Below are 51,895 nucleotides of genomic sequence, written 5' to 3' on the forward strand. Positions count from 1 at the left end.
CGCGCAGGATCGGCCTGGCGAACACCTCGAAGGACACCATCGTGCTGACCGGATTGCCGGGGAAGCTCAGCACCGGAATGCCGTCGACGACGGTCAGGCCCTGCGGACCGCCCGGCTGCACCGCGATCGAACCGAACTGGCCGCCGAGTGGTTGCAGTACGTCCTTGACCACTTCGAAATCGCCCTTGGACACACCGCCGGAGGTGAACACGATATCGGCGGATTTCGTTGCGGCAGTGAGCAATCGGCGAAACACCTCGGGATCGTCGGTACTGTGCTCGACGCTGGTGACCAGCACGCCGTTCGCGGTGAGCGCCGCGGCGAGTGCGATGCCGTTGGAGTTGTAGATCTGCCCGGGGCGCAACGTCGTGCCCGCGGGAACGAGTTCGTCGCCGGTGGTGATAACGGCGGCGCGAATGGGCCGAAATACCGGCACCGAGGGCAGGCCGACGGCGGCGAGTGCCGCGATGTGCCGCGGCGCGAGCCTGGTTCCTTCGGACACCAGCAGCTCTCCGGTGCGCACATCGGTGCCCGGCTCTCGCACGAATTCGCCTGTGCTGCGGCCGCGTTCGATGGTCACCCGCGCGCCGTCGGTGTGCACGTCCTCGACCGGCACCACACAATCCGCGCCGGGCGGAATCGGCGCGCCCGTCATCACCTTCATCGCGGCGCCGGGAGGTAGCGGCGTCGCACCGGGGTTGCCCGCGGCGACAACACCGGCGACCGGCAGCGTCACAGGGGCAACTACGACGGACTCGGAACGCACCGCGTATCCGTCCATCGCGGAGTTGCGAAAGACCGGCAGGTCGACCGGTGAATGGACATCTTCGGCCAGCTGCCTGCCGAGCGCGGCGGGCACCGCGGCGGGCTCGGTTGGGCGCAGCGCCAACGGGCGCAGCAGCTGTTCGATGGCGTCCCGGTAGTCGTCGACGGACCGGACCTGGGATGTGGCGGGCCGTGGGGTCATGCGGTCAGCCTAATCGTCGCGGTTCCATGGCCGATTCGGACGAAGGTACGGGCCCGCGGCCCAGCCGGCGGTCGGTTGTTGTCGGTGGCGACAATCGGTCATCTCGGGACAACCGGTCATAATGGAGGGGTGACGTTGGTCCAGATGGGGATTCCCGCCGTGCGGTCTGGGCGTCCCTCGCTCGACGGACGCCCCGAGACCCCTTTTCTGGTGGACCGATTCGGTCGGACCGCCCGCGATTTGCGGGTGTCGATCACCGAGAAGTGTTCGTTGCGCTGCACCTACTGCATGCCGGAGGAAGGTCTGCCCGCGATTCCCCATGAGGAGTTGCTGACCGTCGAGGAGATCGTCCGGCTGGTCGCGCTCGCGGTGCGGGAACTCGGGGTGCGCGAGGTGCGCTTCACCGGCGGCGAGCCGCTGATGCGCCGCGACCTGGAACGGATCATCGCCGGTTGCCACGAACACGCCCCTGGGATCCCGCTGGCCATGACGACCAACGGTGTCGGCCTCGCCCATCGCGTGCGCGGGCTTGCCGCGGCAGGGTTGAGCCGGGTGAACGTCTCTCTCGATACCGTCGACCGGCTCGGCTTCGCCAAGCTCACGCGGCGCGACCGGCTCGAATCGGTCTTCGCGGGCATTCGTGCCGCCAGAGACGCGGGCCTCGCGCCGATGAAGGTGAACGCCGTCCTGATGCGTGAGACCCTGCCCGGCGCCGCGGATCTGCTGCGCTGGTGTCTGGACGAGGGCTGCGAGCTGCGCTTCATCGAAGAGATGCCGCTCGACGCCGACCACGAGTGGGCGCGCGCCAACATGGTGACCGCCGCCGAGCTGCTCGATGTGCTCGGCGCGCGCTTCGACCTCACCGAGGCAGGCCGCTCGGACCCATCCGCCCCCGCCGAAACCTGGCTCGTCGACGGTGGCCCCGCGACGGTTGGCATCATCGCTTCGGTGACCCGCAAGTTCTGCGACACGTGCGACCGCACCCGCCTCACCGCCGACGGCATGCTCCGCTCTTGCCTGTTCAGCGACCAGGAATTCGATCTGCGCCAGGCACTGCGCTCCGGTGCCGACGATATCGAGATCGCCACCATCTGGCGCGGCGCCATGTGGAACAAGTGGGCAGGCCACGGCATCGACGCCGCGGACTTCGTCCCTCCGGAACGCTCGATGGGAGCCATCGGTGGTTGAGATCCGCTACTTCGCCGCGATCGCCGACGCCGTCGGCAAGGATCGCGAATCCCTCGATTTCCCCGCCGACGCGACCATCGCCGACCTGCGCCAGACCCTGTCCGAGTCCTACGGCCCCGACCTCGACAAGATGCTCGCGGTCTGCGCCTACCTGGTCGGCGACGAACTAACCCGCGACCCCTCGGTCATCCTGCCGCCGCGCGTCGATGTGCTGCCGCCCTTCGCGGGCGGCTGAGTCCGACACCGACAGGGTCAGCGCCACCACGTGTCGAGGGGAGTTGCCGGGACGGTGCGCTTGTGGCGGGTGTTCTGGAAGATCGTTTCGAGTCTGGTGGCTACCTCGGAGGTGACGTCTTTGCCTTCGAGGTAGTCGTCGATTTCGGAGTAGCGCAGGCCGAGCGCCTCCTCGTCGGAAAGGGCGGGTCGGTCGTCCTCGAGGTCGGCGGTGGGGACTTTGGACCAGACGCTCGACGGTGCGCCGAGCTCTTGCAGCAGCGCCGCGCCCTGGCGCTTGGTGAGGCCGGTGAGTGGGGTGATGTCGACGCCGCCGTCGCCATATTTGGTGAAGAAGCCGGTGACCGCTTCCGCGGCGTGGTCGGTGCCGACGACGAGCAGGTTCTCCTGGCCCGCGATCGCGTACTGGATCACCATGCGCTCGCGCGCCTTGATGTTGCCACGCACGAAATCGCGGAGGTCGGGCACCTGGAGGCTGCGTGCGGTCTCGGCGGCGACCGCGTTCGCGCCCGGTCGGACATTGACCGATACCGAGCGGTCCGGCTGCACGAACTTCATCGATATCCTGGCGTCGACCTCGTCGGCCTGCACACCGTAGGGCAGCCGCACCGCGACGAAGGTGGCCTCGGCGCCGTCGGCGCGTAGTTCCTCCGCGGCCAGCTGGCACAGCCGCCCCGCGAGGGCGCTGTCCTGGCCCCCGCTGATGCCGAGTACGAACCCCGTTGCGGGCGTGGCAAGCAAGTAGTCCTTGAGGAATTCGACGCGGCGGCGCACCTCGATCTTCGGCTCAATGCTCGGTTGGACGCCTAGTTCGGAGATGATCTGTTGACGCAAGGACGGCATGGCAACTCACTCTACTGGCGATCGCGGTGTGACAACACGCCGAACGAAGGCTTCCCAGTTGTCGCCGATCTGTTCGCGCGAATAGCCGAGGGCATGCATCTGATGCATCACCAATGCGGCGCCGAGATCGGCGAGCAGCCCGTCGGCGAGCAGCGGTACTTCGCCGGCGACGTCGGCCTCCCGCAACAGCATCGACACGTGGGCCTTGAGCAACATGTAGGGCGGTCCGGAATAGCGGTCGCCTGCCTCTCCGTTCTCCGCCGCGCGATACAGATCGCCCTCCACCTCGATGTCGAGCAGCCGCGCGCGGCCGAAGGCGATGAGCCGATCCACCGGTGGCGCGCCGGGTCCGAGCGGCGGTGGTCCGAACATGAATCCATGCTGGTACTTGTGTTCCGAATGATCGAGCAGCGCGACCATGAGCCCGGCCCTGCTGCCGAACCTCCGGAAGACGGTGCCTTTGCCGACGCCCGCCCGTTTCGCCAGCGCGTCCATCGTGAGGCTGTCCACTCCGTGCTCGCGGACGAGTTCCTGCGCCGCGTCCAGTAGTAATTGCCGGTTGCGCGCGGCATCGGCGCGCTCGGTCGGCTCGATCGATCCGAGCAGCGGCGCGCCGACGCCGAGCAGCGGACGCTCGGGTATCGACTCGCCCGGCGGATGTGTGCTGTAGCTCACAGGACTCTCATCGTCTCCGGAGGAATGGATTCGGACCATAGTCCGGTTATTTTCTCATGAAACCCGGACACACGTTCAGTACACCAGGAGTTCTCATGCCCCAGACTCGGATCCTTACTCTCGTCGGCAGCCTTCGTGCCGCATCCATCAATCGCCAGCTCGCCGAGGCCGCGGCGCAGACCGCGCCCGACGGCGTCGACATCACGATCTATGAGGGCCTCGCCGATATCCCCTTCTACAACGAGGATCTCGATGTCCCCGGCGCGGTTCCCGCTGCCGCCCAGGCGCTGCGCGACGCTATCGCCGCCTCCGACGGCCTGCTGCTGGTGACCCCTGAGTACAACGGCACGCTGTCGGCGGTACTGAAGAACGCGATCGACTGGGCCTCCCGTCCGTACGGAGTCGGTGCGCTCAAGGATCGGTCGGTTGCCGTGGTGAGTGGGTCGATGAGCCCGAACGCGGGGCAGTGGGCGCACGGTGACGCGGTCAAGGCGCTCGGTGTCGCGGGTGCGAAGGTCGTGGAGTCCGCGCACTTGCACTTCGGTGGGTTCGGCCAGCGCTTCGGCGAGGCGCATCCGCGCGAGGATGCCGAGGCGCTGACCCAGCTGGCCGCCACGGTGCGCGAGCTCGTCCTGTCCGCGCGCGGCGAACTGGTTTCCGCCTGAGCCGCGCTGAAACCGCTGTGTCCCGCAGGGCCACCCGCCACTCCGGTCGACCGAGTGGGGGGTGGCCCTTTTGGTCTGCCCGGAATGTTTGCTGAAAGAGAGCTGCGGTACGAAATTGTGATCTGCGCCACGGTCGTGTCGGGTTGCGAATCGAGTGTGCAGGTACTTACCGGCTAGGAATTTCATCAATGTGGTTCGCAACATGTCGTGTTGTATGAATCTGTCGGCCACTAGGTGTAGTGTCTTACCTACTGGAAGACGACGCGAGGCCCGAAGCGAAAAGCAACGGTGTGAACCGGCTGAGCAGGGCTTTCGAGATCGGATCCAGGAGTTTGCGCAGGTGCGTCGGATCGTGTATTGGTAGCGACTTTTGTCGGTCGCTCGAGATGACATCGCTAGCGACTGCTTGCACGTCGCTCGAAACGATCGACATACGGATCACAGGCTATGGATCAGGAGAGAGGGACACCATTGACCATCACCGTGTACACCAAGCCCGCTTGCGTCCAGTGCAACGCGACCTATAAGGCCCTCGACAAGGTCGGGGTCGACTACGAGGTCATCGACATCTCCGAGGACGACGAGGCGCGTGACTTCGTCATGGCTCTCGGGTACCTGCAGGCGCCGGTCGTCGTTGCCGGCGAGGACCACTGGTCGGGCTTCCGGCCCGATCGCATCAAGTCGCTCGCCACCGTCGCGGCCTGACGCACCATCGCGGCCTGAGGCCGCCCATCGTAGGGAGCCGGCCATGTCCGAAACGGCAGCGCTCGTCTACTTCTCCAGCGCCTCGGAGAACACACATCGTTTCGTCGAGAAGCTGGGCATCCCAGCGACTCGCATACCACTGCACACCGCAGATTCGCTGCGCGTAGACGAACCCTACGTGCTGGTCGTTCCCACCTACGGGGGCGGTCGGCACGTCTTGGGGGGAAGCAGATCCGATAAGGATTTCGTGCCGCGGCAAGTCGCCAAGTTCCTCAACGATCCGCACAACCGCGCGCTGCTGCGCGGGGTTGTCGCGGCAGGTAACACGAACTTCGGCGATACATACTGCTATGCGGGAGACGTGATCTCGCGCAAGTGCGGGGTGCCGTACCTGTATCGCTTCGAACTCATGGGAACCGCTGAGGACGTCGAGCGCGTCCGAGAAGGATTGGGATTGTTTTGGCAACAGCAACGACAGCGCCTGCCGGAAAAACGGCTCGCTTAGAGCAGTCCTCGGTTCGGGGTGCGGAAGCGGGCGAGGTCATGGACTACCACGCCCTCAACGCGATGCTGAACCTGTACGGCCCGAACGGCGAGATCCAGTTCGACAAGGACCGCGAGGCCGCGCATCAGTACTTCCTGCAGCACGTCAACCAGAACACCGTCTTCTTCCACAACCTGGACGAGAAGCTGGACTACCTGGTCGACGAGAACTATTACGAGGCAGAGGTTCTGGACCAGTACAGCCGCGCGTTCATCAAGTCGCTGTTCCAGCAGGCCTACGCCAAGAAGTTCCGGTTCCCGACCTTCCTCGGCGCGTTCAAGTACTACACCTCGTACACGCTGAAGACCTTTGACGGCAAGCGCTACCTGGAGCGGTTCGAGGATCGCGTCTGCATGGTCGCGCTCACCCTCGCCGCCGGTGACGAGGTGCTCGCGGGCAAGTTGGTCGATGAGATCATCGACGGCCGCTTCCAGCCCGCCACCCCGACCTTCCTCAACTCGGGCAAGAAGCAGCGCGGCGAGCCGGTCTCCTGCTTCCTGCTGCGCATCGAAGACAACATGGAGTCCATCGGGCGCTCGATCAACTCCGCGTTGCAGCTGTCCAAGCGCGGTGGCGGTGTCGCCTTGCTGCTGAGCAACATTCGCGAGCACGGCGCGCCGATCAAGAAGATCGAGAACCAGAGCTCGGGCGTCATCCCGATCATGAAGCTGCTGGAGGACTCGTTCTCCTACGCCAACCAGCTCGGTGCCCGCCAGGGCGCCGGTGCGGTGTACCTGCACGCGCATCACCCGGACATCTACCGGTTCCTTGACACCAAGCGCGAGAACGCGGACGAGAAGATCCGCATCAAGACCCTCTCGCTCGGTGTGGTGATCCCCGACATCACCTTCGAGCTCGCGAAGAAGAACGAGGACATGTACCTGTTCTCGCCGTACGACGTAGAGCGCATCTACGGCAAGCCGTTCGCCGATATCGACGTCACCGAGAAGTACTACGAGATGGTCGACGACAAGCGGATCCGCAAGTCGAAGATCAAGGCGCGCGAGTTCTTCCAGACCATCGCCGAGCTGCAGTTCGAGTCGGGCTACCCGTACATCATGTTCGAGGACACGGTGAACAGGGCCAACCCGATCGCCGGCAAGATCACCCACTCGAACCTTTGCTCGGAGATCCTGCAGGTTTCGACGCCGTCGATCTACAACGACGATCTGACCTACGCCAAGGTGGGCAAGGATATTTCGTGCAACCTCGGGTCGCTGAACATCGCCAAGGCGATGGACTCACCCGACTTCGCGCAGACCATCGAGACCTCGATCCGTGCGCTGACCGCGGTGTCGGACCAGACGCACATCTACTCGGTGCCCTCGATCGAGCAGGGCAACAACGAATCCCACGCCATCGGCCTCGGACAGATGAACCTGCACGGGTACCTGGCTCGCGAGCGGGTCCACTACGGATCCGACGAGGGCATCGACTTCACCAACATCTACTTCTACACCGTCGTTTACCACGCGATTCGGGCGTCGAACCTGATCGCGAAGGAGCGCGGCAGCTACTTCGGTGGCTTCCCTGAATCCAAGTACGCGTCGGGGGAGTACTTCGACAAGTACACCGACAAGGCATGGGAGCCGAAAACCGCACGCGTGGCGCAGATCTTCGCCGACGCGGACGTGCACATCCCGACCAAGGACGATTGGCTCGAGCTGAAGAACTCGGTCATGGAGCACGGTATCTACAACCAGAACTTGCAGGCCGTCCCGCCGACCGGCTCGATCTCCTACATCAACCACTCCACCAGTTCCATCCACCCGGTGGCGTCGAAGATCGAGATCCGCAAGGAAGGCAAGATCGGCCGCGTCTACTACCCCGCGCCCTACCTCGACAACGACAACCTCGAATACTACGACGACGCGTATGAAATCGGCTACGAGAAGATCATCGATACCTACGCCGCGGCCACCCAGCACGTGGACCAGGGCCTGTCGCTGACCCTCTTCTTCAAGGACACCGCGACCACTCGCGACCTCAACCGCGCCCAGATCTACGCCTGGCGCAAAGGCATCAAAACCCTCTACTACATCCGCCTGCGCCAAATGGCCTTGGAGGGAACCGAGGTAGAGGGCTGCGTGTCCTGCATGTTGTAGTCGCCGACGTCCGGAAAAGGGGTGGTCTCCACGTTGGAGACCACCCCTTTTCCGGATTGTTCAGCGTAGTGCGGGTGCGACCTCCCGTTCGAAGAGTTCGATGCCGGAGGTGTCGTAGGTCGCTTCGGGGAAGTAGAGGATGGCGTAGCCGAGGCCGAGATCGCGGATCTTGGTGAGGTTTTCGATGACCTGTTCGGGGGTGCCGACGGCGGCGGAGCCGCGGTAGAGGTCGTTGACATGGGCCGCGGCCTTGTCCGCGCCGATAAAGGGGGTGAGTCGGGCTTGCAGCGCGACGAGCCGATCCTCGACCTCGGCTTCCGTCGATCCGATCACGACGTTGTAGTCCGTCGTCCGCACGATGGCGTCGAAGTCGGTGCCGACCTCGACGCAATGGGCGCGCAGGATCTCGGACTTGTGGATGAATTCGGCCGGTTCACCGCTGAAGTTGGTGTAGCTGGCGTATTTGGCCGCGGTCCGCAGCGTCTTCTTTTCGCCGCCGCCCGCGATCCACAGCGGAATCCCGCCCTCCTGCACTGGCAGTGGGCGCACGATGGCGCCGTCGACCTGGTAGTACTTGCCGTCGAGGGTGGCCTTACCGTTGGTCCACGCCTGCTTGAAAATTTGCACACCTTCGTCGAGGCGGCCGAGGCGCTCGCCCGCCGACGGGAAACCGTAGCCGTAGGCGCGCCATTCGTGCTCGTACCAGCCGCCGCCGATACCCAACTCGACGCGACCGCCGGAAATGAGGTCCACTGTCGCGGCGACCTTCGCGAGGTAGGCCGGGTTGCGGTAGCCGATCGAGGTGCACATCTGCCCGAGCCGAATCCGCGAGGTAGATGCGGCGAACGCCGACATCAGGGTCCACGCTTCGTGTGTGGCCTCGTCGGTCGGCGCCGGCACGGTGTGGAAGTGGTCGTACACCCAGAGCGATTCCCAGGTGTCCTCGGCGTCGGCCCGCTGGGCGAGATCGCGCATCACCCCCCACTGCGCCGCTGGGTCGATACCGACCAGGTCCAGGCGCCAACCCTGCGGTATGAAGATGCCGAAGCGCACAGATATCTCCTTCGTGTGGTTACCCGAAATCTAGCCGCGATCGGCTACCGACCGTCGGATACCGGTCGACGGTGTGGCGGCAGCGCGAGTCCGGCCGAACGCCCCACGGGCGCCCGGCCGGAATCCACTACCCGCCGACCACTGTCCCCGGTCGCCGGCGGGCAAGCAAATAGTTCGACGCCGCGTGCGCCCAACTTCGGCACGATGGCGGTCGAATGCGCGATGCCGGTCGAGTGTCGCCGAACCGGTCGAGTGTCTGCGCGGCACTCGACCGGCATCACTCAGCGGTGTGGGCTCGAGCGCCGGTGAATTGTGCGCCCGAGATGGACGTCGAGGCCACCCCGTCGACACCGACAGGGATGTCGCCTTCGAGGGTGGTCCGGTACAGGACTCGGGTGACATCGAGATGATTCAAGTCGCTCGGGGCGAGGTGGGCGGTGGCCCGGTTGTCCCAGAACGCGATGCTGCCCTGCTCCCAGCGGAATCGCACGGTGTAGGCAGGCTGAGCGATCTCGTCGAACAGCAGCTTCAGCAGGCTGTCGCTTTGGTGCGGGCTCAGCCCGACGATGCGGGTGGTGAAGCCGGGGTTGACGAACAGCGCCCGTTCCCCGGTCACCGGATGCACCCTGACCACCGGATGCTCGGTGACCAGCGGCGCGGCGGCCACCTTCTTCGCGTAATCGCTGTTGGCGTCCCATACCGGTCGGCTGCCACCGAAGCGGTGCTCGGCGCGCAGCCCCTCGACGAACCGTTGCAGCGATTCCGGCAGGTTCTCGTAGGCGGCGACGAGATTCGTCCACTGGGTGTCGCCACCACGAGCCGGCGCGATGTCGGCGCGCAGGATCGAGGCCGCAGGCGGGTTGATCAGCGGGGACACGTCGGTGTGCCAGAAATTGGTGTAGCTGAATTTCCTTACACCGAAACGCTTTTCGTACAACCGGCTGTCGACCGCGAGGATCTCCGGGTACTCCGTTGGCGCATCGTCATCGTAGGGATGCGATGGGGTGACCGCGCCGAACCGCCTGGAGAAGGCAATCTGCTCGGCGTGCCCGATGTGCTGCTCACGGAAGAACAGCACCTTGTACTTGTGCAGCGCGGCGGTGATCTCCTCGACCTGCTGATCGGTCAGCGTCTCGCGCAGATCGACGCCGGAGATTTCGGCGCCGATGTGTCCGGCGACCGGGGCGATGAGCACGGTGTCGGTGGTCGTAGTGGTGGTGGTGTCGTGTACAGCAGTCATGGGGAACTCACTTAGTGAATGGGTCTGGGAAACGCTCGGGAAGATCTCCAGGGTTGGGCCGATCTCGAGACCGACAGGCACTGCGGCATACCCGCATGAAGTCGACTTCACGCCGTTTCGTCAAGGGCGTCATGGCAATTCAGGCCCGATCGCATCGCGCGCACCGAGGCGTCCGCCGCCCCAGCCGAGCGCCTTACGGTAGCTGCCGAGCAGTCCGTGTTCGATCAGGTATGTTTCGTCGCGCTGAATGTCATCGGGCGGTAGCGGCTCGGTGCGAGCCGCGACGAACAACGCGTCGACGGGGCAATACGCCTCGCACATAAAGCACGTCTGGCAATCGGATTGCCGCGCTAGCAGCGGGATTCCGTCCGCGCCCCGATCGAAGACACGGGTTGGGCACACCTCGATGCACTTGTCGCATTCGATGCATCGGTCGACCGAAACCACCTCGATCATGCCGAAACCAGCTGTGCTCGTGATCCGGTCAGGAATGCCGGTTCGGGCGCGGTCCACAGCTCATCGAGCCCGCCGATGATCAGTCGATGGTGCTGGGCGGGATCGAGGTCGGGGAACTCCTGACGCCGCGCCATTCCCCGGGATTCGGTGCGCGCGAGCGCTGCGGTGTACATCCACCGTGCGTGGGCCGTCATCGCCGCCGCCGAACGAACTTTCGAGGTATCGGCACCGGTCAGGCCCGCGCGTGCCTGCCGCCACAGCTCGTGCAGCGTCACCAGCGCGGGCCGCAGGCGGTCGCCGTGGCGTAGGTAGTTCTTGTCGTAGGGCAGCACCTCACCCTGTACCGCCGCGACGACCTCGGCCGATCGGAGTCCGGAATCCGGTCGGCCGGTGGGCCGAAGCCCGACAGTGCCCGCGCCGAATCGTCGTCGATCGTCGACCGAATTACCCTGGCGCAGTGCGAAATTCGCCGCACCGCTACCGGCCCAACTGCCCGAGGACATCGCCCAGGCGGCATTGTGGCTGCCACCACCGGTGAACCCGCCGCAGATCAGCTCGCGGGTCGCGACATCGCCCGCCACGTAGAGACCGGGAATGCTTGTCGAGCAATCATGGTCGGCGACACGGACGCCACCGGTACCGCGGACCGTACCCTCGAGCAGCAGCGTGATGGGGAACCGATCGGTGAAGGGGTCGATCCCGAGCCGGTCGAAGGTGAGGAAGAAGTTCGCCTGCCCTAGGCGCATTGCCCGCTGTTGAGCCGCATCGGCCTGGTCCAGCGTGCAGTACACCGGCTCGCGCAACAGCGCCTGCGCGATCGCGGAGCGCCCGCCTTTGCTCGACGCTCCTGCCAGCGGCTCGCCGTTGCTCAGATAGAACGTCGCGAAGGAGTAGTAGGCGGTCTTGGTCACCGAGGTGAATTCCGGAGCGATGGCGTAGGCGTTGGAGAACTCCATGCCGGAGAGCTCGGCGCCCGCCTCGACTGCCATCAGTGCTCCGTCACCGGTATTGACGTTGCAGCCCAACGTTTTCGACAGGAAGGCGCAACCGCCGGTGGCAAGCACGACAGCACGGGCGGCGATGTCGATGTGCGTGCCGTCGGACAGCCGTTGCAGGCGAGCGCCCGCCACGGTTGCCTCGGCGTCGGTCAGCAGCTCGATAGCAGGGGTGTGGTCGAGAATAGACACTCCCGCGCGCTGGACCCGAAGTCGTTGGCGCTTCATGTATTCCGGCCCTTGCACGCCCGTGCGGAGCTGTTGTCCGTCGCGGCCGACCGGGAACGGGTAGCGGCCGACCTCGGCGAGTTCGTTGACCCGAGCATAGGTTTCGTCGAGTACCCGCTCCATCCACCCGTGATCGGCGAGATATCCGCCGAGTGCCTCACGGCTGGCCATCGCCTTCGCGCGCAGCTCCGGCTCCGGCTGGACGTACCAAATTCCGGTCCCCGCGGCGGCCGTCGCCCCGCTGCTCCCACAGAATCCTTTGTCCGCCAAGATGACCGAGGCGCCAGCGGCAGCGGCCTTCAATGCCGCCCAAGTACCAGCCGGGCCGCCACCGAGGACAAGAACATCGATTTCGGTCATGATGTCACCTTCTGTTGGAGGAGATCCGCGTGCGGGAGCCCTGGTTGTTCGAAGGAGTCGTGGCCGCTCGGCAGGTCCGGACCGGCGGCAGGAGGCGGCCACGGGACGTGCTCCGGGATGTATCGGCCCATTACCATCGCGCCGAGCGCCGAGATCGCGCCGATCGTGAGCACCGAAACCGCGAGTGGCGCAGCGGTCGCCAGCACGCCGATCAGTAGCGGCCCGGCGAAGGCGCCCGCGTCGTGATCGAGTCGCCACGCCGCGAGGAACTCGGCACGGATCGCGGCAGGTGCCACGTCCGCACCGAGGACCATGATCAGTCCGTTGCTGATCCCGTTGCCGATGCCCATCACCACCGCGACCACACCTAAGGTCTGTGCCGAATGTGTCAGTGGCACAGCCAGATACGCGATGGCGAGTATCGCGAGTGCGGGCACCGCGATGTAGCCGCGACCGAAGCGATCCATCACATGCCCCGCGGGATAGGCGAAGACCACCTCCAGCGCCGCCCCGACACCGAAGATCAGGCTGGCCGTCGCGGCGCTCATTCCGATGTGGTCGGCCCACAGTGGCAAGATCGCATCGCGGGAGGCCCTCGCCACCCCGAGCAGCAGCACCCCCGCGCCGAGGGTCGAGAGCACGCGCCGATGCCGCCGCACTACCGCGACCAGCGACATCGGCGCCGCCGATACCTCGCCGCGCGTACCGGTTCCCGGCACCGGCAGCCGCACCATCAGCACGCCCGCGATGACGAACGCGACGAGTTCGACGACGAACCCGCCCCTGGTGCCGAGGCCGAGGATGGCCACGGCGCCGAGGAAGGGGCCGATGAAGAAGCCGAGGCGCATCGAGCCACCGAACAGCGACATCACCCGCGCGCGGCGCTCGAGCGGAATAGCCTCGGCCAGGTAGGTCATCCGCGCCAGACCCCAGACGGCATTGGAAAGGCCGATAATGAGCAATCCCGCGCACAGCATCGGAATGTTCGGTGCCAGTAAGCAAACCAGCACACCGACGATTCCGACCGCGGTGCCGCCGATGATCGAGGTGCGCTCGCCGACCTTGGCCACCAACTGACCAGCGGGAATATCGCCGAGTACCTGACCGAGTCCGACCAGCGCCACGGCAAGCCCCGCGACGGCCGTCGAGGCGCCGAGGTCGAGCGCGGTCAGCGTCATCACCGGCGCGCCGGCGCCCATACCGATGCCGCGTGCCAAGGTCGGAACGTACACCGAGAACACCAGGGGCCGAAAGGAATCCGCGGCAACGGGCACCGCATCCCGATCGGAGGTCATGCGCTCGCTTCGGTCTGCACCTCGGCGAACTGGCTTTCCACCGACCCGAGTCCGTAGTGCCCACGCAGCGTGTCCGCCTCGTAGTCGGTACGGAAGAGGCCGCGCTCCTGCAGGATCGGCACCACCCGTTCGACGAAGACCTCCAGCCCGCCTGGCAGATACGGCGGCATGATGTTGAAGCCGTCTGCCGCACCGTTCTCGAACCAGCTCTGTAGCTCGTCGGCGATCTGGGTCGGCGTGCCGGCGAAGGAACGGTGGCCTCGACCGCCCCCCAGTTTGCCGATCAACTCCCGCACCGTGAGGTTTTCGTTCTCGGCCAATTCCTTGACCAGCGTGAACCGGCTCTTGCCTCCCTCGATTTCGGTCACCGACGGCAGCGGTGGCAGCGGCGCGTCGAGTGCGTGCTCGGTGAGATCGACCCCGAGCAGCCGCGAGAGTTGACCGAGCGCGTAGTCGGGCGAGATCAGGTCGGTGAACTCCCGCTCCAGCGCCTCGGCTTCCTCGGTGGTGTCGGCGATATAGGGCACCAGGCCGGGCAGCACCTTCAGTTCGTCGGCGGAGCGCCCGTACTTCGGCAGCCGCGACTTCAGATCGCGGTAGAACGCCTGACCCTCTTCCAGCGTCCGCTGCGCGGTGAATATCGCCTCCGCGTACTTCGCGGCGAATTCCTTACCGCTCTCCGATGATCCGGCCTGTACGAGCAGCGGTCGACCCTGCGGGCTGCGTGGCGAGTTCAACGGACCACGCACCTTGAAACGGGGTCCGGAGTAGTCGACGGTGTGCACCTTGTCCGGATCGGCGAAGATGCCCTCCTGCGGGTCCAGGACGATCGCCGAGGATTCCCAGCTGTCCCACAACCGAATCGCGACGTCGACGAATTCCTCCGCCCGTTCGTAGCGGCGGGCATGTTCGGGGATGGCGTCGAAGCCGAAATTGAACGCCTCCTCCTCGCTACCGGAGGTGACGATGTTCCAGCCCGCTCTTCCGCTGCTGATGTGGTCGAGGGAGGCGAACTTGCGTGCCAGATTGAACGGTTCGTTGTAGGTGGTCGATGCCGTGGCGATCAGCCCGACCCGTGAGGTGGCGGCGGCGATGGCGGCCAGCAGCGTTACCGGCTCGAAGACCGCGAGCGTATTGCGCTTGATGCGCGGACCGACCGCGAGGCTGTCGGCGAAGAACACCGAGTCGAGCTTGCCGCGTTCGGCGATCCGCCCGAGCTCTTGAAAATGTTCTACGTCGAGCACCTGGTGTTCTTCGGTGCGTGGGTGCCGCCAGGCCGCCTCATGGTGCCCGACGCCCATCAGGAAGGCGTTGAGGTGGAATTGCTTACGAGATGCCGACATCGGTCGTTGTTCCTTTGATGCGTGTTGGGGTGGTCGGGTCAGGCGTTCGAGTCGACGCGCCAGCGCGAGAAGTGGCGTTCGAGGCCGACGAGCACACCGTTGAAGGCGAGGCCGAGCAGCGAGATGGCGAGGATGCCCGCGTACATGTTCGGGATCTGGAAGTTCTGCTGTGCCGCGGTGATCAGGTAGCCGAGTCCGGCTCGCGCACCGACCATTTCGGCGGCCAGCAGCACAAGGATCGAGCCTGCCGCGGCCATCCGAAGTCCGGTGAAGATGGAAGGCAGTGCGGCGGGCAGGATCACCTTCTGGAACAGCCGCAGTGGTGACAACCCCAGCGACACAGCGGATTTGATCAGCAACGGATCGACGGTGCGGACACCGGTGATGGTGTTGAGCAGGATCGGGAAGGAACTCGCGTACACCACGAGCGCGATCTTCGAGGTTTCGCCGATGCCGAGGATCAGCACGAACACCGGAAGCAGTGCCAGCGCGGCCGTGTTGCGGAACAGCTCGAGTATCGGGTTGAGGAAGTCCGAAACCGGCTTGTACCAGGCGATTGCGATGCCGAGCGGAACGGCGAAAATCAGCGCGATCGAGTAGCCGGTCAGTGAGCGGCCCAGGCTGGTCGACACGTGCGTCCACATTTCGCCGGTGCGCACCAGATCGATGAACGCCTGCGCGACCGTGGTGAACGGAGGCAGGAATATCTCGTCCACCAGCCCCCATGCCGGTGCGAACTGCCAGATCAGTAGGAAGACGGCGATCACGATGGTCGGCTTCAGCACTCGCCAGCCGAGTTTGCCCGCCGCGGCGATCGCACGCAGGGCGATGCCGGGCCCGGTGTCTGCCACCACCGCCGGGGTGGGTTGGTGTGGCACTGCCACCTGGAGCCGAGCCGGGGGAGCGATGAGTTCCACTGCGCTAGACATGGGTCAGCCTCTCGGTGCCGGATGCGATGGGGGCGTTCTCGGGTGCGATCTCGCTCTGTAGCAACGACCAGATCTGGTGCCGGTACCCGCGGAAGAGCTCGGTGGAGCGGATGTCCTCGGCGGCGTTTCTGTCGATTTCGACGTCGAGTACCGCCTTGACACGACCAGGTCGGGCGGTCAGTACCGCGACCCGCTGGCCGAGGTACACGGCTTCGTCGATGCCGTGAGTGATGAACAGGATCGTCTTGCCGGTGGCCTGCCAAATTCGTAAAAGCTCGTCCTGCAACGATTCCCGGGTCTGCGCATCGAGCGCGGCGAATGGCTCGTCCATCAGCAGCACCTCGGGATCGAAAGCGAGGCTGCGGGCAATAGCGACGCGCTGCTTCATGCCACCGGACAATTCGTGCGGGAGGCGGTCACCGAATCCGGTCAGTCCGACCAACTCCAGGTACTGCTCGGCGAGTTCGCGGCGGGCTTTGCGTCGCAATCCCTTTGCCTCGAGCCCGAATTCGATATTCGACCGCGCCGTGCGCCAGGGAAACAGCGCGTACTGCTGGAACACGATGCCCCGGTCGAGACCTGGGCCGTCGATCGGCTTGCCATCCAACAGGATTTCGCCGGAGGTGGGCTTGCTCAGGCCGCCGAGCAAGTCCAGCAGGGTCGACTTGCCCGAGCCGCTCGGTCCGACGAGGACGAGGAACTCGCCATCGCGCAGCTCGAGCGAGATGTCCTCGACGGCGGTGAACTTCTCCTGCGAGCCACGGATCGGGAATTGCTTGTTCACCTTGGTCAGTGCGAGTTTTGCGGTGGTAGAGGTCATTTCGCTGCCACCACTTCACCGGTCGGGCCGCTTTCCGACGGGAACTTGCCATTGGCGTACGGGTTGTATTTATTGGTGAACAGATCGGTGGCCTTCAGCTGCCCCTCTTTGAGCTCACCATTGCGCACCAGCCAGTCGATCCAGATCTGCAATTCCTTGTCGGCGACCACGCCGCCCGGCACCGGAATTCCGGGGCTCTTCCAGTACTTCAGCAGGTCGGTGTTCTCGTTGCGGCCACGCTTGTCGATGATCGCCTTGAATCGCGCGACCACCTCGTCGCGCGGCGTGATCTGCAACCAGCGGGTCGCTCGCGCGGTGCCCTGCACGAAATCCTCGACGGCCGCGGTGTTCTTGGCGATGTAGTCGTCGCGGAAGACGTAGGTGCCGTAGTCGAACTGTCCGAACAGCGCCTTATCGGTGTAGAGCGGATGGATGCCGCCGCGTTCGACGGCGGTTTCGCGGAAGATGCTCCCGAGGGTGCCGACCTCGACCTGGCCCTTGCGCAGTGCGTCCTCGGTGTTGGCAGGCGGCAGCACAACCAGCTGGACCTGCTTGATCTCGCTCTCGGTGAGGCCCGCCTGATGCAGCCACTCCCTGGTAATGAACTCGTGGTGCGCGCCGAGGGTGTTGACGCCGACCTTCTTGCCGATGAGATCGCGTGCGGAGTTGATGCCGGAATCGTCGCGGACGAAGTATCCGGTGAACGACTGCTCGTCCGCGCCATAGGAACTGAGTACCGAGGTGACCTTGGCTCCGCCGGAGATCAGCTTCACGACGGCGCCGTTGAACGCGCTGCCGAACTCGACCTGATTGGTCGCGGCCGCCTGGATATTGGCGGGACCGCTGGTGGTGTCGCCCTCCCAATGCAACGAGATCTTGCTGAAATACCCGAGGTCATCCGCCAGTTCGACCGGGCTGACCTGCCCGGTACTGCCCTGGTAACGGACGATGGCTTTGCCGTCGGCGGTGGTGCCCGGCTCGGACTTGCCGCACCCTGCGAGGGCGGAAACGCCGGTGATCAGGGTGAGGGCGGCGGCGAACGCTCGGATGCGGCGGCCAGGGGGTGCGGAGGACGGCATGGTGTGTTCCTTTGATGAAAATGCGCTGCGCGGACTGAAATCGGCATGCGGCAGCTAGAGCGGAGTCGATGTCGCGACCCGAGGATGTGTCGGAATCTGGAAAGCGCGGGCCGGTACGGCGCGGAAGGAAATCCGCTGGGCTCGTCGCTGCGTCAGTGGCGACAGATCCCGTGCGGAACCCGCATGAGGTCGATCGCGCGGCGGCGGATCAGCGCTGTGGGTATCAACACGTCGAGACTTTCGTGAGCTGTGGTGTGCGGCGGGTGGTGGCCCGTGGACTTAATGGTGTGGCCGCGCAGGTGGGGATACAACGGCCATTCCACATTGTGAAAATCGGCGTGAGTTTATCTCCGGCGCAGTGGTAGTAACCGTCGCTGAGGTGCGGCGCTCAGCCGGTCGTGCCGGAGCCGTTGTGCACGACCCCGCCGATGCGCACCGCGATATGCCGCATCGCGGGCAGGATCTCGCGGACCAGTTCGTCATTGAGCCGCGCCGAGCGCGCCTGCACGCTCAGTGCGCCCCACACCTGCTTGTCCGCACCGAAGACCGGCACCGCGATCGAGCGCACGGGATCATCGCCCTCGAACTCCTCGAGCGCGAAACCCTTGCGCCGCACCAGATCCAGGTCGTCGGCCGGCCGCTGCGCCGCGGGCGAATGGGCGAGCAGGGCGCGTCCTGCCGCGCTGGAGCGTAGCGGTTGCCGCAAACGGGGTAGTTGGTGGGAACAGAAGAGCACCGGAGGACGGGCGTGGAAGACCGTCACCGCGTCGCTCGAGTCGGCGACACTGAGACTCGCCGTGATCTTGATGCCGGCAGCCAACGCGTACATATGCGGTGCGGCCGAATCGATTCCGAGCCGGGTCATCGCAGGCCGTGCCAGTGTCGCAAGGCCACGCCCGACCCGATAGCGGTCGTTGGCAGGGTCCTGCTCGAGCAGTCTGCCGCGAACAAGGGCCTGGGCGAGACGATGCGCGGTGCTCACCGGAACACCGGCCAGGTGTGCCAATTCGCTGATCGAGAGCTCGGGGTCGTCACCTTCGAAGCAGTTCAGCAGGTGGATGGCCCGCTCGACGGCCTGAGACCCCGAACGTGGCTGATCGGCGGTACCCATGGTGATTCCTCGCGGTCTCGACGTCGATCCGGCGGCGGTGCGGACCTGGCAACACTGTCTCTTGGTCCGCGGTGGTGGGGCAACAGTTCGACGCCGGGTGCGTCTAATAGGTGGTGCCGATCACTCGTGGTGAGTTGTTCCCCAACTGCATGTATTCTGCGCAAGGACGTATTCGCGTCTTATCGGTATTTTCAGTAGCTGGCGTGGACGCAGAGATCCGCGGCAACGACGAGAAGGAGGTGGGGTTGCATGCGCAACGAACCTCCGAGTCGAAGGCCGCGCGGCGCCGCCCTCTCGCACTCTTAGCCAGTACGCGACAGCAGGATCGGCGCCCGCGGTGTCAATTACCCGCGTCTCATTCACTCACGCTCTGCTGAGGACTCGCCATGTCGCAGACCGAACTCATCGATGCCCGTTCGACGCTGTCCGAATCGCTGCCAGAGGTCGTATCGACCGACGTCTCGTTGCTGGACGCTGTCTACAGCCATCGCGTCGACGCCGCGCTCGAATGGCTCGATAACCACCCGCCGCACGGCATCGCCGATCAGCTCGCCAGGATGGACGCCGTCGAGGCGGGCATGGCCTTCCGGCTGCTCGACAAGGATCTCGCGCTCGCGGTGTTCGAGGAACTCGAGCCGGTGGACCAGCAGCAAATTCTGCACGGCCTGCGCGACCAGGCCTTCCGCGAGCTCGTCGAGGGTATGGACCCCGATGACAGGGCCAGGATGTTGCGCGAGGCGCCCGCGAAGGTCGCCAAGAAGGTGCTCGCCGGGCTGAGTCCACGCGAGCGGCGGATGACCGCCGCGCTGCTCGGCTATCCAGAGGGCTCGGTCGGGCTTTACATGACGCCGGAAGTTGTTGCGCTGCCGCGCAATCTGAGCGTTGCCGATGCGCTGCAGACGGTGCGGATCAAGGGCATCAACGCCGAAACGGTGTACACGCTGCCCGTGGTGGATTCCGGCCGCCGCCTCATCGGCATCGTGGAGCTGCGCGAGTTGGTGCTGAGCAGGCCCGACACCATGGTCGCCGAACTCGTCGTCACCGAGCCCGCCTTCGTGCGTGCCACCGACTCCGCGGAGAAGGCGGCGCGGCTCATGCGCGAGACGAACGTCATCAATCTGCCGGTCGTCGACAGTGAGGACCGGCTTGTCGGTCTGCTCACCATCGACGACGCGGTCGAGGTCATCGAGGCCGCCGACAGCGAGGACGTGGCCAAGCAGGCCGGATCCGCGCCGTGGGAAGGCCACTACATGGCGGCGGGGGTGTTCCAGCTGGCCCGCTACCGCGCACTGTGGCTGATGCTCCTATTGTTCGCGGCGACGTTGACCGTCACCGTCACCGACTTCTTTTCCGGAACTTTGGAGCAGGCGGCGCACCTGGCGTTGTTCATTCCGCTGCTCATCGGTGCGGGCGGGAATGCGGGCGCGCAGGCGGCCACCTCGTGCGTGCGTGCGCTTGCCGTCGGTGAGGTGCGTGGTTCCGATTTGTTCAAGGTGATCTGGCGGGAATGTCGGGTCGGCCTGGTACTCGGCGGCATGCTGGCGGTTGCGGGTGTGATCATCGGCGTTTTGTTCGTCGGTGCGAAGATCGCGCTCGTCGTCGGCATCACGCTGATCCTGATCTGTGGCTGGGCCGCGACCATCGGCGGCACCATGCCGATCCTTGCCAAGCGCCTGCGCATCGACCCGGCCGTCGTCTCCGCTCCCATGGTGACCACTCTCGTCGACGCCACCGGCCTGATCATCTACTTCACCACCGCGAAGCTCGTTCTCGGTATCTGACCCGAATTGCGTTGCGGCGAACAGGTTCCAGTACGTCCGCCTCAGGATTTCGACGCATTCACGAAGCGCTCGGCCATTGGGTTCGATACCATCGCTGCTCCGTTATCCGTCGAACTGGCAAGCCTCGCTCGGGCGATATACTCACACCCCAGCTCGGAGCATGCGCATGGAATCTTCACAACCGAATCATCCCGGCGGGGGCTGTGCAGAAAGCACAAAGCCTGCCCGAAAGTGTGTGCCCTCAGGACCTTTCCGGCTTCGGAGACGCTCATTACGCTCTTACTCCGTAGCAAGTCGAAATGGTCGGGGTCACGGCTGCGGCCATTGAACATTTCACACGGCGGCGCAGCCGCCAGCCGAATTTACTTCCATGAACTACTTTCGCGCTCGCGGCATCCTGAGGAGGGAATATGGGCTTACTCGTGGGCAGCCCGATGCCCTTCCCAAAGCTGGGCAATCTGCGGCCCTCGGTAATGCCGACCAGCGCTATAAGGTCATCGACGCCGCACCCGGAACGGTCCGGACGGGCACCTACCGGGCCGCCGAACAATCCTGGCTGCCAAACAATCTCATCCCATTCGACGTGCAGTGAGTGCCGGACTCGCATGCCGCCCCGGTCGCCAACCAGACCGATCTGCAGGAGCCCTCGATGCACGACCCCGCATCCTCGACCGGCGAGGTTCGGCGAACGTGACCACAGCCGTAGTCGTCGTCGGCGGAGCCGATGGCTCGCCGCAGCCGACCGTCATCCACCGCGGTTCGGCACTGCTGTATCCGCGGACACCTCCTCGTTCGTCAGTCGCGCGGGATGCGCGCTTATGAGCGACTTTTCCGGCTCGCCCCATCAGCGCCAGTTGTCCGGGGTCACAGCCATGGAGGATGCGACCGCGGTCATAGTGGACATCGCACGCACGCTGAAGTCGCGCGAACGGGAGATCGCCCGGGCGATGAGCGCCATGATTGCGCGAGAGGTCGACCACCTCGACAACGACCCTCGACTGATGGAAATGTTCGAGGCCAGTGTGCAAGGCAACCTCACAACCCTCCTGCGTGTCTTGGCCCACGATATTCCCGTCGACCATTTGCAGCCCACCACCGCGGCCGTCGAAAACGCATTAAGACTCGCACAGCGCGGAGTTCCGTCCCATTCGCTGGTACGCGCCTACCACATGGGCCAGAACGACATGCTGCGGATTTGCCATGACGAGATCGATCGCCGCCGCTTGCCCGCGCCGCTCGCGCTCGCCGTCGTCAAGAGGCTCACCGAGATCGTCTACACCTACATCGAATGGATCACCCTTCATGTCTTAGACGCCTACGAGGCTGAGCGCAGTCGGTGGACGAACGCCCGCGGCAGCGTGCATTCCTCCACAGTGCACGCCATGCTGTCCGCGGAAACAGCCGACAAAACAGCCTTCGAGGCCGAGACCGGCTATCTGCTCGACCAAACCCATCTGGCTCTCATCCTGTGGCGCTCCGGCCATGAGCAACCGAGCACCCTGAACCTCCTGGACACCCAGGCGCGGACGCTCGCCCGTGGCTTACACGCCGAGGGGCAGGCGCTGGTCACCGCCATCGACCGCCACACAGCGTGGGCGTGGCTGCCGTTCGGCCACCGCCACCCGGTGATCGATACCACCGAACTGCACGCCATGGTGGATCCCGCCGACGGGGTGCGGCTGACGGTCGGGCTGCCCGGACACGCACTCGGCGGATTCCGCCGCTCTCATCAACAGGCCATCGCCGCATACTTCGTCGCAAGCCTTCCCGGGATCCCGTCCTCCCATACGATCCTCGGCTTCGGCGATTCCGGTGTCGCCGTTGCCTCCTTGTTGGCCAAGGATCTGGATTCCACCCGCGCGTGGGTCTGTGAAGTCTTGGGTGAGCTGGCGGTCGACACCGACCAAGCGGCCACTCTGCGTCACACCCTCAGCACCTACTACGCCACCAGCGAAAGCCATGTGCGTACCGCTGAAATCCTTACTCTGCACCGCAATACGGTCAAATACCGCATCACGAAGGCGATCGAGGCCACCCGCGTAGGCACCGCCCCACATGACAAACTCGATATCGCGGTGGCTTTGCAAGTCTGCCGCTTTCTCGGCGCTGCCGTTCTGCGCTGACAGTCCCGATTATTCGACAATTCTGTACGCACGGCACGCGGCGCCGCATCACCTCTAGAAATTCGTTATGAATGCACTGAAATCAAAACTCCGAGATCATATTTCCGGTGTTGGTGACCGCAGTGGGTCACGGCTTCTTTTGCGATACAAACTGATTCGATTTCGAGAAGGATAGCCTGTTGATTGAGGAACTGGTGACGGTTCGCATTTTGGCCGGTGTAGCCGGACGCAGCCTCGCTTTTATGGCGGGGATGGTGAGTGGTGCCGTGGACGGGTTGAATTCCAGCAGGGCGAAAATCTTGGCGGATCGTGGTGTCACACGGCCGACACCTATCCGGCCGGTCGTATTGGGCGTCAGCGGAGGGGCAATCGGGGCCGCCGCAGCGGCTTTGGGAATGAGTCGCGCGCAGCTGCGTCAGATCGCCATCGATCATCCGGCAGACGAAGTAGTCGGTAACCGAAGCCTTCGGGCGATGTTGACTAAACGCACGCTCTACCCGGATGCTCGCCTACGCGAACTAGCACACGCGGTTGTCGGCGATCGAACGTTCGCTGATTTCGTACTGGAACCGAACCTGGCCCGGCGGCAGCCGTCAGGGATCACTTCCTCGTTGATCATTCCGGTCTACTCGGGTGAGCACGGCACGCTGTTTCTTCCACAGGATTTGCCGAAGTTGGGCTTGACCGATATGCCCGTCGCCGATGCACTGGTCGCGGCGACACGGATACCGGGAGCCTTCCCTGCCGCGACAGCGCTCGACCACATCTTCGACGGCGGAACACACCATCGTGTCCCGTATGAGGTGTTCGGGTCTCATCCCGCGCTCGTTCTCGACCTCTACAGCCCTGAGCCGCACTACAGCCGCGGCGGGCTACTCCTGCCATTGGCCCATTCGTCACTGCCGATGATCCCCCGCCGTCCACGACCTTTCCGTGACGAAAACATTTGCGCGCGAACAATTTTCGCCGAACTGCCATACGGGTCGGCGCTGCAATCCCCGACGCGTTCGCCCGAGGAGCTCTTCGATCACGGTTACGACATCGCGGCAACGTGGATCGACACCCGCACAACCGATCAACTCCTCGCCGTCGTCGATCCAGACGTACTCGGTGAGCTGATGCCGCTGTCACCGACCGAAGAGTCCGCGGCGCTCGGGGCGCGGCAATAGCGATAGACCGGGACACAAGCATTAGGAAGGACCCCCGTGGCGATCACGGACATAAAGACGTTTTCCCATCTGAACGACGCAGATATCGATGCCCTGTGCAAGAAACTGGACGCGATTCGTCGAGACATCGAATTGTCACGAGGTGAACGCGATGCCAATTACATTCTGCGTGTGATCAGGGCGCAGCGGATGCTGGAGTTGGGCGGACGCGCGACGTTGTTCGCGAGTCGAAAGCGACCGGCATGGCTGGCGGGCACGGCCATGTTGGCTCTCGCGAAGATCATCGAAATGATGGAGCTCGGACACAACATCAGCCACGGGCAGTGGGATTGGATGAACGATCCGGAAATTCATTCCACGTCGTGGGAATGGGATTTCGTCGGTTCGTCGGCGCATTGGAAGCGGTCGCACAACCACTTCCATCACACGTACACCAATGTCTTCGGCATGGACGAGGATCTGAGCTTCGTCGTCATGCGAATGACGCGTGACGAACCGTGGCGTCCGATTCACCTGTTCCAGCCGGTGTCGAGCCTTGTTGTCGCGGCATTCTTCGAGTGGGCGATCTCGGTGCACGACTGGGGACTGGAACGCCGGTTCACACACACGTCGAGCCAGCGGTTGTCATCGAAGCCGAACAAGGAGTTCGCGCGAAAGATCGCCCGTCAACTCGGCAAAGACTTCGTCCTCTACCCGGCGCTGACAGGTCGAGCGTTCAAACAGACGCTCGGTGCCAATGCCGCCGCGCTGCTGCTGCGGAACCTGTGGTCGTTCATCGTCATCATGTGCGGGCACTTCCCCGACGGTGCGGAGAAGTTCACTATCGAGGAGTTCGACAACGAAACCCGTGGTGAGTGGTATCTCCGGCAACTACTCGGCACCGCCAACTTCGAGGCAGGGCGGGTCCTGGCGTTCATGTCAGGAAATCTCAGCTATCAAATCGAGCATCATCTGTTTCCCGACCTGCCGAGTAACCGCTATGCCGAGATCGCGGTGCGGGTCCGTGCGGTGTGTGACGAATACGACCTGCCCTACACCAGTGGTTCGCTGGCCAAGCAATTTTTGCAGGCATTGCGGACGGTCCACAAACTTGCGTTGCCCGATGGGTTGTTGCATCGCACCGTCGACGACGCGCCTGAGACCAGATCCGAACTCCAATTCATCGGCGTACCGAGCCAGTATGCGACATCGGATCGGCTACCGGCCACCCCCGTCACCGGCAAGCGCCGTGGCCTTCGCACGGCACTCGCCAAGGTCAAGGCCGGTGCGATCCACCCCGCCTGACGTAGCTGGAACCCGAGCCGGAGAAGAAGTCGTGGTTCTCGTCGGCTATCCCGCTCGGCGAGGGCGGGTTGTCGGCGCGGATGACGAAGCTGGTTGTGGAGTCGGCGCTCGCGGGTAGAGTGTAGGACTAATCTCGAAAAGGCAAGCACGCCACGATGATCGAGGGCGAGCGGGCCCAACGGGGCCGGAGGTGCTACGCGACCCGGACATCGGATTCGAGCCGACAACGGGGCCGGTTATCCGCGGCAGGAAGCCGCAGCAAGGATGCAATGTTGATCGAGGAACAGCAAAGCGACGGTGCCGCTCCGCTTCCTGGTCGAGTACCTCGCTACAGGTTCGACCCCGAAATCGAAAACGACATCAAAGGACTGCGGAAGCTCGACAATTGGCACGGACTGTTGGCGTTGATCGGCGACTGGGCGGTCATCGCTGCCGTTGTAATCATTTGCGAGCAGCTATCGGGGTGGATATGGTGGCTCGTTTATCTCACCGCGGCGTCAACTGTCATCGCAACCAGGCAGCGTGCGCTCGTGACACTGGTTCATGAGGCCGCGCACGGGACGCTGGCCAAGCACGAGGGCATCAATAGATTTCTGGGAACATGGTTCTCGGGTTACGTGGTCCTGCAACCCTTCGACGCGTTCCGGCGCAGTCATATGCGAGATCATCACGGCAGTTTCGGCGATGTGCGCGCAGATCCGGACTTTCGGGCACATATCACCGCCGGCTTGTACAAGCCGCAATCCGGCGCGAAGTTTGTATGGCATTACCTGGTGATGCCGCTACTGGGGCGGCAGACATGGGCTGTCGTGAAGCAGTTGGTAGTCGCACAACTCTTTGGAACCCGGGACGAGGTCCGCCGTGGGCTGGCGCTCGTGTGCTACGTGGTAACACTGGGTCTACTGTGCTGGACAGCCGGTTACGGAACCCAGTTCCTGCTTTATTGGATCATCCCGATGCTGTTTGTTTTCCCGCTGGTCGACTGGTACATCGGGTTGCTGGAACATTTCCCCCTCGTCGGAAATAACAACATCGAGGTACAGACCACCCGCCATCGCGTGTTGGGGCCGGTCTCCTACCATTTATTCGGCATGCACAACGAGGGATACCACCTGGATCACCATCTCTCGCCGAGGGTGCCGTACTGGAATCTGCCGAAGCTGCATGAAATTCTATTGCGCGACCCTATTTACGCTCGCGCTATCGAGGACACCGCACCGCGGTCCAGAACCGTTTTCTGGCAATATCGAGATATTGTGCGTCAAGTTTCGGAGGGCAAGACCAGCGCGCGGCTCGGTGCATTTACCAGTATCGAGCTCATCGACCAAAGAAACACTCGATGACTCCCCACCGTCCACGACCCTTCCGTGACGAAAACGTTTGCGCACGAACAATTTTCGCCGATCGCGATTACGACATATACGAAGTCCGGCTCGGGCGGCCGGCCGGGCCGGACTTCGTGGTAGAGCTGCCTCAGAACTCCCAGTCGGTGTCTTCGGTGTTGACGGCCTTGCCGATGACGTAGCTGGAACCCGAGCCGGAGAAGAAGTCGTGGTTCTCGTCGGCATTCGGCGAAAGGGCCGACAGGATGGCGGGGTTCACGTCGGTCTCGTCCTTGGGGAACAGGCCTTCGTAGCCGAGGTTCATCAGGGCCTTGTTGGCGTTGTAGCGCAGGAACTTCTTGACGTCCTCGGTGAGGCCGACCTCGTCGTAGAGGTCCTGGGTGTAATCGACCTCATTGTCGTAGAGCTCGAAGAGCAGCTCGAAGGTGTAGTTCTTCAGCTCGTCGCGCTCGGCCTGGCTGACCAGCTCGAGGCCCTTCTGGTACTTGTAGCCGATGTAATAGCCGTGCACGGCCTCGTCGCGGATGATCAGTCGGATCAGATCGGCGGTGTTGGTGAGCTTGGCCCGCGAGGACCAGTACATCGGCAGGTAGAAGCCGGAATAGAACAGGAAGCTCTCCAGCAGCGTGGAGGCGACCTTGCGCTTGAGTGGATCGTCGCCGTTGTAGTACCCCAGCACGATCTCGGCCTTGCGCTGGAGGTTGCGGTTCTCCTCCGACCAGCGGAACGCGTCATCGATGTCGCGGGTGGAGCACAGCGTGGAGAAGATGGAGCTGTAGCTCTTGGCGTGCACCGACTCCATGAACGCGATGTTGGTATACACCGCTTCCTCGTGCGGGGTCAGTGCGTCCGGAATCAGGCTCACCGCGCCGACGGTGCCCTGAATCGTGTCCAGCAGCGTGAGGCCGGTGAACACGCGCATGGTCAATTGCTTCTCATCGGCGGTGAGGGTGTTCCACGACGGAATGTCGTTGGACACCGGCACCTTTTCCGGCAGCCAGAAGTTGCCGGTCAGGCGATCCCAGACCTCGGCATCCTTCTCGTCGGGCACCCGATTCCAGTTGATCGCCGACACCCGATCGATCAGTTTCATCCTGCTTCCACACCCTTCTGGAGCACGCGGCCGTCACGAAACCCTTGTAACCAGAACACTACTACTTGTGGGTGACAAGTCTGCGCAACACAACACCTTGTGTCGCATCGGCGCGCGACACACCACATCCAGGAATTCGACGCAACCGCGCCGGTCTCGCCGCATGAACCGCCGCTGTGGTACGCCGATTCGGGCGCGGCACGGGTTAGTTTGAGGTGTTGATTACCACGCGTTTCGACAAGGAGTGTGTGTTATGACCAGTCCCGTCTCGACCCCGACCCGACCCGCGCTCAACGACATGACGATCTTCGCGGGCGTCCTGATCTTGATTGCCGGTGTCCTGCACCTGCTGAGCGCCGTAGCCGCCATCGCGGGCCGCGACATCTTCGTGGTGACCGAGGATCAGGTCTTCCTTGTCGACGTCTCGACGTGGGGATGGATCCACCTCGTCATCGCGGTGCTGATCGTGATCGCGGGCCTCGGCATCGTCACAGGGAAAACCTGGGGCTATCTGGCAGGCATCGTGATGGCGTCGATCAGTATCCTGGATAACTTCCTGTTCGCGCCCATCTACCCGTTCTGGGCGTTGGTGCTCATCGCCATCGACATTCTGGTGATCTGGGCGCTGGCGCGTCAGCTCGGCCGCGAATAACGCGGGGCGTCGCGGAATTCTCCGGCCCCTGGGCCCCGTCGCATACGGGACCCAGGGGCCGAATCATCGATTCATCTGCCGCCGGGCGGTGGTCCGCCGGGTCCGCCGGGTCCGCCGGGTCCGCCGGGTGGCGCACCCAAGCCGGTGCCGGACTGGGTATTTTCTGACTTCTCGGCGACGCCGATGGTGAGTGCGACCGACATACCGGAGGCGGGCGTGCCGGAAACGGTGGCCAGCTCCGCATCCCAGCCGTCACCGAAAACATTGTCCGAGGCCAGCGAGGTGTCGGCGAGATTCGGAATGCTCTTCCCATAGCCGGAGTCGTAGGCGTACACCGCCGAGCACGCGTCCTGGGGGAGGGCGATCTGCGAGGTGAGGCGGGCGTTGTCACCCGCGACGGCCACCGCGAGCGAGTCGTATACCTCGAAGTGAATATGCGTCCACCGGCCGGAATAGCAGCCGGGGAAGACGGACTCGAAGCTGACCTTGCCGTCGGCGTCCGCCACTTGAACGCCGCGCAGATAGTTCTGAGTGGTGACACCGTCGCTGTACAACGAGTACTTGCCGTCGCGGTCGCAATGCCACAGATACACGGCCATGCCGGCACCCGCCGCGCTCTGTGCTAGATCTTGCAGCGTCAACTCGAGCTTCATCGGAACACCCTCGGCGACACCGGAATACGACCCGAAGCTGCCGGTGATATCGCGGCGCACCACGCCGGACTCGATGAGCACATTGGGTCCGTTGGATCCATCGCCTGGATAGGGGCCCGCCGTCTCCTGGGGAATCGCGGCCGGTGTCCCCGCCGTCGTGGCGGCCGTGGATGTCGTGCTGGTCGCAGTCGTGCGGGTGGTCGTCGCCGCGCACCCCGCCGCGACCGTCGCCGCTCCCGCGATTCCGAGGAAGCTCAGCGCTGTGCGTCGCGACAGCACCCTCATATCGTGCGCAAGCCCGAGGTCGTGCTCGTGCACCGCACCGTCGCCGCGGCGCGCGTGATGTGCGCTCACTGCGTGTCCTTCCGTCGTCGCGAACTTCTGTCACGTGCGACGTTATGGAGGGGTGCTAGGTGGAGTGTGGGTTCCTGCTGGGAACCAGCTGTGAGTGGAGTCGAGCTCAGTCGCTGACGAAACCGTTGAGCGTGCCGCGGATATCGGTCAGCATCGCGCGGGCCGCGGTCAGGCCGCTGCCGTGCCAGACGGAGTCCTCGACCGCGAAGACGCGGTGGTCGGTGGCCGCTCCGAGATCTTTCCATTCGTCGCCGCGCAGCACGGTTTCACCGTGTTTCTTGCCCGCATCGCCCACGAAGATCACGTAGATCAGGTCGCCCTCGACCTTGTCGAGGTCGGCGGCGGCGAGGTCGAAGGAGGGGCCGCGCTGGACGGCGGGGCGCTGCACGCCAGCATCGGCGAGGACACCGCCCGCGAAGCTGTTGTCGCCCTGGATCTGTTCCTGGTCTGCGGTGAATCGGACGACCGAGGCCTGAGTCTGGTTGGCGGCGACCGAATTACCGGCCTCGACCGCCGTGGTTCGGTAGTTCTCCAGCGCTGTGGCCGCGGCGTTTTGGCGGCCGAGGCCCGCCGCGAGCCCGGCGAATTCGGCTTGCCACCCGCTCGTGGTGCCAGCCAGTACGGTCGGCGCGATTGCCTGCAACGCATCGAAACCGGCTGTGCCGGACGACAGATCGCCGATGATCACGTCCGGGCGCAACTCGGCGATCTTGGCCAGATCGGGTTGGGCGGACCTACCGACACCGGGGATCTTGTTGACGCCGTAGCCGAGGTATGCCGGGTGCGGTGCCGGTCCTTCGTCCGTGGTCGCACCGACGACGCGCTCCCACAGACCGAGTGCGCACGCCGCGTCCAGTGCCGAGGTGGACAGCACCACGATGCGCTGGGGATCGGCGGGCACCTCGGAGACGCCCGCGGCGTGGGTGACCGCAGGTGTACCGCTCGCCACGTCCGGCGCGCTCGGCAGTGCGCAGGCCATGGTGGTGTCGCGCTCGAGCCCGACGACGCCCGCGCCCGCGATGTTCGTCGTGGTGCGCACGATCGAACTCGCGTCGTCGGTCTTGCCGCCGCATCCTGTTACGAGAACGACGGCGCACAGCGCGGCGATCGCCGCACTGCGACGGCCGAGGGTGCGGTATCGGGTCGAGTCCAAGGGGTTTCGGGTGCGAACAGGGGCGCTCACCGGCATGCGGGTGAGGGTACATGCGTCGGCGACGGCGCGGTGCGAGGCCACCACGAGACCGCGCACACCGGGAAGGTGAATCAACGAAATACGACAGAGAGTAGGACCCGTGCGGATCGCTGGGGCCGCAAGGTTTACGATTCGTTGAGCGCAAGCTAACCGTCGTCTGTCTCCGCAGTGGGGTCGACGCATGAAGCGGAGCCTGCCGAGCGACCTAAAGGCACCTTTCAGGAGGATCAGTGACTGCCGTAGAGCCAAAGCCAGTCCCTCAGTTGGAAGCGACTCGGCCGTATCCGGCGCGGACCGGGCCGAAGGGCTCGTACCTCTACAAGATGGTCACCACCACCGACCCCAAGGTCCTCGGCACCATGTACCTGGTGACCGCGACGAGCTTCTTCCTTATCGGCGGTCTGATGGCGCTGATGATGCGTGGCGAGCTGGCGCGTCCCGGCCTGCAGTTCCTGTCGCCGGAGCAGTTCAACCAGCTGTTCACCATGCACGGCACCATCATGCTGCTCTTCTACGCGACCGCGATCGTGTTCGGCTTCGCCAACGTCGTGCTGCCGCTGCAGATCGGCGCCCCCGACGTCGCCTTCCCGCGACTGAACGCGTTCAGCTACTGGCTGTACCTCTTCGGCGGCACCATGGCGACCGCGGGCTTCATCACCCCGGGTGGCGCGGCCGACTTCGGTTGGACGGCATACGTGCCGCTGACCGACATCCTGCACTCGCCCGGCGTCGGCGCCGACCTGTGGATCCTCGGTCTCGCCGTCTCCGGCCTCGGCACCATCCTCGGTGGCGTCAACATGCTGACCACCGTCGTCTGCCTGCGCGCGCCCGGCATGACCATGTTCCGGATGCCGATCTTCACCTGGAATATCGCCGTCACCAGCGTTCTTGTGCTGCTTGCCTTCCCGCTGCTCACCGCGGCGCTGTTCGGTCTCGCCTACGACCGTCACCTCGGCGGCCACATCTACGACCCGGCCAGCGGCGGCATCCTGCTCTACCAGCACCTGTTCTGGTTCTTCGGTCATCCCGAGGTGTACATCATCGCGCTGCCGTTCTTCGGCATTGTGTCGGAGATCTTCCCGGTGTTCTCGCGTAAGCCGATCTTCGGTTACACCACGCTGGTCTACGCGACGCTGGGTATCGCCGCGCTGTCGATCGCGGTGTGGGCGCACCACATGTACGCGACCGGTGCTGTGCTGCTGCCGTACTTCTCGTTCATGACCTTCCTGATCGCGGTCCCGACCGGTGTGAAGTTCTTCAACTGGATCGGCACCATGTGGCGCGGTCAGCTGACGTTCGAGACACCGATGCTGTGGTCGATCGGCTTCCTGGTGACCTTCCTCTTCGGTGGCCTTTCGGGCGTCATCCTGGCCAGCCCGCCGCTGGACTTCCACGTCACCGACTCGTACTTCGTCGTCGCGCACTTCCACTACGTGCTCTTCGGCACCATCGTGTTCGCCACCTTCGCGGGCATCTACTTCTGGTTCCCGAAGATCACCGGCCGCATGATGGACGAGCGCCTGGGCAAGTGGCACTTCTGGACCACGTTCGTCGGTTTCCACACCACCTTCCTGGTGCAGCACTGGCTGGGCGCTGAGGGCATGCCGCGTCGTTACGCCGACTATCTGCCGAGCGACGGCTTCACCACCCTGAACACCATCTCCACCATCGGCGCGTTCATCCTCGGAGCCTCGATGCTGCCGTTCGTCTGGAACGTCTTCAAGAGCTTCCGCTACGGCGAGGTCGTCACCGTGGACGATCCGTGGGGCTACGGCAACTCCTTGGAATGGGCGACTACTTGCCCGCCGCCGCGGCACAACTTCTACGAACTGCCGCGTATCCGGTCGGAGCGTCCCGCGTTCGAGCTGCACTACCCGCACATGGTCGATCGGATGCGCGCCGAGGCGCACGTCGGCTGGGGCTCGGGCAAGCACGCGACCGAGGTACACGAAGGCGCGCTGGCGAAGAACTAGCCGCCGCAACGACGAGGTAGCAACGAAGTAGCATTCTCGAGTGTGCACCTGCTGGTGACAGCGGGTGCACACTCGTTTGTGGAGAGCGCCCGCACCAGCGGCGAGGCACTCAGCAAGCGACAATGCGGTCAGCGCGCAGACATCGAGGTCCAGCACAGCGACGGCAAACACTCGAACTTGGAGCACATCAGTTGGCCGACACCACAGTCCTCGTCACCGTCACCGGACCAGACCGGCCGGGTGTGACGTCCGTGCTGCTCGCCGCGATGTCGCGGCACCAGGTCAGCCTGCTGGACGTGGAGCAGGTCGTGATACGGGGCAGACTCACCCTCGGGGTGCTCGTTACCTGCCCGCACGACCCGGAGGCTTTGCAGGACGAGCTCGAAGAGGCGATGAACACCGTCGGCATGCAGGTCGATGTGGAGGTCGATGCCGTCGTCGGCAGGCAGCCGATGTCCACGCACGCGGTGGTGATTCTCGGCAGCCCGGTGACCGCGCGCGCCTTCAGCTCGGTCTCGCGGCAGCTGGCGACGCTCGGCGCGAATATCGACACTATCCGCGGCATAGCCGACTACCCGGTGACCGGCATGGAACTGCTCGTCACCGCGACCGACACCGACGCCGACGCCGACAAGCGGTTGCGCACGGCCTTGGCCGAGGTCGCGGTCGCCGAACAGGTCGACGTCGCGGTGGAGCGGGCCGGCCTTGCGCGACGCGCCAAGCGGCTCATCGTGTTCGATGTCGACTCGACCCTCATCCAGGGTGAGGTGATCGAGATGCTCGCCGCGCATGCCGGGGTCGAGGAAGAAGTCCGTAAGGTCACCGAGGCCGCGATGCGCGGCGAGATCGACTTCGGTGAATCGCTGCGGCAGCGGGTCGCAACGCTGAAGGGCCTCGACGAATCGGTGATCGAGGAGGTCGCCGATCGGATCGAGCTGACACCGGGCGCGCGCACCACCATCAGGACGCTGCGCAGGATCGGTTACCGCTGCGGCGTGGTGTCCGGTGGCTTCCGTCAGGTGATCGAACCGCTCGCCCACGAGCTGGAACTGGACTTCGTGCAGGCCAACACCTTGGAGATCAAGGATGGCAAGCTGACAGGCCGAGTGGTCGGTGAGATCGTCGATCGGGCCTTCAAGGCGACCGCGCTGCGTAAATTCGCCGCGGAGGCAGGCGTGCCGATGTCGCAGACGGTGGCGGTCGGCGACGGTGCCAACGACATCGACATGCTCAATGCGGCAGGTCTCGGCGTCGCCTTCAATGCCAAGCCCGCGCTGCGCGAGGTCGCGGACGCGGCGCTCTCGCACCCCTATCTCGACGCGGTGTTGTTCATTCTCGGCGTCACCCGCGACGAGGTGGAGGCGGCCGACGCCCGCGATGGCGGCGTGCGCCGAGTGCCTCTCATCGGCAGGTGAGCAGCGCCTCGACCGGGGCCGCTGTCCTCTCATAGCCAAGCGCGAGCACGGGTGTCGGTGGACAGGGAGAGACGGTTCGTATCGGTAGGCTCGCGGGAGTTGATCACTCGTCGATCGGAGGCTGCGGTGCGGAAGTCCCTGTTGGTGCTGGTGCTCGGATTGACACTCGTCGCGTGCGGTAAGAACGATGCCGACGCGGACGATAGGTCCTCGACTCGACCGACCTCCGATGTGGCGCAGGGGGCAATCACGGTGACCGATGTGGACAACGGCCAGGACCGGACGCTGGCGCGCGGCAAGAAACTCGTCGTCTTACTGCCCGCGAACCCGTCCACCGGCTACACCTGGGGGCTGGGGGAACTCGACCAGAATGTTCTCCGGCAAGACGGGCAGCCGGACTATCGCCCCGATCCGAACGCCACGGCCACACCGGGTTCGGGCGGAACCGCGGTATGGACCTTCGTCGGAGATGCCCAAGGCACTGCGCATTTGACGCTCGGTTACGCGCGGGCGTGGGAGCAGGGCATCGAACCGGCGCAGAAGTTTTCATTGACGATCAAGGTGGAGTGATGACGGGTTTCCCGGAGTGCGGTGCCGACGTCCGGGACGGCAGCGAAATAGACACCGGTGCGGCGGGATTCCACGCAAGGCACGCGGAACTCGCTCGGGGCTACGGTGGTTCGGGCGATCCCGACGATCCAGCCATGGTGCAGGCGATGCAGATGGTGCTGCATATTCCGAAGGCAGATCCGCCGTGCCGCAGCGCGCTGCTCGAGGCGGCCGCGGCGGCGAGCGTGGCGGTGTGCCTCGACGAGCGGGTCGGGCCCGGCGGGGAATGGGAGCAACAGTATCTCGGGTGGAAACGCTCGCGGATCCGCAAGGTGGCCCGCCGGGCACGCGGCGCGCAGTGGCTCGCCGCGAACGAGGTGCCCGGGGTGACCGTCGAAGTGGACGGCGCGCAGGCGCGAGCTCTGGTGCCGGGCCCGGTGGGGGCGGTGGATTCGAGGATCAAGCGTCTACAGATCGGTGGCACCGACCTCGAGCACGACGATCCGGGCCCTGCCGATCCCGAACTGCCTGTGCTGTGGGTGAATTCGGCGCTCGGCATGACCCTTGGCAAGGCCGCCGCGCAGGTCGGGCATGCCAGCATGCTGCTTGCGGGTGCGTTGCCCGAGGACCAGGCCTATCGATGGTCACAGCGCGGGTTCGGGTGCGCGGTAAGGGAAGCTGACAAGGATCGATGGGTGGAGCTGGTCGCTCGGGTGACTCTTGGCACCGCCGTGGCTGTCCGCGATGCTGGATTTACCGAGGTCGCGCCGGGTTCTATGACGGTGATCGCGGTGCCGGGATCGAAATGAACCTGTCCCGGGGGCTGGACGGTATGTACTTTCGACGGTATTGACGTCGTCCGAAGCCCGGACGACAGTGGGATTGCCCAGTGGCCGAGCGAACACCGGGACCTGGATTGCTCATGGATTGCTGTGGTCCGTGACGCAACGGTTTTCGGTGCGTTGTCGATCCCCTCTTCGGCAGAATGGGATTCACACCGCGCAAATCTGGGTATTGCCAGGGAGAACAGGACTGCCCGCACGCGACTCGCCGGAGGACCGCATGATGACAACGCTGTTGGTGATTCTCGCCGTTTGGGTAGTCTGCTCCATCCCGCTGGCTCTGATTTTCGCGCGGCTGTTCCGCTCCGCGAAGTCCACGCCGCTCGATAGTTCCAAGGTCGCTGCCCGTCCGGTGGTCGAACTCTCGGTCGCGCGCCGGCGCAAGATCGCCAGGTCGGCGAGCGCGCCATGGGTCGGTCGTACAAGCGCGGCACATTTGGTCCAAGATGGAGCCCGTGCCGCAACCGGATCCCGATCTGCTCATTGATTTCACCGACGTCACCATCCGACGTTCGGGCCACACCCTCGTCGGTCCGGTCACTTGGCAGGTCGAGCTAGATGAACGTTGGGTCGTGCTCGGCCCCAACGGCGCAGGCAAGACCTCCCTGCTCAGAATGGCCGCTGCCGAAGTACACCCGACCTCGGGGATCGCCAACCTGCTCGGTGAGGTGATCGGCAAAACCAACGTCAGCGAGCTACGCCCGCGGATCGGTCTGTCCTCGGCCGCGGTGGCAAGCCGCATTCCGCGCGACGAGAAGGTCAGCGACCTGGTGGTGTCCGCGGGCTATGCCGTGCTCGGTCGCTGGCGTGAGCGCTACGACGACCTCGATACCGACCGCGCCATCGACATGCTGGAAAGCCTCGGTGCCGAACATCTTTCCGATCGCACCTACGGCACCCTCTCCGAAGGTGAACGCAAGCGAGTCCTCATCGCACGCGCATTGATGACCGACCCGGAACTGTTGCTGCTCGACGAGCCCGCCGCCGGCCTCGATCTCGGTGGCCGCGAGGAACTGGTGGAACGGCTCGGCGATCTGGCCGCAGACCCTGACGCACCCGCCATGGTGCTGGTCACCCACCACGTAGAGGAGATCCCACCGGGCTTCACACACGGCCTGCTGCTCAACGAGGGCGCGGTGGTCGCCCAAGGCCTGCTACCGGACGTGCTGACCTCCGACAATCTGAGTGCGGCCTTCAGCCAATCCATCGCCCTCGACCGCGTCGACGGCCGATACTTCGCCCGCCGCTCCCGCCGCTTGGGTCGGCACCGCTCGCGGTCGTAACCCGAGGAGCCGAGCGGCCCCGGTACCGAGCACCCGTTATGGTGCAAGGGTGAGTGAGACAAACGCGCAGGCTGACTCTCAGCCGCAGGTACCCTCGCCCAAAGACGCGTCGACGGTCATGGTGGTGCGCGACGGTGCCGCGGGACCAGAGGTGTTCTTGCAGCGTCGAGTAGGCGCAATGGCGTTTGCCGCCGGAATGACGGTGTTCCCCGGTGGTGGGGTCGACCCCTCGGACGGAACCGCCGACATCGAATGGGCCGGGCCCGAACCCGCATGGTGGGCCGAAAAGCTCCGGACCACCGAGGCGCGAGCCAAGGCGCTGGTCGCGGGTGCGGTGCGCGAGACCTTCGAGGAATGCGGGGTGCTGCTCGCCGGGCCGACCGCCGACAGCGTCGTCTCCGATACGACCGGCTACCGCGACGCCAGAGGACGTCTCGAGCGCCGTGACGTGTCGCTGGCCGCCTTCCTCGCCGAGGAGAAGCTCGTGCTGCGCGCGGATCTGCTTCGGCCGTGGGCGAATTGGATCACCCCGGTGATCGAGCCGCGCCGCTACGACACCCGATTCTTCGTCGCCGTGCTACCCGAGGGGCAGCTGGCCGACGGAGCCACCTCCGAGGCCGACCAGGTGCAGTGGCGTACGCCCGCCGAAGCGCTGGATCGCTGGCGCTCGGGCACCGACATTCTGCTGCCGCCCACCTGGGCGCAGTTGGTCGCGCTCGGCGAGTTCGCTTCCACCGCGGACATTCTTGCCGCCGAGATCGTCATCGACCCGATCATGCCGGTGCTGTCGGCCATCGATGGCCGACAGGTGCTGAGCTTCCCCGACAATGCGCGGTACTTCGCCGATCTCCCGGATCAGAGCCGACTCCGGGGATCCGTGCGCAAGTGAGGAAACCGGCGGCTACCCGGTAGCGTGGCGTCCCATGGCCGAATTCGTGACCCTGGACCTGCCCGAGGGTGATGCCGCGCGTGGCGTGGCCGTCCTCCGGATCGCCCGCCCGCCGATGAACCAGTTCAACGGGCAGCTGGTACGGGAAGTGGCCGAGGCAGCCGAAGCGGTCGCCGAGGATGCGCGCGTCGCCGCGCTGGTCGTCTACGGTGACGAGCGGGTGTTCTCGGCGGGTGACGATATCGCCGAGCTGTCCGGGCTCGATCCGGACCAGGCCCGCGCGATGGCGGCCGATCTACAGGCGGCGCTCGGCTGTCTGGCCAAGGTCGGGCAACCTACGGTCGCCGCGATCAGTGGCTACTGCCTCGGCGGCGGGTTGGAGCTCGCGCTCGGTGCCGACCGGCGCATTATCGGTGACAACGTCAAGCTCGGGCTGCCGCAGATCCGGGCCGGTCTGATACCGCTCGCGGGTATCCGTAGGCTGTCGCTGCTGATCGGCCCCGGCGCGGCCAAGGACCTCGTCTACACCGGTCGCTTCGTCAAAGCCGATGAGGCGCTCACACTCGGACTTGTCGACGAGGTGGTCGCACCCGATGACGTGTACACCGCCGCGCTGCGCTGGGCCGGGCAATTCATCGGCGGCCCCGCGTGTGCGCTCGCGGCCGCCAAGGCGGTGTTCGAGGCCGGTCCGCACGGGCTCGACCGCGCGCGCACGGAATGGGCCGAGCTGTTCACCACAGCGGACCGCGAAATAGGAACACGTTCCTACCTGGCGGACGGACCGGGATCCGCGGCGTTCGTCGGTCGCTAGTCTCGAGAGATCCCCAGCTCGCTCCCGCAACGACGGCCGCGGGTTGCACGTGGGTAGCTCACCGAACCTTCGTAAAACCGGATCGGGTTCTCGACCGCGCGCCCGCAATACGAATTAGGGGGCACTCACTACTCCGCTGGAGACGTGCACAGGTGGGTTAGCTAGGCTTGCCGACCATGACGGTACGTCCCGACGACCCCGCGCCGAACCCGCATGCCACCGCGGCCGAGGTCGAAGCAGCGCGCAAGGATACAAAGCTCGCCCAGGTCCTGTACCACGACTGGGAAGCCGAGACCTATGACGACAAATGGTCGATTTCCTATGACGAGCGCTGTATAGAGTACGCCCGAGGCCGGTTCGACGCCGCTGTCGGGCCCGCCCCGCTGCCGTACGAGCGGGCACTGGAACTCGGCTGTGGCACCGGCTTCTTCCTGCTGAACCTGATGCAGGGCGGCGTTGCCGAGACCGGCTCGGTCACCGACCTGTCCCCGGGCATGGTGAAGGTCGCGCTGCGCAACGCGGAACGCCTTGGCCTCGATGTCGACGGCCGCGTCGCCGACGCCGAGACCATCCCGTACGACGACGACACCTTCGACCTGGTCTGCGGGCATGCGGTGCTGCACCACATCCCCGATGTGGAGCTGGCGCTGAAGGAATGCCTGCGGGTGCTCAAGCCGGGCGGGCGTTTCGTCTTCGCGGGCGAGCCGACCACGGCGGGCAACTTCTACGCGCGCTGGCTCGGCAGGGCCACCTGGAAGGCCACCACCACCGTGACCAAGCTGCCATCGCTCGCGGGCTGGCGGCGGCCGCAAACGGAGCTGGACGAGTCCTCGCGCGCTGCGGCCCTCGAGGCGGTGGTGGATCTGCACACCTTCGATCCGCGCGGGCTGGAGGCGATGGCGTCCTCGGCGGGTGCGGTCGAGGTGAAGGCGACCACCGAGGAATTCGCTGCCGCACTGTGGGGCTGGCCGGTGCGCACCTTCGAGGCCGCGGTGCCCGAGGAGAAGCTCACCATGGGCTACCGGCTGGCGATGTACAAGGCGTGGCTGCGGCTGAGCTGGTTGGACGAGAACGTCATGCGCCACGTCGTGCCACCTCAGTTCTTCTACAACGCGATGATCACCGGCGTGAAGCCCGGCGTCTCCGCCAAGTAGTGGGTTACAGCTTCGGCCGCGAGGATGTCGCTTTCCTTGGCAGCGCGGCGGGTATCGCCGCACTGGCCGAGGTCGACCGGCTGGAGCTGACCTCCGCGACGCACCTGCGCGATCTCGAGCGGGTGCGTCGCGCACACGAGGACCGTGCCGCGTCCCTCGTCGAGACCGTACGGCTGCGCCGAAGGGCGACCGCGAAACTCGCCGACGCCGAGACGTGGCTTTTCACCGATGACGCCTTGCAGCAGGCCACCCCGACCCTGGTAGCACGGCACCGCGCCGCGCGGCTGGCCGGCCGGGCTGTGCACGACGTGACCTGCTCGATCGGCGCCGAACTCGCCGAGCTGGCCCGCGCCTGCCCGTCGGTGATCGGCAGCGACCTCGACGATGTGCGACTCTCGATGGCCGCGCATAATCTGGCAGACGCGCGAAATGTGTTGCTGGCCAAGGCTGATGCCCTGGCATCGTGCAGCGTCGGCACGGTGGTCATCGCCGACCCCGCCCGGCGGGCCGATGGCCGCCGCACCCACGATCCCGCGAAACTTCAGCCGCCGCTGCCCGATCTTCTGCTCGCCTACCCCGGGCGCGATCTCGCTGTGAAGTGTGCCCCCGGACTGGATTTCGATCGCCTCGACTGGTCGGGTGAGGTCGAAGTGGTGTCGCTGGACGGTGCCGTGCGCGAGGCATGCCTATGGTCGCAGGGACTTGCCGAGTCCGCTACCCGCCGTGCGACGGTGCTGAACTCGCACGGCGAAACCTGGACCCTCACCGACACCGAGTCCGATGAAATCCCCGAACAGGAACCAGGGGAGTGGATCATCGATCCGGACGGCGCCGTCGTACGTGCCGGTCTGGTGCGTCACTACGCCGCGAAACACGGTCTATGGCAACTGGACCCGCGCATCGCCTACCTCACGGGCAACCAGGTGCCCGAAGGGGTGCGCGGCTTCCGCATTATCGATCGGCTCGAATACCGCGAGAAGAGCCTGCGCACGGAGCTGCGCAAGCGCGAATGCGGTGCGCTGGAGATTCTGGTGCGTGGCGTCGATGTCGACCCCGATCAGCTGCGCCGCCGCTTGAAACCGTCCGGCTCCCAGCCCTATACGTTGGTCATCACGCGTATCGGCCGAAACGCGGCCGCCTTCCTGTGTACCGCGCACGGCACTCGCGGGGCAACCGGGGACGCTCGGCTCCCTGCGCTTCCTACTGCTCCGGTTTGAATACGAACAGCTCGCCGATGCGCGTGGCGAGTACGACCTCACCCTTGGCCCCGATCGAGGTACCGGTGGTGCTGCCCTTGGCGTCCGGGAGCACGTCGGAGTCAACGGTGGTGCCGGTTTCGGTATCGAAGGTGATCAGGCTCAGGCCCGCACCGATAGCGGCGGCGGTGTAGCCGATGCCGCCCGCGGTCTGTACCGGTGCGCCGCGCAGTGCGAGGTCCTTACGCTCCCAGACGATCTCGGCGGTGCTGCCGGTATCGCGCAGCGCGAGCAAGTAACCGCTGTCGCCGGAGGGGATGATCAGGCCGTCGTCGGAGACCGAGATACCGCCGCGTGGCACCCATTCGAGGCCGCGCACCCATTTGGTGCGGCCGTCGGCGGCGTCTAGGGCGATGAGCCGCTTGCTGTTGTCGCCCACATACACGGTGGCGCTGTCGGCGGACAGGGTCGGGCTTGTCGCGCTGCCTTCGGTCAGTATGTCCGCGCGCCACTGCTGCTCGATCTTGTTGTCGCCGTAGCGCAGCGCGACCAGGGCGGCGGTGGGCGCACCGGGCTTCCAGACCGTGACGAAGAAGCGGCCCGTCGCCTCGTCCATCGCGGAGATGTTCGCGACGGCGCACTGCGGGCCGCCGGTGGCGCAGTGGTCGAGGCCCTGGCCCGAGGCCGGGCGGGTGAGATTCGGGTAGTCGAGGAAGTCGGGCTCACCGAGCAGCTGCACGGTGGGGACGACGCGCTCACCTGTCTGGCGCGACAGCACGTCGACCTGGCCGGACTGTGTGATCGACAACAGGCCGCCGTCACCGGTGAACTGCATCGAAACCGGAACGCCCGCAACGGGAGTGCGCCAGCGCGGCTGCCCGAGATAGTTGAAGGCATTCACCGCGCCGTCATCGCCCACATACACGTTGTCGACACCGTCGACCACCGAAGGTGCCGAGGCCGCGTTCGGGCCGAGCTGATTACAGAAACGCTTACGGCCGGTGCGCATCTGGAAGGAGAAGATGCCGCAGCCGGACGGCGTCCGCGCGGTAAGGAACAACTGTCCGTCCGAACCCACCGTGACCGCCTGCTCGATCGGACCGCCGATCGGGCGCGACCAATTCAGCGCCACCTTGCGTGATCCGGTGACCGGGCTCGTCGCGCCGTTGCGGCCGTCGTGATGCGCGGTAGGCCAGCCCGTGCCCGGGCCGACGGTGATGTCGTCGACATCGGTACCGCAACCGGTCAACGCCAGCGCGCCGATCGCGGCAAGCGAGATCACTGCTCGCCGCCGTACCGGTTGCCACCTGGATGTAGCCAGTACGCCGCCGCTTCGCACCTGCTGCTCTCCTGTTCATTTCGGCCGCTCGCACGAGACTGAAAGCGTGTCGCACCTCGGCTCGTTCCCCCACCGAGCCGGGTGTCCGCGCGCGGGTTCGGAGTCACTGTACGGGAGGGGCATCAGGGGGTGTGCGAGTCCCGGGGGTGTCGTTGCGGGCTCACCGCTTCCTCCTATGACGCAGGCAGATAGGCTTTACCCGTCGCGGCCGGGTCGGACGCGAACTGAAGGACCACGAAGGAGACCGTTCGTGACGAGCATGTGGGGCGCGCCGCTGCGCTCGCGGTGGCGCGGATCGCGCCGCCGGGATCCGCTGCAGGCGCGTTTTCTGACCGTAGCGTCGCTGCGCTGGGTGCTCGCCAACCGGGCGTACACGCCCTGGTACCTGGTGCGCTACTACCGGCTGTTCAAGTTCAAGATGGCCAACCCGCACATCGTGCTGCGCGGCATGGTCTTCCTCGGCCGTGGCGTGGAGGTCCACGCGACCCCGGAGTTCAGCCGAATGGAGATCGGGCGCTGGGTGCACATCGGTGACGGCAACGCCATTCGCTGCCACGAGGGTTCACTGCGCATCGGCGACAAGGTGGTCTTCGGCAAGGACAACGTCGTCAATACCTACCTCGACATCGAGATCGGTGAGTCGACCCTGGTCGCCGACTGGTGCTACATCTGTGACTTCGACCATCGCATGGACGACATCAACATGCCGATCAAGGATCAGGGCATCGTGAAGGGCCCGGTGCGCATAGGCCCGGACACCTGGATCGCCGCCAAGGTGACAGTGTTGCGCGAAACCCGCGTCGGGCGCGGCTGTGTGCTCGGTGCGCATGCGGTGGTCAAGGGCGAGATCCCCGATTACAGCATCGCGGTCGGTGCTCCGGCCAAGGTCGTCAAGAATCGCAAAGCGACCTGGGAGGCGGGCGCCGAGGAGCGCGCGAAGTACGTTGCCGCGCTGGAAGACATCGAGCGCAAGAAGAACGGCGCCACCCAGTCGGCCTAGGCGTGCGGTGTTGCTCGCGTGCGCAGTACGGTCGGCGACATGAACAGGTACGCGGCGCTGTTGCGCGGGATCATGCCGACCAACCCGAACATGAAGAACGAGAAGCTGCGCGCGGTGTTCGAAGGGCTCGGTTTCGAGAAGGTCGCGACGTTGCTGTCGAGCGGCAATGTGGTGTTCCACAGTGCCGATACCGATATGCCGGAGTTGGAAGCGCGCGTTCAGGAAGCGCTGAAGGCAGAGCTCGGCATCCCGGGCGGAACCATCATTCGCAGCTACGAAGAACTCCGGAAGTTGATCGACACCGATCCGTTTCCTGGCCTGACGCATTGCCGCGAGACCTATCTGACCGCGACCTTTCTCAAGCAGGCGCCGCCGAAGCTCACCCACGAGCTGTTGAAGCATAGTGAGCCCGGCGTCCGCATCGTCGGATACGACGAGGCGGCACGTGTGGTCCTCTCGGTTATCGACAATCGCGACCCGCGCACTCCGAACTTCATGGCGTGGATGGAGAAGACCTACAGCAAAGAGATCACCACGCGCACGTGGCTCACCGTCCAGAAGACGGTGAAGAAGCTGGAGGCATAGGCGGGTCGCACGGGCCGAGCAGGTCAGACCGGCTGGTTCGGATCGCGTTCGGGGAGTGGGCGTTCCACGATGGTCGGGCGGCCCATCGGGTTGCGTACGCGGCGTTTCGCGGACTGGTAGACCTGGATCGTCTCGGCGGCGACGACGTCCCAGGCGAAGTCGGCGGTAAGCCGTTCGCGCGCGGCGTAGGCGCGGTCCTGAGCGGCGGCGGGATCGTCGAGCACGGCGCGAACCGCCTCGACAAGGCCGTCGACATCGGCGGGTTCGAAGGACGCGCCGGTGACACCGTCGACGACCAGTTCACCGAGGCCACCCGCAGTGGAGGTGACCAGCGGAATGCCCGACGCGGCCGCCTCGAGTGCGACGATGCCGAACGGTTCGTACCTGCTCGGCAGCACGATCGCGTCGGCGCCGTGCAGCCAGCCGAGCAGTTCGTCATGGCCGAGTTGTCCCGCGAAGGTCACCGCACGCGCCACCCGATGCACCCTGGCGCGCTCGCGCAGCCACTCGAACTGGGTGCCGACACCGGCGATGGTCAGCGTGGTGCCGGGATGGGCGCGCCGGATCCTGGGTAGCGCCGCGATCGCGTCCTGCACACCCTTTTCGTACTCCAGCCGACCCACATACAACAGCCGTGGCGGACCGGTGCGCGGTGCGCGCGGACGGAAGGACCATGCGCCGACGTCGATGCCGTTGCGGATCACCCGCAGCGGAATCCGCTCCGGCCCGTAGAGCCGTTCCACCTCGTCCTGCATCGAGGACGAGCAGGTAATGAGCGCGTCGGACTCGTTGGCGAGCCACCACTCGACCGAGTGGACCTGCTTGTTGACCCGGCCGGAAACCCAACCGCTGTGCCTACCGGCCTCGGTCGCGTGCAAGGTCGTCACCAGCGGTACGTCGTAGTACTCGGCAAGGGCGATACCGGGATGCGCGACCAGCCAATCGTGCGCGTGCACGACATCGGGAACCCAGCCGTCACCGATGCCCGGCTTGCCGAGCCCGATACCGGCCCGCACCATCGCATGGCCCATGGCGAGGGTCCAGGCGAGCATGTCGTCGCCGAAGTCGAAACACGGCGGGTCCTCCGCGACCGCGACCACCAGCACGCCCTCGGCGATGAAGGAGTGGGTGGGATGGGTCGAGGAGTCGGTACCGCTCGGGCGGCGCGAGAGCACGACGACCTCGTGGCCCGCGGTGGCAAGCTCGGTCGCCAAGTGGTGCACATGCCTGCCCAACCCGCCGACCACAACCGGCGGGTACTCCCACGACACCATCAAAATCTTCATGCATGCCCTTCTGAGGCGGAGCCTTGATCCGCGGCGGGACTTGATCCTGGCGCGAGTTCCAGCGCGGCAGCGTGGTGTTCCGCCCCGGCAGAGCGATGACCGGACCCTGAGGCAAGCCGCCGTGCGTCCAAACCGGGAAAGAGTCCGTCAGCCGCACTCCATCCTGCCGCCAACTGCTGTGCTTTGGCGACTTGGCCCGCGCCGACCGCGGCCGCGATTTCGCGCACGGCATGCGCATGCCGGTGCGCGCGATCCCTGGCGTAGCCCTCGGCGGAGTCCTTGCTGACCATGAACGCCCAGTCGCTGGACACGGTGAGGATGGCCTCGCGCAGCAATTGGTCGGCGACCGGGTCGCGCAGCTCGACCGCGCCGTCGGCGGCCCGCATCTTCTCGACGGTATCGAGGGCGAGGCGGACCACGTCGTCGTTGAGTTCCACCAGGTCACGGACCTGATCGCCGGCCCAGACCCGCCAGTCCTTGCCGGAACCCCATGACGAATCCGCAAGGGGAACGGGCTCGCCGACGAACCCGCGTTCGCGTGCGCCGGCGAGGGTGCCGACATTCACGCCCGCCTCGGGCAGTGCGCGCAGCACCTGCTCGAGCCACTGCGGCCCCTCGTGCCACCAGTGGCCGAACAGTTCGGTGTCGAAAGCGGCCACGACCAGGGCCGGGCGGCCGATTCGCTCGGACTCGGAGATAAGTCGCTCGCGCACGGTCTGCACGAAATCGTCGACATCGCGGACGATCGCGGCGGACGCGAGCTCCGGGTCGTAGGGCGCCTTGTCCGCACCGGCCACCGTCTTGCCGGTGACGCGCGCGGGCTTGAGACCCGTCGCATGGTCATAGTGATGAAAATCACGGTAGGCGCTGTGTCCCGGATAGCCGGACTTGGGCGACCACACGCGGTAGCTCACCTGGAGATCGCGTCCGAAGGCCACCACATCGGACTCACGTACCGGCCGCCCGAGCGAGGTGTCGCCGCGCAGTGCCGGACCGTCGACCATGAAATGCGTCACACCCGCCTCGGCGTATCCGGTCTCCATGCCGGGGGTGTACCCGCACTCCGGTGCCCAGATCCCGGACGGGGTATGGGCCAAGCGCTGATGTGCGTCGGCAAGGCCCTCGGTGAGCTGGAAGGCGCGCAGCCGGGGGGCGAGCAGCGGCTGGAACGGATGGGCCAGCGGACCGCCGAGCAGCTCGATCGCGTCGGCGTCGATGAGCGAACGCCAGACCGGAGACGCGCCATGGCGCCAGCGTTGTTCGAAGTCGGCGAGCGCGGCGGTGGCAAGCCGGTGTTCGTGCTTGCCGAGCGCGGTATTGCCCGCCATGGCGGCCTCGTCGGCACGCAGTTGCCAGTTGCCCAGCCAGTGGTGCATGCCGGACAGGCAGTGCGGGTCGTCGAGCTGGGCCGCGAGCACCGGCGTGATGCCGAGGCTCAGCAAATGCGAACGGCCTTCGGCGGCAAGGTTTCTCAGGACCTCGGCGACCGGGAGATAGGACGAGGCCCAGGACTGATAGAGCCATTCCTCGCCGACCGGCCAGCGACCGTGGTGCGCGAGCCAGGGTAGGTGGGAATGCAGGACCAGCGTGAACTGACCAGGAACTGCCGGTCTGCTCAAGGCTTCACCGCGATGGCGACCAGGTCGAGGCTCGCATCGATGTCCTCGGTGGCCAACGCGAAATCGTCGATGGTTACCGCGGCGACATCGGCGGTCAGGTCGGCGGGCCACGGCTCACCGGCGAGCGCGCGCTCGATCTGGGCGTCGATGAACGAGCCGCCGTGTTTGGCGTCCAACGTTTTCAGGCTCGGGCCGTGATGCACCCCGGTCATCAGTGTGACGTCGAACCCGGCGTCGACCAGCAGTTCGGTCAGCTCCGCGGCATTGAGCTCCCTGGTGTGGAACGGGTTGAGTGGGGTGTCGCGACCGGGGGAGAAGGTGATCCGGTTGGGCGTGCTGATCAGCAGCTCGCCGCCGGGGCGCAGCACCCGCAGACATTCCCGAATGAATTGGCTCTGGTCCCAAAGATGTTCGATGACTTGGAAATTCACCACCACATCGACCGAGGCGTCGTCGAGCGGCAGCGCGGCGAGATTGCCTCGGATCATCTCGACGCGTGGATAGCGAGCGCGTACGTGCGCGACCGCGCTCGCGTCGTAGTCGAGGCCGGTGACCGTGGTCGCCACGTCGGCGATCATGTTCGCGCCGTAGCCTTCCCCGGATCCTGCCTCGAGTACCCTCTTACCCGCGCACCGCTCGAGCAGGCGCGCGTAGACGATCTCGTGCCTGCGGAACCAGTAGTTCTCCTCGGCGATGCCGGGGACGGTGCGCTCACCGGTCAGCGGCAGCGGCTCGAGGTCGCCGGCGGTCGACTCGGGAGTAAGGCCCGGTGGGGTGCCCACTGCGGCAGGGATCACAGTCTCTTGCCCTCCCGCCACCCGGCTACCACCCCTCGTGGAATCGCTACGCGATACTCGATTCATCGCTCCGACGTTACTGGTACAACCGGCGCACGATAACGCCCGGACCGGTGTTGTGAGAGAGAAGACGTTAAGTTACCCATGGGTAACTTAACGTAAGGTAGTGTCACGCCCTGAGCTAATCAATGGACGTGCGGCCCGCTCGTGCGACCACCACACCGTGCCCCCAGAACAGGAGGTCGACGAAGACCCATGCCGAACATCGTCGTACTCATCAAGCAGGTTCCCGACACCTGGTCCGAGCGCAAGCTGACCGATGGTGACTACACGCTCGACCGCGAGGCCGCCGACGCCGTCCTCGACGAGATCAACGAGCGCGCCGTCGAAGAAGCGCTGCTGATCAAGGAGGCCCAGGGCGGCGAGGTCACCGTGCTGGCCGCCGGTCCGGACCGTGCCTCCGAGGCCATCCGCAAGGCGCTGTCCATGGGCGCCGACAAGGCCATCCACGTCAACGACCCGGCGATCCACGGCTCCGATGCCGTGCAGACCGCCTATGTGCTCGCTGCCGCACTCGGCCAGATCGAGGGCGTCGAGCTGGTCATCGCAGGCAACGAGGCGACCGATGGTCGCGCCGGAGCCGTGCCCGCCATCATCGCCGAGTACATCGGCATCCCGCAGCTGACGCACCTGCGCAAGCTGGTCGTCGACGGCGACAAGATCACCGGTGAGCGCGAGACCGACGAGGGCGTCTTCAAGCTCGAAGCCACCCTCCCGGCCATCGTCAGCGTCAACGAGAAGATCAACGAGCCGCGCTTCCCCTCCTTCAAGGGCATCATGGCCGCGAAGAAGAAGGAAGTGCTGACCTTCACGCTGGCCGACCTCGGTGTCGACCCGGCGACCGTCGGCGTCGCGAACGCGGGCACCACCGTCACCTCCGCGACCCCGAAGCCGCCGCGCACGGCGGGTGAGAAGATCGCGGACGAGGGCGATGGCGGCACCAAGATCGCCACCTACCTCGTCGGTCAGAAGATCATCTGATCCGCCCGTCCGAGACTGCTTAGGAGAGAACACAAAATGTCAGAAGTACTTGTGCTCGTCGAGCACGCCGACGGTGCGATCAAGAAGGTCAGCACCGAACTGCTCACCGCGGCCCGCTCGCTCGGTTCGCCCGCCGCCGTCGTGCTCGGCCCGGCCGGGACCGGCGAGAAGCTGGCCGACGCGCTCGCCGCGGCCGGTGCCGAGAAGATCTACATCGCCGAGTCCGACGATGTCGAGAAGTTCCTGGTGACCCCGAAGGTCGATGTGCTTGCCGCACTGTCGGAGTCGGCTTCCCCGGCTGCCGTCCTCGTCGCCGCCACCGCTGAGGGCAAGGAGGTGTCGGGCCGCCTTGCCGCCCGCATCGGCTCCGGCCTGCTGGTCGATGTCATCGACGTCAAGGCCGACGGCTCGGTCGTGCACTCCATCTTCGGTGGCGCGTTCACCGTCGATGCCAAGGCGACCGGCGACGTCCCGGTGATCTCGGTGCGCCCCGGCGCCATCGAGGCCGCCCCCCAGGCCGCCGCGGGTGAAAAGGTCACCGTCGAGGTCCCGGCTCAGGAAGACGGCGTCGTGCGCGTCATCTCCCGTGAGCCGATCGTCGGTGGCGACCGTCCGGAGCTCACCGAGGCGACCATCGTCGTCTCCGGTGGCCGTGGTGTCGGTTCCGCCGACAACTTCTCGGTCGTCGAGGCGCTCGCCGACTCGCTGGGTGCCGCTGTCGGCGCTTCGCGTGCCGCGGTCGATTCGGGCTACTACCCGGGCCAGTTCCAGGTCGGCCAGACCGGCAAGACGGTCTCGCCGCAGCTCTACATCGCCCTCGGCATCTCCGGCGCGATCCAGCACCGCGCAGGTATGCAGACCTCGAAGACCATCGTCGCGGTCAACAAGGACGAAGAGGCCCCGATCTTCGAGATCGCGGACTACGGCATCGTCGGCGACCTGTTCAACGTCGCCCCGCAGCTGACCGAAGCGGTCAAATCGCACAAGGGCTGATAGCCCCGCGCTGAGCGTTTTCGAGTGGCCCCGACTGGAAACAGTCGGGGCCACTTGCCTTTACGCCGCTGTGGCATCGTTATCGCTATGTCCCAGTTGATGTCTGGTGTGCCTCGCTACCTCGGCGGATGGCCACCGCACCGGAGCAGCGGTAGCGCCCCAGCGCGCCCATCCCGAAATGCCCCGGCCCGCAGGCTATTCCATAGACGTGCCATGTCGATCTTCGCTGCCCTGCTGTTCGTGGCGCTCGGCGTGGTCGGCTGTGGCTCGGAGAAAGCATCGACCATGGAATCCGGCGACTGCGGCTATTTGGTCGACCCACCCGGAAAGGATCGGTTCGACTTCCGGGAACGTGGCTGCAACAATCCCGAGGCGGCAGTGCGGGTGGTGCGTGGCTGGAAAACGCAGCGCTGTCCCGCGGGCGAGTTCGAGGAATACAACTCCTCTAAGCGCGGCAGCACAACCTATGTGTGCCTCCAGCTCAATGCCGAGGTAGGCGACTGTTTCACCGACGTGAATAGCGGAATGCAACTCGCGAAACTGCGAAAGATCCCCTGCACCGAACCCGGCGCCTTCCAGGTGAACGCCAAGAGCGCTTCCCGCGACGACAACGTCTGCACTGCGGCCATCATCAAACAGCACCCGGGTACGGACAAGGTCAAGCACTCCGACAAGAGCTACTGCCTACACCCGATCGGCGGCTGAGACGCGACACCTCGGGTAGGAAAGTTTTCCGGCCAGGCGACTGGCTGTGACCGAAACCGCCACTACCGTTGCTAGGGTCGCGGCTGTGAGTGTTTCTCATACGGATAATGCCGCCGAACCGCCCGGCCCGGTAGTGCTGGCGATGGCCCTCATCGGCGTGGCGGCCCTGCTATTCGTCCGCATCGACCACATCCCGTTCGTCGGCGGACTAACTGGACCCGACCAGCTGATAGGTCTATTGGTCGGCACCGTTCTGCTGGGGCCCGGGCTCGTTGTGTGGGCGATCAAGACGCTGTATCTCGTAGGCAGAGAGGGCCGTTGGTCATGGAAGGTCACCGCAGTGCCCGCGGTGGCTGTCACCGGAATCGTGCTGGGCCTTGTCCTGCGGCCCGCCGACTTCGAATCCGCACGCCCAGCGATGGAAAAAGCCGCCCTCGAGATGCTCCGCGCGAACGGCCCGAGCACCCGCGCAGACCTGAGCCTGGGCGGTCTCGATATCAGCTTCGCCGACCGCCGGACAGATGACCGTGTCTACTTCTACGACGCCGATGGTGCCATAGGTTCCAACATCACCGGCTGGGTCTACTCCCCCTCCATCGAGCCCGCGCAGACTTTCAACCGGCGGTTCGAGAAGCTCTCCGACAACTGGTACGCGTTCGTCTTCACCACGGAGTGAGCCGCAAACTCATCCGAGACTCGGCTACGGCAGCGCGTTTTCGCGCTACGGTGAGGTGTGGCGACATTGGATTCCGACGATGAGATCACGGCCGCAACCATCGGCGACCTGAAACCGTACGCGGTCAAGGTAATCGTCGAGGACTACAACCCTGAATGGCCGACCTGGTACTCCCAAGGGGAAGCGGCACTACGAGCAGCACTCGGCACGCTGGCTCTACGCATCGAACATACAGGCTCGACCTCTGTGCCCGGCCTCGCGGCCAAACCGATTATCGACATCCTGCTGGTCATCCCCGACACCGCCGACGAGGCGACCTACATCCCCGCTCTCGAGGCCATCGGTTACACACTTCGAATTCGAGAGCCGGATTGGTACCAGCACCGCTGCCTCATCCGGCGGACAGAACTCGGCGCACCATGGAGCGTCAACCTGCACGTCTTCTCCCCGGAACCAGGCGCCCCCGAAATCGAGCGGATACTCGCCTTCCGCGATTGGCTTCGCACTCACGACGGCGACCGCACGTACTACGAGCGAATCAAACGCGAACTCGCCCAGCAAGATTGGAATTTCGTTCAACACTACGCGAACGCCAAGAGCGATGTAGTCGAGGAAATCCTCAGCCGAGCCCTGCGCGGTTGAACTCCGAATACCATGGAATGCCGCGAAAGCGGTTCGACGCTGCTGAAATGGCATTGACCCGCCTCGGTGCCTAGTTCCGCTGAGGGGACCAACACGCCGAACCTAAACGCGACTTCGCGGTCGAGTCCGAATCCGACTGCGCGACTTCCTGCTTGCCCAGCGCGGTGCTGGTCTCAGCGTGGCCTGCGCGGGCAGCAATTTACTCCGCCCCAGTCGCTGGCGGTGATGGCGATCGTCAGTTCGATCGGCGAGCCGCCATGCCCCACGGGCTGCAACCGGATTAACTGGTGGGTGGGTGGTGTTGGGGTGCGAGGTATTCGCTTGGATGGTGGTAGTGGTTGATCCGGGGTGTTTGGTTGGGGTCGGTGGTTTTTGGTGGGATCCATTGCGTGCGACTGGGTGTGGGATGGCCTGCCGGTGCCGGGGTGGTGGCCCACTGCATTTCCCCGCTACCGACGAGGCGGTGGTGGGGTTCGCAGGCGAAGGTGAGTTGGTCAGCGTCGGTGGAACCGCCGTGGGCCCATTCCTGACGGTGGTGGGTTTGGCATAGGTATCCGGGTTTCGAGCAGCCGGGGTGGGTGCAGCCGATATCGCGGGCATGCAAGATGATGCGTTGGTCAG

Annotated in this window: 50 protein-coding genes (1 of these 50 only partly in view); 29 read left to right on the forward strand and 21 right to left on the reverse strand. The window is 65.3% G+C overall.

Annotated features, from left to right (window positions below):
- Positions 1-967: the 5' portion of a molybdopterin molybdotransferase MoeA gene (locus tag ACLMAJ_RS20395; RefSeq protein ID WP_412015343.1), read on the reverse strand. The gene continues 239 nt to the left of window position 1, outside the view; 967 of the gene's 1,206 nt are visible here — the first part of the coding sequence; the start codon lies at positions 965-967; the stop codon falls past the left edge of the window.
- 129 nt (positions 968-1,096) lie between these two features.
- On the opposite strand from ACLMAJ_RS20395, the gene moaA reads away from it, so the two are divergent.
- Together moaA and ACLMAJ_RS20405 are read left to right on the forward strand one after the other, a co-directional pair.
- Positions 1,097-2,155: a GTP 3',8-cyclase MoaA gene (gene moaA / locus ACLMAJ_RS20400; protein WP_412015344.1), complete on the forward strand. Its 1,059-nt coding sequence runs from the start codon at positions 1,097-1,099 to the stop codon at positions 2,153-2,155.
- A complete protein-coding gene (locus ACLMAJ_RS20405; RefSeq protein WP_412015345.1) occupies positions 2,148-2,390 on the forward strand; it encodes a MoaD/ThiS family protein in 243 nt (80 codons plus the stop codon). Before moaA ends, ACLMAJ_RS20405 begins: the two co-directional genes overlap by 8 nt.
- Before the next feature lie 17 nt (positions 2,391-2,407).
- Here the strand turns inward: ACLMAJ_RS20405 and nadE are convergent, their stop codons facing one another.
- Positions 2,408-3,232 (reverse strand): ammonia-dependent NAD(+) synthetase, encoded by an 825-nt coding sequence (gene nadE, locus ACLMAJ_RS20410; RefSeq protein WP_412015346.1) that lies wholly within the window; start codon positions 3,230-3,232, stop codon positions 2,408-2,410.
- Between the two features lie 6 nt (positions 3,233-3,238).
- Entirely contained in the window at positions 3,239-3,859 is a 621-nt protein-coding gene (locus ACLMAJ_RS20415) for a TetR/AcrR family transcriptional regulator (RefSeq protein WP_412015402.1), read from the reverse strand.
- Between the two features lie 143 nt (positions 3,860-4,002).
- Here ACLMAJ_RS20415 and ACLMAJ_RS20420 point away from each other — a divergent pair, with 143 nt between their 5' ends.
- The 4 genes from ACLMAJ_RS20420 (at position 4,003) to nrdE (ending at position 7,926) form a co-directional block, all read left to right on the forward strand.
- Positions 4,003-4,572: an NAD(P)H-dependent oxidoreductase gene (locus tag ACLMAJ_RS20420; RefSeq protein ID WP_412015347.1), complete on the forward strand. Its 570-nt coding sequence runs from the start codon at positions 4,003-4,005 to the stop codon at positions 4,570-4,572.
- Between the two features lie 471 nt (positions 4,573-5,043).
- Positions 5,044-5,277: a glutaredoxin-like protein NrdH gene (nrdH, locus tag ACLMAJ_RS20425; RefSeq protein ID WP_412015403.1), complete on the forward strand. Its 234-nt coding sequence runs from the start codon at positions 5,044-5,046 to the stop codon at positions 5,275-5,277.
- A gap of 43 nt (positions 5,278-5,320) precedes the next feature.
- Complete coding sequence (nrdI, locus tag ACLMAJ_RS20430; protein WP_412015348.1) at positions 5,321-5,782, forward strand: class Ib ribonucleoside-diphosphate reductase assembly flavoprotein NrdI; 462 nt, start codon at positions 5,321-5,323, stop codon at positions 5,780-5,782.
- Positions 5,783-5,820: 38 nt separating this feature from the next.
- The gene (nrdE, locus tag ACLMAJ_RS20435; protein ID WP_412015404.1) at positions 5,821-7,926 is read left to right on the forward strand and encodes a class 1b ribonucleoside-diphosphate reductase subunit alpha; all 2,106 of its coding nucleotides are present in this window, start codon (positions 5,821-5,823) and stop codon (positions 7,924-7,926) included.
- A gap of 60 nt (positions 7,927-7,986) precedes the next feature.
- On the opposite strand, the gene ACLMAJ_RS20440 is transcribed toward nrdE, so the two are convergent.
- From ACLMAJ_RS20440 to ACLMAJ_RS20485, 10 genes are all read right to left on the reverse strand, one after another.
- Positions 7,987-8,979 carry an LLM class F420-dependent oxidoreductase gene (locus tag ACLMAJ_RS20440; RefSeq protein WP_412015349.1) on the reverse strand — a complete coding sequence of 331 codons (993 nt, stop codon included), beginning with the start codon at positions 8,977-8,979 and terminating at the stop codon, positions 7,987-7,989.
- Positions 8,980-9,256: 277 nt separating this feature from the next.
- A complete protein-coding gene (locus tag ACLMAJ_RS20445; RefSeq protein WP_412015350.1) occupies positions 9,257-10,219 on the reverse strand; it encodes a TauD/TfdA dioxygenase family protein in 963 nt (320 codons plus the stop codon).
- 129 nt (positions 10,220-10,348) lie between these two features.
- A complete protein-coding gene (locus tag ACLMAJ_RS20450) occupies positions 10,349-10,675 on the reverse strand; it encodes a 4Fe-4S dicluster domain-containing protein (protein WP_412015351.1) in 327 nt (108 codons plus the stop codon).
- Positions 10,672-12,258: an FAD-dependent oxidoreductase gene (locus tag ACLMAJ_RS20455; protein ID WP_412015352.1), complete on the reverse strand. Its 1,587-nt coding sequence runs from the start codon at positions 12,256-12,258 to the stop codon at positions 10,672-10,674. The genes ACLMAJ_RS20450 and ACLMAJ_RS20455 overlap by 4 nt, the downstream gene beginning before the upstream one ends.
- A complete protein-coding gene (locus ACLMAJ_RS20460) occupies positions 12,255-13,553 on the reverse strand; it encodes an MFS transporter (RefSeq protein ID WP_412015353.1) in 1,299 nt (432 codons plus the stop codon). The genes ACLMAJ_RS20455 and ACLMAJ_RS20460 overlap by 4 nt, the downstream gene beginning before the upstream one ends.
- Positions 13,550-14,896 (reverse strand): LLM class flavin-dependent oxidoreductase, encoded by a 1,347-nt coding sequence (locus ACLMAJ_RS20465; protein WP_412015354.1) that lies wholly within the window; start codon positions 14,894-14,896, stop codon positions 13,550-13,552. The genes ACLMAJ_RS20460 and ACLMAJ_RS20465 overlap by 4 nt, the downstream gene beginning before the upstream one ends.
- Positions 14,897-14,934: 38 nt before the next feature.
- A complete protein-coding gene (locus tag ACLMAJ_RS20470) occupies positions 14,935-15,825 on the reverse strand; it encodes an ABC transporter permease (RefSeq protein WP_412015355.1) in 891 nt (296 codons plus the stop codon).
- Positions 15,818-16,645 (reverse strand): ABC transporter ATP-binding protein, encoded by an 828-nt coding sequence (locus ACLMAJ_RS20475; RefSeq protein WP_412015356.1) that lies wholly within the window; start codon positions 16,643-16,645, stop codon positions 15,818-15,820. Before ACLMAJ_RS20475 ends, ACLMAJ_RS20470 begins: the two co-directional genes overlap by 8 nt.
- A complete protein-coding gene (locus ACLMAJ_RS20480) occupies positions 16,642-17,724 on the reverse strand; it encodes an ABC transporter substrate-binding protein (RefSeq protein WP_412015357.1) in 1,083 nt (360 codons plus the stop codon). The genes ACLMAJ_RS20475 and ACLMAJ_RS20480 overlap by 4 nt, the downstream gene beginning before the upstream one ends.
- A gap of 388 nt (positions 17,725-18,112) precedes the next feature.
- The gene (locus tag ACLMAJ_RS20485; RefSeq protein ID WP_412015358.1) at positions 18,113-18,835 is read right to left on the reverse strand and encodes an IclR family transcriptional regulator; all 723 of its coding nucleotides are present in this window, start codon (positions 18,833-18,835) and stop codon (positions 18,113-18,115) included.
- Between the two features lie 386 nt (positions 18,836-19,221).
- Here ACLMAJ_RS20485 and mgtE point away from each other — a divergent pair, with 386 nt between their 5' ends.
- From mgtE to ACLMAJ_RS20515, 6 genes are all read left to right on the forward strand, one after another.
- Positions 19,222-20,616 (forward strand): magnesium transporter, encoded by a 1,395-nt coding sequence (gene mgtE / locus ACLMAJ_RS20490; protein ID WP_412015359.1) that lies wholly within the window; start codon positions 19,222-19,224, stop codon positions 20,614-20,616.
- Between the two features lie 370 nt (positions 20,617-20,986).
- Complete coding sequence (locus tag ACLMAJ_RS20495) at positions 20,987-21,208, forward strand: hypothetical protein (protein ID WP_412015405.1); 222 nt, start codon at positions 20,987-20,989, stop codon at positions 21,206-21,208.
- A gap of 226 nt (positions 21,209-21,434) precedes the next feature.
- Complete coding sequence (locus ACLMAJ_RS20500; protein ID WP_412015360.1) at positions 21,435-22,739, forward strand: PucR family transcriptional regulator; 1,305 nt, start codon at positions 21,435-21,437, stop codon at positions 22,737-22,739.
- A gap of 179 nt (positions 22,740-22,918) precedes the next feature.
- Positions 22,919-23,908, forward strand: coding sequence for a patatin-like phospholipase family protein (locus ACLMAJ_RS20505; RefSeq protein WP_412015361.1), 990 nt, complete (start codon positions 22,919-22,921; stop codon positions 23,906-23,908).
- Between the two features lie 36 nt (positions 23,909-23,944).
- Entirely contained in the window at positions 23,945-25,192 is a 1,248-nt protein-coding gene (locus ACLMAJ_RS20510) for a fatty acid desaturase family protein (RefSeq protein WP_412015362.1), read from the forward strand.
- A 269-nt stretch (positions 25,193-25,461) separates the two neighbouring features.
- The gene (locus ACLMAJ_RS20515; protein ID WP_412015363.1) at positions 25,462-26,535 is read left to right on the forward strand and encodes a fatty acid desaturase; all 1,074 of its coding nucleotides are present in this window, start codon (positions 25,462-25,464) and stop codon (positions 26,533-26,535) included.
- Positions 26,536-26,665: 130 nt separating this feature from the next.
- On the opposite strand, the gene nrdF is transcribed toward ACLMAJ_RS20515, so the two are convergent.
- Positions 26,666-27,628: a class 1b ribonucleoside-diphosphate reductase subunit beta gene (nrdF, locus tag ACLMAJ_RS20520; protein WP_412015364.1), complete on the reverse strand. Its 963-nt coding sequence runs from the start codon at positions 27,626-27,628 to the stop codon at positions 26,666-26,668.
- Positions 27,629-27,881: 253 nt separating this feature from the next.
- Between nrdF and ACLMAJ_RS20525 the strand changes: the two genes are divergently transcribed.
- Complete coding sequence (locus ACLMAJ_RS20525; RefSeq protein ID WP_412015365.1) at positions 27,882-28,280, forward strand: DUF7144 family membrane protein; 399 nt, start codon at positions 27,882-27,884, stop codon at positions 28,278-28,280.
- Positions 28,281-28,351: 71 nt separating this feature from the next.
- Here ACLMAJ_RS20525 and ACLMAJ_RS20530 read toward each other — a convergent pair whose 3' ends face one another.
- Both ACLMAJ_RS20530 and ACLMAJ_RS20535 read right to left on the reverse strand, forming a co-directional pair.
- Positions 28,352-29,287 (reverse strand): dioxygenase family protein, encoded by a 936-nt coding sequence (locus tag ACLMAJ_RS20530; protein WP_412015366.1) that lies wholly within the window; start codon positions 29,285-29,287, stop codon positions 28,352-28,354.
- Positions 29,288-29,393: 106 nt separating this feature from the next.
- Positions 29,394-30,476 carry an ABC transporter substrate-binding protein gene (locus ACLMAJ_RS20535; protein WP_412015367.1) on the reverse strand — a complete coding sequence of 361 codons (1,083 nt, stop codon included), beginning with the start codon at positions 30,474-30,476 and terminating at the stop codon, positions 29,394-29,396.
- Between the two features lie 233 nt (positions 30,477-30,709).
- Here ACLMAJ_RS20535 and ctaD point away from each other — a divergent pair, with 233 nt between their 5' ends.
- The 9 genes from ctaD (at position 30,710) to ACLMAJ_RS20580 (ending at position 40,612) form a co-directional block, all read left to right on the forward strand.
- Positions 30,710-32,452, forward strand: coding sequence for an aa3-type cytochrome oxidase subunit I (gene ctaD / locus ACLMAJ_RS20540; RefSeq protein WP_412015368.1), 1,743 nt, complete (start codon positions 30,710-30,712; stop codon positions 32,450-32,452).
- Positions 32,453-32,643: 191 nt separating this feature from the next.
- Positions 32,644-33,867, forward strand: coding sequence for a phosphoserine phosphatase SerB (gene serB, locus ACLMAJ_RS20545; protein WP_412015369.1), 1,224 nt, complete (start codon positions 32,644-32,646; stop codon positions 33,865-33,867).
- A gap of 126 nt (positions 33,868-33,993) precedes the next feature.
- Positions 33,994-34,437 carry a protease inhibitor I42 family protein gene (locus tag ACLMAJ_RS20550; RefSeq protein ID WP_412015370.1) on the forward strand — a complete coding sequence of 148 codons (444 nt, stop codon included), beginning with the start codon at positions 33,994-33,996 and terminating at the stop codon, positions 34,435-34,437.
- Entirely contained in the window at positions 34,437-35,225 is a 789-nt protein-coding gene (locus ACLMAJ_RS20555; RefSeq protein WP_412015371.1) for a peptidyl-tRNA hydrolase, read from the forward strand. Before ACLMAJ_RS20550 ends, ACLMAJ_RS20555 begins: the two co-directional genes overlap by 1 nt.
- Positions 35,226-35,704: 479 nt before the next feature.
- Positions 35,705-36,541: an ABC transporter ATP-binding protein gene (locus ACLMAJ_RS20560; protein WP_412015372.1), complete on the forward strand. Its 837-nt coding sequence runs from the start codon at positions 35,705-35,707 to the stop codon at positions 36,539-36,541.
- A 49-nt stretch (positions 36,542-36,590) separates the two neighbouring features.
- Entirely contained in the window at positions 36,591-37,430 is an 840-nt protein-coding gene (locus tag ACLMAJ_RS20565; protein WP_412015373.1) for an NUDIX hydrolase, read from the forward strand.
- 34 nt (positions 37,431-37,464) lie between these two features.
- On the forward strand, positions 37,465-38,241 hold the full coding sequence (locus ACLMAJ_RS20570; protein ID WP_412015374.1) for an enoyl-CoA hydratase-related protein: 777 nt from the start codon (positions 37,465-37,467) through the stop codon (positions 38,239-38,241).
- A gap of 176 nt (positions 38,242-38,417) precedes the next feature.
- Positions 38,418-39,395: a class I SAM-dependent methyltransferase gene (locus ACLMAJ_RS20575; RefSeq protein WP_412015375.1), complete on the forward strand. Its 978-nt coding sequence runs from the start codon at positions 38,418-38,420 to the stop codon at positions 39,393-39,395.
- On the forward strand, positions 39,395-40,612 hold the full coding sequence (locus ACLMAJ_RS20580; protein WP_412015376.1) for a class I SAM-dependent methyltransferase: 1,218 nt from the start codon (positions 39,395-39,397) through the stop codon (positions 40,610-40,612). Before ACLMAJ_RS20575 ends, ACLMAJ_RS20580 begins: the two co-directional genes overlap by 1 nt.
- Here ACLMAJ_RS20580 and ACLMAJ_RS20585 read toward each other — a convergent pair.
- Positions 40,596-41,873 (reverse strand): outer membrane protein assembly factor BamB family protein, encoded by a 1,278-nt coding sequence (locus ACLMAJ_RS20585; protein ID WP_412015377.1) that lies wholly within the window; start codon positions 41,871-41,873, stop codon positions 40,596-40,598. The two genes, ACLMAJ_RS20580 and ACLMAJ_RS20585, sit on opposite strands and share 17 nt — an antisense overlap.
- A gap of 307 nt (positions 41,874-42,180) precedes the next feature.
- Between ACLMAJ_RS20585 and ACLMAJ_RS20590 the strand changes: the two genes are divergently transcribed.
- Positions 42,181-42,930 (forward strand): acyltransferase, encoded by a 750-nt coding sequence (locus tag ACLMAJ_RS20590; protein ID WP_412015378.1) that lies wholly within the window; start codon positions 42,181-42,183, stop codon positions 42,928-42,930.
- 39 nt (positions 42,931-42,969) lie between these two features.
- Positions 42,970-43,515 (forward strand): DUF1697 domain-containing protein, encoded by a 546-nt coding sequence (locus ACLMAJ_RS20595; protein WP_412015379.1) that lies wholly within the window; start codon positions 42,970-42,972, stop codon positions 43,513-43,515.
- Positions 43,516-43,538: 23 nt separating this feature from the next.
- Here the strand turns inward: ACLMAJ_RS20595 and ACLMAJ_RS20600 are convergent, their stop codons facing one another.
- The 3 genes from ACLMAJ_RS20600 to ACLMAJ_RS20610 are packed head-to-tail and all read right to left on the reverse strand — an operon-like array spanning position 43,539 to position 47,283.
- Entirely contained in the window at positions 43,539-44,801 is a 1,263-nt protein-coding gene (locus ACLMAJ_RS20600) for a glycosyltransferase family 4 protein (RefSeq protein ID WP_412015380.1), read from the reverse strand.
- Positions 44,798-46,420, reverse strand: a complete 1,623-nt coding sequence (locus ACLMAJ_RS20605; protein ID WP_412015381.1) for a 1,4-alpha-glucan branching protein domain-containing protein — start codon at positions 46,418-46,420, stop codon at positions 44,798-44,800. The genes ACLMAJ_RS20600 and ACLMAJ_RS20605 overlap by 4 nt, the downstream gene beginning before the upstream one ends.
- Entirely contained in the window at positions 46,417-47,283 is an 867-nt protein-coding gene (locus ACLMAJ_RS20610) for a class I SAM-dependent methyltransferase (protein ID WP_412015382.1), read from the reverse strand. The genes ACLMAJ_RS20605 and ACLMAJ_RS20610 overlap by 4 nt, the downstream gene beginning before the upstream one ends.
- 189 nt (positions 47,284-47,472) lie before the next feature.
- Between ACLMAJ_RS20610 and ACLMAJ_RS20615 the strand changes: the two genes are divergently transcribed.
- From ACLMAJ_RS20615 to ACLMAJ_RS20635, 5 genes are all read left to right on the forward strand, one after another.
- Positions 47,473-48,258 (forward strand): electron transfer flavoprotein subunit beta/FixA family protein, encoded by a 786-nt coding sequence (locus ACLMAJ_RS20615; RefSeq protein WP_412015383.1) that lies wholly within the window; start codon positions 47,473-47,475, stop codon positions 48,256-48,258.
- A gap of 36 nt (positions 48,259-48,294) precedes the next feature.
- Positions 48,295-49,251 (forward strand): electron transfer flavoprotein subunit alpha/FixB family protein, encoded by a 957-nt coding sequence (locus tag ACLMAJ_RS20620; RefSeq protein WP_412015384.1) that lies wholly within the window; start codon positions 48,295-48,297, stop codon positions 49,249-49,251.
- Between the two features lie 213 nt (positions 49,252-49,464).
- Positions 49,465-49,956, forward strand: a complete 492-nt coding sequence (locus ACLMAJ_RS20625; protein ID WP_412015385.1) for a hypothetical protein — start codon at positions 49,465-49,467, stop codon at positions 49,954-49,956.
- Between the two features lie 85 nt (positions 49,957-50,041).
- Positions 50,042-50,632 (forward strand): hypothetical protein, encoded by a 591-nt coding sequence (locus ACLMAJ_RS20630; protein WP_412015386.1) that lies wholly within the window; start codon positions 50,042-50,044, stop codon positions 50,630-50,632.
- 66 nt (positions 50,633-50,698) lie between these two features.
- The gene (locus ACLMAJ_RS20635; RefSeq protein WP_412015387.1) at positions 50,699-51,274 is read left to right on the forward strand and encodes a GrpB family protein; all 576 of its coding nucleotides are present in this window, start codon (positions 50,699-50,701) and stop codon (positions 51,272-51,274) included.
- 280 nt (positions 51,275-51,554) lie between these two features.
- Here ACLMAJ_RS20635 and ACLMAJ_RS20640 read toward each other — a convergent pair.
- Positions 51,555-51,895, reverse strand: a 341-nt coding sequence (locus ACLMAJ_RS20640; protein WP_412015388.1) for an HNH endonuclease signature motif containing protein, incomplete at its 5' end; no start/stop codon positions are given.

This window comes from Nocardia arseniciresistens, from assembly GCF_046764875.1.
Lineage (GTDB): Bacteria > Actinomycetota > Actinomycetes > Mycobacteriales > Mycobacteriaceae > Nocardia > Nocardia arseniciresistens.

What these genes read in the sequence shown, in the direction of transcription:
- ACLMAJ_RS20445 (WP_412015350.1), bottom strand. Translation starts at nt 10,219, where the DNA reads ATGACTGCTGTACACGACACCACCACCACTACGACCACCGACACCGTG.
- nrdE (WP_412015404.1), top strand. Translation starts at nt 5,821, where the DNA reads ATGGACTACCACGCCCTCAACGCGATGCTGAACCTGTACGGCCCGAAC.
- nadE (WP_412015346.1), bottom strand. Translation starts at nt 3,232, where the DNA reads ATGCCGTCCTTGCGTCAACAGATCATCTCCGAACTAGGCGTCCAACCG.
- nrdI (WP_412015348.1), top strand. Translation starts at nt 5,321, where the DNA reads ATGTCCGAAACGGCAGCGCTCGTCTACTTCTCCAGCGCCTCGGAGAAC.
- mgtE (WP_412015359.1), top strand. Translation starts at nt 19,222, where the DNA reads ATGTCGCAGACCGAACTCATCGATGCCCGTTCGACGCTGTCCGAATCG.
- ACLMAJ_RS20475 (WP_412015356.1), bottom strand. Translation starts at nt 16,645, where the DNA reads ATGACCTCTACCACCGCAAAACTCGCACTGACCAAGGTGAACAAGCAA.
- ACLMAJ_RS20525 (WP_412015365.1), top strand. Translation starts at nt 27,882, where the DNA reads ATGACCAGTCCCGTCTCGACCCCGACCCGACCCGCGCTCAACGACATG.
- ACLMAJ_RS20610 (WP_412015382.1), bottom strand. Translation starts at nt 47,283, where the DNA reads ATGAATCGAGTATCGCGTAGCGATTCCACGAGGGGTGGTAGCCGGGTG.
- ACLMAJ_RS20600 (WP_412015380.1), bottom strand. Translation starts at nt 44,801, where the DNA reads ATGAAGATTTTGATGGTGTCGTGGGAGTACCCGCCGGTTGTGGTCGGC.
- ACLMAJ_RS20560 (WP_412015372.1), top strand. Translation starts at nt 35,705, where the DNA reads ATGGAGCCCGTGCCGCAACCGGATCCCGATCTGCTCATTGATTTCACC.
- ACLMAJ_RS20620 (WP_412015384.1), top strand. Translation starts at nt 48,295, where the DNA reads ATGTCAGAAGTACTTGTGCTCGTCGAGCACGCCGACGGTGCGATCAAG.
- ACLMAJ_RS20470 (WP_412015355.1), bottom strand. Translation starts at nt 15,825, where the DNA reads ATGTCTAGCGCAGTGGAACTCATCGCTCCCCCGGCTCGGCTCCAGGTG.
- ACLMAJ_RS20625 (WP_412015385.1), top strand. Translation starts at nt 49,465, where the DNA reads ATGTCGATCTTCGCTGCCCTGCTGTTCGTGGCGCTCGGCGTGGTCGGC.
- nrdF (WP_412015364.1), bottom strand. Translation starts at nt 27,628, where the DNA reads ATGAAACTGATCGATCGGGTGTCGGCGATCAACTGGAATCGGGTGCCC.
- ACLMAJ_RS20535 (WP_412015367.1), bottom strand. Translation starts at nt 30,476, where the DNA reads ATGCCGGTGAGCGCCCCTGTTCGCACCCGAAACCCCTTGGACTCGACC.
- ACLMAJ_RS20455 (WP_412015352.1), bottom strand. Translation starts at nt 12,258, where the DNA reads ATGACCGAAATCGATGTTCTTGTCCTCGGTGGCGGCCCGGCTGGTACT.
- ACLMAJ_RS20570 (WP_412015374.1), top strand. Translation starts at nt 37,465, where the DNA reads ATGGCCGAATTCGTGACCCTGGACCTGCCCGAGGGTGATGCCGCGCGT.
- ACLMAJ_RS20500 (WP_412015360.1), top strand. Translation starts at nt 21,435, where the DNA reads ATGAGCGACTTTTCCGGCTCGCCCCATCAGCGCCAGTTGTCCGGGGTC.
- ACLMAJ_RS20465 (WP_412015354.1), bottom strand. Translation starts at nt 14,896, where the DNA reads ATGTCGGCATCTCGTAAGCAATTCCACCTCAACGCCTTCCTGATGGGC.
- ACLMAJ_RS20460 (WP_412015353.1), bottom strand. Translation starts at nt 13,553, where the DNA reads ATGACCTCCGATCGGGATGCGGTGCCCGTTGCCGCGGATTCCTTTCGG.
- ACLMAJ_RS20495 (WP_412015405.1), top strand. Translation starts at nt 20,987, where the DNA reads ATGAACTACTTTCGCGCTCGCGGCATCCTGAGGAGGGAATATGGGCTT.
- ACLMAJ_RS20480 (WP_412015357.1), bottom strand. Translation starts at nt 17,724, where the DNA reads ATGCCGTCCTCCGCACCCCCTGGCCGCCGCATCCGAGCGTTCGCCGCC.
- ACLMAJ_RS20420 (WP_412015347.1), top strand. Translation starts at nt 4,003, where the DNA reads ATGCCCCAGACTCGGATCCTTACTCTCGTCGGCAGCCTTCGTGCCGCA.
- ACLMAJ_RS20450 (WP_412015351.1), bottom strand. Translation starts at nt 10,675, where the DNA reads ATGATCGAGGTGGTTTCGGTCGACCGATGCATCGAATGCGACAAGTGC.
- ACLMAJ_RS20595 (WP_412015379.1), top strand. Translation starts at nt 42,970, where the DNA reads ATGAACAGGTACGCGGCGCTGTTGCGCGGGATCATGCCGACCAACCCG.
- ACLMAJ_RS20485 (WP_412015358.1), bottom strand. Translation starts at nt 18,835, where the DNA reads ATGGGTACCGCCGATCAGCCACGTTCGGGGTCTCAGGCCGTCGAGCGG.
- ACLMAJ_RS20555 (WP_412015371.1), top strand. Translation starts at nt 34,437, where the DNA reads ATGACGGGTTTCCCGGAGTGCGGTGCCGACGTCCGGGACGGCAGCGAA.
- ACLMAJ_RS20575 (WP_412015375.1), top strand. Translation starts at nt 38,418, where the DNA reads ATGACGGTACGTCCCGACGACCCCGCGCCGAACCCGCATGCCACCGCG.
- ACLMAJ_RS20615 (WP_412015383.1), top strand. Translation starts at nt 47,473, where the DNA reads ATGCCGAACATCGTCGTACTCATCAAGCAGGTTCCCGACACCTGGTCC.
- ACLMAJ_RS20515 (WP_412015363.1), top strand. Translation starts at nt 25,462, where the DNA reads ATGTTGATCGAGGAACAGCAAAGCGACGGTGCCGCTCCGCTTCCTGGT.